Genomic DNA, 53,500 nt, shown 5'->3' with positions numbered 1-53,500 from the left:
GGCAAGGCACTGCTCGGGTCGTCCGCCGTGGCCGGGGTCTGGGACGACGCCTGGTGGGACCTTGCCGACGATGACGGCACGACCCTGCGGCAGGCCTTCACCGACTTCGGCCTCGACCCGGAGCGTGTCGGTGACGCTGCGGTCGACCCGGCCTCCGTGGTCGGCTACCTCGAAGCGCACATCGAGCAGGGGCCGCACCTGGAGCAGGCCGGCCAGGCCCTCGGGGTCGTCACGAGCATCGCGAGTGCCCGGCGGTTCTCGGTCGAGGCCGTGGGGGAAGCCCGGCACGCCGGCGGCACCCCCTACGAACGACGGCACGACGCCCTGCTCGCCGCTGCCGAAGCGGCGTTGGCGGTGGAACGGATCTGCCGGGCGTCGCACCAGGTCGGCACGGTCGGCACGATGACCGTCGAACCCGGAGCCGTCAACGTGGTCCCCGGACTCGCACGGTTCTCCGTCGACCTGCGGGGCGAGTTCGACGACGAGCGCGACGAGGTCTGGGACGAACTCACCAAGGCCTTCACGCTCATCGGTGAACGGCGCGGGGTGAGCGTCACCCCGACCGAGGTGCACCGTGCGCCCGCGGTGTTCTGCTCGCCCCGGCTGATGGACGCCGTCCGCGCCGGGATCGTGTCGACGGGCGAAGCCGCACCGATGGAGCTGTTCTCACGAGCCGGCCACGACGCGATGTCGCTCGGGCTCATCACCGACGTCGCGATGCTGTTCCTCCGCAACCCCGACGGCATCAGCCACCACCCGGACGAGTTCGTGTCGACGCCGGACATCGCCCTCGGCCTCGACGCCCTGGCCGTCGCCGTCGATCGGGTGGCACGCGCATGAGCACCGCCGGCCCCGACGTCCGCGCCCGGATCGACTCCGTCTGGGAACAGCTCTCGCCCGCGGAACGACGAGTCGCCGCCATGGTGCGGCACGATCCGGAACTCCTGCTCGTCGGCACCTCCGCTGAACTCGCGGCCGAGTCCGGCACCTCGAAGGCCACGGTCTCGCGACTCGTGCGGTCCCTGGGATTCCAGGACGCCGCCGAGGTCCGGCAGAACCTGATGTCGGCGCGGGGCTCGGGCCTGCCGTGGGTCGCCGAGGACGCCGCCCACGTCGACCAGCGTGCGGTGGAGGCACGGAACCTCGACGCAGCCTTCGCGTCCCTCGGCCGAGCGGACCGGCCGCGGCTGGCCCGTCGGATCGTCCGTGCCCGCCGGGTGCTCGTCCTCGGCGAACGCGGGGCCTACCCGATCGCGCTGCAACTGCGGTCCCAACTGGCGCAGGTGCGGTCCGACGTCCGGGTCGGTCCGTCGCCCGGGCAGCGGCTCGGCGAAGAGGTCGCCGACCTCGACCGGCACGACCTCGTCGTCCTGGTGACCGTGCGCCGGCACACCGCCGGGGTCGAACGGATCGTCCGGCACTGCGTCGACTCCGGCGCGGACGTCGTCGTGCTCGGCGACCCGACGGCCGCGGTCATCGCCGCTCCCGCCACCACCGCGATCCTCTGCCCGGTCGACTCACCGTCGGCGTTCGACTCGATGGCCGCGCTGTTCGCCGTCGTCGCGGCGATCACGAACGACGTCTACGACGCCTCGGGTCCCGGTGGCCGGGTGCGGGTCGACGCCGTCGCCACCGCCTACGACGCCCTGGGGGAACTCGCAGCGCCCTGATCGCCGTCCCCGCCGCGCAGCTCGGCGGCGAGCGAGGCGTTGCGGTCGGCGATGAGCTTCGGCATGTACCGGGCCAACGCGAGCACCTCGGCCAGGCGGCCCAGCGGACCGAGCGGAGCGCGGAACGTGATGGTGTCGACCATGCGCGTCCCGCCGGCCGACGGCTCGAACCGGTGCTCGTGGTGGAAGCGGGCGAACGGCCCACGCACCTGTTCGTCGACGAACCGGTGGGGAGCCTCCAGGGCGGTGATGCCGCTCGTCATCTTCCAGACGATCCCGAAGTGCCGCGCCCGCCAGGTGACGGTCTCGCCCAGGCCGATCGTGCCGGTCGTCGTGCCGGCGACGGCGCGTTCGTCGGTCGCTGCCATCGAGCGCTCGTGCGCGCCGATGTCGAGCGACAGTGCGAAGGCGCGCTCCGGCGGCACCGGCAGTTCCGTCACGACACGGAACGAGACGGTCACGACGTCGGCCAGATCGTCGGGGCGGACCGGTCGTCGTCGGCATCGCTGATCTCGGGGACCGAGAGCACCAGGCGCTCGGTGCGGAGGGTGACGGGCTGCACAGAACGAGCCTAGCCACGACGGCGCGGGCGGTAGCGTCGGGGGATGACGTTCGACGCGCTCCCGTTCCCGGTCATCGACGGCCACAACGACCTGCCCTGGGAACGCCGTGACAGCCACGACTCCGGCGTCGACGGCATCGACACCGAGACCGACTCGCTGCACACCGACATCCCGAAGCTCCGTGCCGGCGGCGTGGTCGGGCAGTTCTGGTCGGTGTTCGTGCCCGCGGACGACCCGGACCCCGTGACGACCACCCTGCAGCAGGTCGATCTCGCACACCGGATCATCGAGCGTTACCCCGACGACCTCGAGCTTGCCCGCACCGCCGCCGAGGTCCGTGCGGCGGTCGACTCCGGCCGGATCGCGTCCCTGCTCGGCGCCGAGGGCGGGCACTCGATCGGCGACGACCTGGCCGTCCTCCGCACCCTCGCGCGGCTCGGCGTCCGGTACATGACGCTCACACACAACGACGACACCCCCTGGGCCGACTCCGCGACCGGGGAACGGGCGCACGGCGGCCTGACCGACCGCGGGCGACAGGTCGTCGCCGAGATGGAGCGGATCGGCATGCTCGTCGACCTGTCCCACACCGCCCCGGCCACCATGCGGGACACCCTCGACATCGCGACCCAGCCCGTCGTGTTCAGCCACTCGTCGACCGTCGCGATCGACGACCACCCGCGGAACGTGCCCGACGACGTGCTCGCCCGGCTCGCCGACAACGGTGGCGTCGTGATGATCACCTTCGTGCCGAAGTTCGTGTCGCGGGTGTGGGCCGACTGGGAGGAGTCGGGCATGGCCGGCGAACCGCCCCTGGTCACGGTGTCGGACGTCGCCGACCACGTCGAGCACGCCCGCGACGTCGCCGGTGTGGCGCACCTGGGCCTCGGCGGCGACTACGACGGCACCCCGGTGCTGCCGCCGGACCTGCGCGACGTGTCGCGGTACCCGGTGCTCGCGGCGGAGCTGGTCCGCCGCGGCTGGGGCGAGTCGGACCTGCGTGCGCTGGCCGGCGGCAACGTGCTGCGGGTGCTCGAGGCGACCGACGAGCGGTTCGCCCTGACGGCGTTCGTGCGCTGACGCGGTCGATCGCGCCACGAAAGCGACTCTCCTCGGCGCTGGTCGTGCTCACTCCCGCGAAAGCGACAGAACCCTGCGAACCTTCCGCGGACACCTGTCGCTTTCGCAGGCCGGGACCCGGGCGTGGATGCGCGAATCGGGTCCGGCGCGCACGCGCCGTCACGAACAGGACCACCTGGGGTCCGGTGGCTAGGATCGGGCGCACACCGCGCCTCCAGGAAGAGCGATGCGCGACCTGAGCTGCGAAGGACGGACCGGATGAGCGGCACCATCTACGAGAACATCTCCCAGGCGTTCGGCAACACCCCCCTCGTCAAGCTGAACCGCCTGCCGAAGGCGGGCGGCGCCGAGGTGCTCGCGAAGCTCGAGTTCTACAACCCGGGCGCCAGCGTCAAGGACCGCCTGGGCGTCGCGATCATCGACGCCGCCGAGGCCTCCGGAGCGCTGCAGGCCGGCGGCACCATCGTCGAGGGCTCGTCCGGCAACACCGGGATCGCCCTGGCCCTGGTCGGCGCCGCCCGTGGGTACCGGGTCGTCATCACGATGCCCGAGACGATGAGCGTCGAACGCCGTGCGGTGATCCGTGCGTACGGGGCCGAGATCGTCCTGACCCCCGGGCCCGAGGGCATGAAGGGCGCGGTCGCCAAGGCCGAGTCGATCGTCGCGGAGACCCCCGGCGCGATCCTCGCCCACCAGTTCGAGACGGCCGCGAACGCCGAGATCCACCGGAAGACCACGGCGGAGGAGATCCTCCGCGACACCGAGGAGCACGTCGACGTGTTCGTCGCGGGTGTGGGCACCGGCGGCACGATCACCGGGGTCGGGCAGGTGCTCAAGGAGCGCGTGCCCGGCGTGCAGATCGTCGCCGTCGAGCCGAAGGACTCGCCCCTGCTCACCGAGGGCAAGGCCGGTCCGCACAAGATCCAGGGCATCGGCGCGAACTTCATCCCCGAGGTCCTCGACCAGAGCGTCATCGACGAGGTGTTCGACGTCGAGCTCGACGACGCACTCCGTGTCGCCCGCGCCCTGGCGACCGAGGAGGGCATCCTGTCGGGCATCTCGTCCGGCGCGATCATCCACGCGGCCCTCGAGATCGCCGCCCGCCCCGAGAACGCCGGCAAGCGGATCGTCGCCATCGTGTGCGACACCGGAGAGCGCTACCTGTCGACGGTGCTCTTCGAGGGACTCACTGCGTGAGTCGTCCCGTCCGACGAGGCGTGCTGCGGACCATCCGCGAGGACCTGGCCGCAGCACGCCGCGGTGACCCTGCTGCGCGCGGCGACCTGGAGAACGCGATCGTCTACTCCGGGTTGCACGCCATCTGGACGTACCGGGTGACCCACCGGCTCTGGAACGCACAGGGGTTGCCCGGGTCGCGGTTCGCGGCGCGGCTGCTCGGGCAGGTCGCGCGGTCGGTCACCGGGATCGAGATCCACCCGGGGGCGCGCATCGGCCGCCGGTTCTTCATCGACCACGGCATGGGTGTCGTCATCGGGGAGACCGCGGTCATCGGGGACGACGTGCTCGTGTTCCACGGTGTGACCCTGGGTGGACGCGGTGGCGACCACGGCCCGAGCGCCCGACGGCATCCGGTGGTGGGGGACCGCGTGGTGCTCGGCGCGGGGTCGTCGCTCATCGGGGCGATCACGATCGGTCCGGACTCCGTCGTCGGCGCCAACACCGTGGTCACGAAGGACGTACCGGCGGGGTCGGTGGTCACCGGGGTCGCCGGGACGCCTCGTCCCCGGTCCGGGCACGAGGGCGTCCCGTCGCTCTGAGCGCGTCGCACCGCGCCTGGCACGCAAAACACCGGTGTTCACGCATTGCACCCCGGCGTGCGGGTGTTCAGGACGCGAACACCGGTGTCTTGCCGGTGTCACCGAGCGAGCGGGAGCGTCAGCTCTTCTCGCAGGCGATGCCGTCCTTGTCGCGGTCGAGCTTGGTGTTCGCCCGGTACAGCGCGTCGTCCTTCTTCACCGTGCCCTTGAGCGCGCGGTAGGTGGCCTTGCCACCGGAGACGACCTTGTTCTTCTTGACGGACTTCTTCGCGATGCCGCCGGAGTAGACCTTGTGCACCGCGGTGCAGTTGGCGTAGGACTTCGGTGCCGCCTGGGCGGTCGAGGTCCCGCCGACGACGACGGTGGTCGCGAGGACGGCGGTGGCGGCGGCGATGCCGAGGGTACGGATGATGCGCACGGGTTCCCCCTGGAACTGGTGGTGATCGCGCGAGCGATCGCCGCGTCGGGTACGCGGCGTGGTGATCCTACGACGTGATCGACGCTCACGACCTGCCCCCGAACGGGGTGCGCTGTCGGCGGCCTCGGGCATCCTGGTCAGATGGACGGCGAGCAGTTGCACGAGATCGCGAGCCGCACGGCCCTGGCGCTGCCGGCGGCCGTCGAGACGCAGCCGTTCGGCGAGGGCTCCGTCGTCTACAAGGTCGTCGGCAAGATGTTCGTGATGGTCACCGAGGTACGCGGGACACCGATCGTCAACCTGAAGTGCGCGCCGCCGCACGGGGCGGCGCTGGTGCGCGACCACGACGAGATCACGCCGGGGTGGCACATGAACAAGCGGCACTGGATCACGCTGGCGCCGGGTGGCGGCATCGACGAGACCCTGGTCGAGGACCTCGTGGCGAACGCCTACGACCTGGTGGTCGCGGGACTGCCCGTGGCGATGCGCCCGATCGACCCGTCGCGGGGCGCGCTGCCGGGCCGACCGGACGCAAGGAGCTGACCGGACGCAAGGAGCTGACAGGACGCACGGAGCGGCGCGGACGCACGCGGCTCGACGGGCTCAGGCCCGCGCGGCGACCTTCGACAGGTCCTGCACGACCTTCGGCGCCAGCCGTTCCCCCGACTCGAGCACGGCCCGTGCACGTCCAGGCGACAGGTCGCTGAAGATCTCGCCGATGGTCACCCCGTGCTCGGGCCGGTACGTCACCGCGATGGGGTCGCCCGCTGTCACCGATCCGGACTTGACCACGCGGAAGTACGCGCCGGGTCGGCCCTCGTCGGCGAACCGCTTCACCCACTTGTCGATCCCCATGCGCCTGGCGAAGGTGCCGCACGGGATCCGGGGGATCGTGACCTCGAGTTCCAGGGTGTCGCCGATCCGCCAGCGTTCCCCGGTCACGGCACCGGTGACGTCGATGCCGCTGGTGCGCAGGTTCTCGCCGAACAGGCCGGGCGTGACCTCGCGGTCGAGCAGCTCGGCGAAGTACGCGGCGTCCTCGTCGGCGTAGGCGTACACGGCCTGGTCCAGACCGCCGTGGTACTTGCGGTTCGCCTGCACGTCGGCACGCAGGCCGAGGGGCCGGACGCGGACGCTGCCGGCGACCGGGCGCTTGTCGATCGCGGTGACGCCGATGATGCCGGAGTCCGGCAGCAGGCGGTCGACGCGGCAGACGGCGGTGACGAGCGGCATGGAGCCACTCTGGCGCACGCAGGGCCCGTGCGCCAAGCCGCGCTCGTGCCGGCCCGACACGTTGGTGCTAGCGGGTGAGCCTCCCTCGGAACTACGGTGAACGAGTTCCGGCCTCCCGCCGACGTGGAGGCAGCGGCCAGCCCGCGTCACGAGTGGAACAGACAACCAGGGAGGCACGAGATGGCGTTCGTCACCACGAGCGATGGGGCAGAGATCTTCTATAAGGACTGGGGGCCGCGCGACGCGCAGCCGATCGTCTTCCACCACGGCTGGCCCCTGTCTTCGGACGACTGGGACGCCCAGATGCTGTTCTTCCTCGGCAAGGGCTACCGCGTGATCGCGCACGACCGTCGCGGGCACGGGCGGTCGTCGCAGATCGGCACCGGACACGACATGGACCACTACGCGAGCGACACGGACGCGCTCGTGCAGCACCTGGACCTGCGGAACGCGGTCCACATCGGCCACTCGACCGGCGGTGGCCAGGTCGCGCGGTACGTCGCACAGTACGGCGAGCCCCAGGGCCGGGTCGCCAAGGCGGTCCTGGTGTCCTCGGTGCCGCCGATCATGGTGCAGAGCGACTCGAACCCGGAAGGCACGCCCATCTCGGTGTTCGACGGGTTTCGGAGCGCGCTCGCCGCGAACCGCGCGGAGTTCTTCCAGGCCGTCGCCGAGGGGCCGTTCTACGGCTTCAACCGGCCGGGGGCAGAGGTGTCCGCCCCGGTGGTCGCCAACTGGTGGCGCCAGGGGATGACGGGCAGCGCCCTGGCCCACTACGAGGGCATCAAGGCGTTCTCCGAGACCGACCAGACCGAGGACCTCAAGGCGATCTCGGTCCCGGTCCTCGTGACCCAGGGCGACGACGACCAGGTCGTGCCCTACAAGGCCGCAGCGATCAAGCAGGCGGAGCTGCTGCCCAACGCGACGCTCAAGATCTACGAGGGCTACCCGCACGGGATGCTGACGACCCACGCGGACGTCATCAACCCCGACCTGCTCGCCTTCATCCAGCAGTAGGACCGCTCAGCACACGAAGCGGCCCGGTCAGGGGCGCACACCGGCACCGTCCGGGTGCGTCCCTGACGTCGTGTGTGACGAAACGGGTCCGGCGTCCGTCTCATCGGTGACCACACCACGAGGAGCCGACGTGACCCGCACCGCTGCAGTCCCCAGGAACGCCCCCGCGCACGTGCTCGCCCTGGCGCGTGTCCGCTCGCTGGCCGCCCGACCGGTCGGACCGTTCACGGTCGTGCCGGCGCATCCGCGCACCCAGCCGTTCACCATCCACCACCAGTAGAAGGAACGCGTGCACCACCAGTCCCTCGCCGAGCTCGACGACGCGGTCCTCGCCGGCCGGTCGTCCGACGGCGACGTCCGGGCCTTCGAGGTCCTGATCCGTCGCCACACCCCGCTGCTCCGTGCCTACGCCCGTCGGACCCTCGGTTCCACCGACGAACTCGACGACGTCGTGCAGGAGACCTTCATCACCGCGTGGGACCGCCTCGACTCCCTCGACGACCTCGCCCGCGTGAAGTCGTGGTTGATGCGCATCCTCAGCCGGAAGTGCCTCGACCGCATCCGTGCGCGTCGCATCCACGACGACGTCACCGAGCTCGAGGTCGCCGCACCCGCGGACGACGCACCTGACCGGGTCGCTGAAGCGCGTTCCCGCGAGGACGCGGTGGAACGTGCACTGGCCGAACTGCCCGAAGCCCAACGACGGTGCTGGATCATGAAGGAGGTGCTCGAGTACCGGTACGAGGAGATCGCCGCCGAACTCGACCTGCCACCATCGACGGTCCGGGGACTGCTGTCCCGAGCGAGGAAGAACATGATCCGACTCATGGAGGGATGGCGATGACCGACCACGACGGCATCCGTCCGGACCTGCCCGACAGCTCCGAGGCGCTCGACGCCCTGGAGCCCGGCGACCTCGACGGTCACTCGATCGACGAGCTCACCGACTACCTCGACGCGGGGATGCAGCCGGCCGACCCGAGCATCGACGACTCACCCGCGTGCCAGAACGCCCTCGCGGCGATCATCCGGGTCCGTCACGCGTCGCTCCGATCACTCGAGGTGGCAGCGCGTGAGGAGGCCCCGGCCGACGAGTCGTGGATCAGTGGCGTCCTGGCGAACATCTCGATCGAGGCCCGATCCGGCCGCGACGTGCCGCTCCGCCCTCTGTCCGAGACGGAGCGCCCGGTGATGACCGAGGGCGCCATCCGTTCCCTCATCCGGCGGACCGGCGACGCCGTCACCGGCGTGCTCGTCGCCCGCTGTCAGCTGGAGGGCGACGTCACCGAGCTCGCGTCACCGGTGCGCGTGGTGGTCGAGATCGCGATCGCCCCGGGCCTGTCCATCCCGACGGCCGCCGACCTGGTCCGGACCGCGGTGGGCGAGGCGCTGGCGGAGCAGACCGACCTGCTCGTCGAGGCGATCGACGTGGTCGTCCGCGATCTGCTGCCGGAGCACGACGACGCGACCGGCACCGACCCGGAGGAGGCACGATGACGACCACCGACGAGGCCCTCGCGGCGATCGAGACCGCGGTGACCGAGGTCTCCGGGGTCACCGACCTCTACCGCTCCCGCCCGCTGGTCGCGAGCGCCGTGCAGGCGGTCCGGAGCATCGCCACGAACGCCGGCCCGCTCAGGATCGTCGTCGATGACGAAGGGGTCCTGCGCGTCGTCATCGGCACCGACGGCTTCCGCCCGGCCCCGGAGGTCGCCCGCGCCGTCCACGACGTCGCCCTGGCGACCGCCGCGGCCCACGACCTGGCGCTCAGCCGCGTCGACGTGCGCGTCGCGCGGGTGGGCTGACCGCGACCACACGACGAACGGGAGGCCCGTGGCGGAGCCGCCACGGGCCTCCCGTTCGTCTGCTGGTCGCCGTCGCGACCCGCGCCGATCAGTAGAAGTTGCTCGCCTGCGAGTGCGCCCACGCCGCGCACGGGGTGCCGTACGCCGAGCTGATGTACCGCAGACCCCACGTGATCTGGGTGGTGGCGTTGGTGCGCCAGTCCGATCCGACCGTGGCCATCTTCGATCCGGGGAGCGCCTGCGGGATGCCGGTGGCACCGCCGTTGGCGTTGACGGCCTGGTAGTTCCAGCCGGACTCCTTGGTCCACAGGTTGTCCAGGCACTGGAACTGGTCGGCGCCCCAGCCGTACTCGGACGACGCGAGCGAGGTCGCCGTGGCCTTGGCCCCCGCGACGGTGTTGCCGGCGGCGAGCTTCCGGGCGGCCTCGGCTGCCTCGGCGGCGGCCTGCCGGTCGGCGGCGGCCTTCGCGGCGGCGGCTGCCTTCGCGTCGACGTCCCGCTTGTCCTGCGTCGCACTCGCCTCGGCGACGTGCGTGGCGGACGCGACGGTCGTCGAGATCCGGTTCGTCAGCGCCGCACCGGACAGTTCCGGGTAGTCGCTCAGGGCGTCGACCCGCTGCTCGAGCGACGAGGTGTCGACCTTGGCGTTCGCGGTCTGCATGACGGTCTTCGCCGTGGTGATCGTGGCGGCGGCCTGGGCGCGGTCGAGTGCGGTGCCGTGCAGCGCGGGCTGGGCGGTCGCCGAGGCACTCGGGGTGCCGGTCGGCATGCCGAGGGCTTCGCCGATCGCGGGCTGCGTGCCGACGGTCAACGCGCCACCGGCGACGGCGAGGACCGCGGCGCCGCCGGCGATCATCGTCGCCCGGTGTCGCAGGGCACGGCGCATCCGGCGGCTGGGGGTGTTCAGCGCCTCACGTCGGGTCGAGGCGGTGGGGGTGGGGAGCTCAGGGGTGTGTCGCATCGGTTCCGCAGGTCGGCGGCTCGGTGGGGACGGACTCCTGCTCGCACAACGGGTCGTGCGGGCGTGCCGGATGCTGGCGGTGTCGGTGACACCGTCGGCGACGACGGAGGAGTCCTCGAGCCGGTGAGGACCGGACGGTGGTGTGGGGCCCGTCCGTCCGCCGGGTACGCGGCCGTGGGGTGGCCGCGGTCAGGCGGAGCGGTCACTGTGACCGGTCCGACTGGGCAGCGCGTCCAGGAACGCTGGCAGAACGGTCCGTCCACCGCTTGGTAACGGTTCGGTAACGGTCCTGCGCGAGGCTAGAAGGTGTGAGGTTCCTGGGCGTGCTCGCCCTGGGCCACACGCTCGAGTGCGGCCAGGGCTCCGGCGATCGCCTCGACGTCCGGTTCGTCGAGCTCGGCGATGAGCTCGGCCACGATCCCGGTGCGGTTCGCGCGGGCCTGCTCGACCGCCTCGATGCCCTCCGGCGTCGCCGTGACCATGAACGCCCGACCGTCGCGCGGGTCGGCTTCGCGCTGGATGAACCCGCGCTGCTCGAGTTCGGTCAGGATGCGGGTCATCGTGGGCTTCGTGACCACCTCGATCCGCGACAGGTCGCCGGGGCGCAGGGGTCCGTGTCGCTGGATCGACGCGAGCGCGGAGACGATGCCGTACCCGAGCGAGGCCGAGTCGGTGCGGGCCCGTCGGTTGATCCGACCGACCGCTGCGGCCAGGCGTGCGGCGACCTCGGTACGGTCCGTCGGGCGGGGGTTCATGTGCTGCTCCGGGTGCCTGGTTCAGGTGGTCGCCAGCGATGCTATCGGTCCGTGCGGCCCCGGGACTGGGAGCGCCGGGCGCGTGGCCGGCGCTCCGGCCGGGAGGCCCGTGGAGCGCCGAGCGCCCGCCTCGCGTCGGCGAGACGGGCGGTTCCTGAACGCGGGTACAGGTGGACTCAGCGCTTCTCGCCCGGCAGCTGGTGGATCGCCTCGGTCGCGAGCTCGGCCGCGACGTTGTCGCCCGACTCGGTGGCCGCGCGCAGGCGTCGGAAGTCCTCGGTCATCCGGTCCCAGTCGACCAGTTCGTCGAGGTTCGGCAGCCGCAACCGGAACGCCAGGCCGTCCATCGTGTCGCGGCAGACGCGCTGCAGGTTCTCGTTGCCGCACTCGGCGACGTACAGGGCGAAGACGTCGAGGGCGTCGTGGTTGACGGCGGCGACCTCGTGCGCCTCGAGCTCGGTGATCGTCTTGTCGAGCTGGGCCAGGATCTTCTTCCGGCTCGCCGTGCCGAGGCGCGGGACCGCGAGCCGGACCACACCGCCGAACAGCACGCCGAGGGTCTGCATCGCCTCGATGACCTCGGCGGGGTCCGGCGTCGTGACGCGGGTGTACCGGTTCGGGGCCATCTCGATCAGGCCGGCGCGGGACAGCTGGCTCAGGGCCTCGCGGATGGGCGTGCGGGAGACGCCGAGCCACGAGATGAGCTCGTCGTCGTTCAGTCGTTCCCCGGGGAGCAGGGTGCCGTCCATGATCGCGTCGTGGATCTTGTGGCGGACGGTGTCACGGAGCAGCTGGTGCTCGGTCGGGGCGCTGCGGGGGACCGGCATGCGTTCTCCTTCGGGGGTGGCGGCGTCGGGGCGCCGGGCGAACGGGCACGGTCGACATCGCACGTGCTCGCATCACCGTACCTGATATGACAACGGCGTTGCGATCGGTTCAGCGCGTGTCAGTACCGGGGTGTCAGGTGCCGGTTCGGGCGGGTCCTCGATCGACGAGCAGGCGGATCGTGGCCGGGTCCTCGGCAGCGTCGTACAAGCGCTCCAGCACGTCGACGAACGGGCCCGGGTCGGCGGCGATCCGGGCGAAGAGCGTCATCGACGACCGGAGCTTCACCTCGACGACTTGCGGCCGCGGCGGAGTTCGTCGAGTGCGACGTCGTGCACCCCCTGCTGGGCGCGGACGAAGCGGTCGAGGTCGAACGGGTCGTCGGTCACCGGACGACCCCGCCCCAGCCGTACCGGACCGTCGTGCCGTCGACCACGAGCAGGGAGTCCGGCGCCCGGTCGAACAGCCCGGGCATCCCGACCGCGTCGGGCAGGTCGCCCTCGAGCCGGTCGAGCGTGGCCGCACGGGTGGTGAGCACCGGGTGCTGCCGCTGCCAGAACAACGTCTGCGCCAGGTACCGCGCGTGGATCCCGGCCCGGGTCGTGAGCTCCGCGGCCAGCGGCGTGTCGACGACCTCGCCCACGGTCACCCGCACCGACGCCGCGTGCTTCGGCTTGGCCGCCCCCGTCGGGCGTTCCTGCCGGAGCGACCGCGCCCACCGCACCGGGTGCAGTGCGCGGGTCGGGTGCCGGACGGAGCGGTGCGCGATCGCGTCACCCCGGCGCCGGGAGCGTGCGTGCGCGAACGTGTACGGCACGCCGAGCAGCGCGTGCGCCGCCACGATGGCGGGCACGTTCGCGGTGTCGACCGTGCGGTAGGTCACCCCGCGCCGCCCCTGGTCGTCGACCGTCAGGACCTCGATTGTGACCTCGGTCATGGTGCCGAGCCGCCCGGCGGACGGGAACGGCGGGACCCGGGTCTCACGGAACACGTACGCCGACAGTCCCACCCAGGCGCTGCCGTCGACGACGTCCGGGCGGGTGCCACGCGGCACGAGCCGCCGCAGCGACGCCGGGTCGTGCCGCCAGTGCGCGAAGACGATGTCCTCCCACGCGTGCTGGGTGACCGGGCGGTGCAGCAACGGCACCGCCGCGCGGGTCCACGACGGCTGGGTCACGGCTTCGGCGCGTGCCGACCGACCCGGATGCTCCAGAGGACCAGTGGCAGCTGCAGGGGGAGCCGCAGGACCCCGACCAGCCGCATCGCCCGGCTCGAGGTGGGGTGCTCGAGCAGGTCGTTCGCCATCTTCAAATTCGCCGGGAACACCGCCGCGAACAGTGCCGCCGCAGCCCAGCCCGAAGCGCGGCGGGTCGCGGGGAACGCGAGCCCCGCGGCGATCCCGAGCTCGGCCACGCCGGAGGCCAGCGTGGTCAGCCGCGGCGGCAGGGCCTCCGGCACGATCCGGTCGAAGTGGGTGGGGCGCAGGAAGTGCATGGCACCCGCCCCGCCGAGGGCCACTGCCAGGATGGTGGCAGTGCGGTTGGCACGTCGGATCCGCTCACGTCGTCGCATGTGCCCATCGTGCCCGCTCGTCCTCGGAAGCAGCCGGAGGCGCGGCTCAGTTCAGTGCGCACGCACGGCAGTGCGCGTTCACGTCAGTGCGGTCGCGACGAGGTCGAGGACCGCCGTCGCCACCTCGGCCTTCGTGCCGGAGGTCTCGCGGACGACCTGGCCACCGGGGACCAGGACCTCGATCGCGTTCTCCTCGCGTTCGAAGCCGGCCGACCAGCCGACGTGGTTCACGACGAGCAGGTCCGCGGGCTTCCGGCCGATCTTGGCGCGCCCGAGTTCGACCCGGGCGTCGCGGTCGGGTTCGGTCTCGGCGGCGAACCCGACGATGACCTGCCCGGTCCGCCGTGCTGCGACGAGGTCGGCGAGCACGTCCGGGTTCCGCACCAGCTCGAGCGTCATGCGCTCGCCCTGCGCGTCCTTCTTGAGCTTCTCGGAGTGCACCTCGGCCGGTCGGTAGTCGGCGACCGCTGCGGTCATCACGACGACGTCGGCCTCGGCGGCGGCCGCGTGCACGGCGTCGGCGAGTTCGAGCGCGGACCCCACGGGCACCACGGTCGCGTCCAGTCCGGCGGTCAGCGAGCCGTCCACGTTCGCGGCGACGAGGGTCACGGACGCGCCACGACGGACGGCGTCGGCGGCGATCGCGATGCCCTGGCGGCCGCTGGAGCGGTTGCCGACGAACCGCACCGGGTCGAAGGGCTCGCGGGTGCCGCCGGCGCTGACGACGACGCGGACACCGGCCAGGTCCCCCTGTTCACCGCGGGCCCCGGTTCCCGCGCCCATGCTGGTCCCCCCACCGCGGCGGCCGGCCGGGGCGGGGTGCTCGTCGAGCACCGCGAGTGCCGCGACGACGATGTCCTCGGGCTCCGCCATCCGTCCGATGCCCGCGTCGTCGCCGGTGAGCGCGCCGACGACCGGTCCGACCAGGTGGACGCCGCGGTCACGCAGCGTGGCGACGTTCGCCCGGGTCGCGGGGTGCTCCCACATCTGCGGGTGCATCGCGGGGGCGACGACGACGGGTGCCTCGGTCGCGAGCAGCGTCGTACCGAGCAGGTCGCTCGCCAGGCCGTGCGCCATCCGGGCCAGCGAGTCCGCGGTGGCGGGGGCGATGACGACCAGGTCCGCCCGGCGACCGAGCGCGACGTGGCGCACCTCGGCGACGTCGTCCCACACGCTCGTGGTGACGGGGTTGCGGCTGAGGGCCTCGAGCGTGGGCAGACCGACGAAGCGCAGTGCGCCCTCGGTCGGGACGACGTGCACGTCGTGGCCACGCTTGACCAGGTCGCGGACGACCCCCACGGCCTTGTAGGCGGCGATGCCCCCGGTGATCCCCACGATGACGGTCAGGGCGCGCTCTGCTGCTGCGTTCACCTGGCTCACGCTACCGGGGCCACGTGCGAGGATCGACGGCATGTGCACCGTCGTCGTCCGCGTCGACCCCGGGTCCGCGTGGCCCGTCACCGTCCTGGCCCTGCGGGACGAGTCGCCCGAACGCCCGTGGGACCCGCCCGCCGCGTGGTGGCCGGACCGCGACCCCGAGGTCCGCGGTGTCCGTGACCGTTCCGCCGGTGGAGCCTGGCTCGCTGCGTCCGACCGTGCCGGACTGGCCGTGGTGCTCAACCGCGCCGAACCCGTCGCGAGCGCCGACGGGACGTGGACGACCCGCGGGGTGGTGCCGGTGGACGCCGTCGCCGACGACCTGCTGCCCGGACACGACGGCACGCTGCCGACCACCCGGGCCTTCAACCTGGTGCGCGCCACGGCCGAGGGCGCCTCGGTGCTGACCTGGGACGGCGATCGGGTCCGCACCACCGAGCTCGGTCCCGGCGTCCACATGGTCACCCACGGTGCGGCGGACGACCCCGCGGCACCGCGCATCGGTCGGTGGCTCGAGGCCTTCCGCTCGGTCGACGCGCCGACCGGCCCGCCGGTGCTCGGCCCCTTCGACGAACTCCGCACCGTGGACGCCGGTGCCGACGCCGGGGACGGGTGGGGTGGTTGGTTCGGCGTGCTGGCGGAGTCCGCAGCGCTGCCGAGCGACCACCCCGACGCGATCCTCCGCGACGTGCACGAGGCCGAGGGGCACATGACGACCCTGTCGATCGTCGCGGCGGCGATCGCGCCGGGCCGCACCGTCCTGCAGCACGCCCGGCTGACCGAACCCGGTCGGCTGGACGGGTCGGTGGAGCTGCACCGCGCCTGACGCGCTCGGCGCGCCGGACCCGACCCGGGCCTCCCGGCTGCGCCCCGCGCCCGTCGCGAGACGCCGGTGTGCCCGTCCGACGCCGCCAGGTGCGCGAGACGCCGCCGAAAACGGCGGCGTCTCGTGCGTTCCGGGGCGTCTCGGGATGACGCCGGCGTGCAGCGTGCGCTCCCCACCACCGGACGGGAGGCCCGTGGTGGCGCGACCACGGGCCTCCCGTCCGCCTGTCCCTGCGTTCTCGAGCGCGCGAGACGCCGGTGTGCCTGTCAGGCGCCGCCAGGTCCACGAGACGCCTCCGGATTCGGCGGCGTCTCGTGGAGCTGGAGGCGTCCTGGCGAGACGCCGGCGTCTCGGCTAGAGCGGCGGGCGCGTCCCCGTGAGGTCCTCGGCGACCGCCCAGAGCGAGCGGGCGAGGTCGGCGCTCCGCGCAGAGCCCGGGATCGACACGGTGGTGGTCGGACCGGTCATGCCGAACGGACCGGAGGGCCCGTAGTACGCGCCACCCACGGCGTTCGGGCCGACCGCAGCGTAGAGCAGCGGTTCGGTGCCCTGCTCGACGGCCTGGGTGAAGGGCAGCGCGCGGTTGCTCGACCGCACCGGCTTCGACCGACCGAGCGAGCGCCCGGCGGCCTGCAGGTTCGTCCGGGTGTAGCCGGGGTGGGCGGCGGTGCTGACCAGGGGCACGTCGGCCTCGACCGTCAGGCGGTGCAGGTGCAGCGCGAGGAGCAGGTCGGCGAGCTTCGACTGCGCGTAGGCACGCCAGCCGTTGTAGCCGCGCTCCCACTGCAGGTCGGCGAAGCGGATCCGGCCGGGGATCGCGGCGAGGCTCGACATCGTCACGACACGGGGTGCCTCGGCCAGGGGTGCACCGGTCCGGGCTGTCCCGGCGCGGAGCAGCGACGGCAGCAGCAGGTTCGTCAGGGCGAACGGGCCGAGGAAGTTCGTGCCGAACTGCAGCTCGAAACCGTCGACGGTCTCGAAGCGCTCCGGCGGGGCCATCACGCCGGCGTTGTTGACCAGGACGTCGATCGGACGTTCCTCGTCCACGATGCCGCTCGCGAAGCGGCGGACGCTGGCCAGGTCGGCGAGGTCGAGTTCGCGGACCTCCACGTCGGCGCCGGGGTGGGCGGCGCGGATGCCGGAGGCGGCGGACTCGCCCTTCTCGGTGCTGCGGACGGCGAGCACGACGCTGGCGCCGGCTCCGGCGAGGCGCAGGGCGGCCTCTCGTCCGGTGCCGCTGTTGGATCCGGTGACGACGATGCGGCGTCCGGTCTGGTCGGGGAGGTTCGGCATGCGGGTGACCGTACTCGTCCGGGCTGGCCGACCCCGGCCGGGCCTGTGCCGGACCGGTCGCCCACCCCGTGCGCGCTGGGGCGCATCGTGCTACATTGATGCAAACGCATGGAAATGCGATCAGGAGGACACCATGAGCAACGCATTCGGCACCGACCGTCCGTCGGACGTCCCGCCGCCCGCACCCGATCGGGTCGGGCCCCTGCAGCTCGGCCTCGACACCTTCGGCGACGTCACCGAACGTGCCGACGGCAGCCTGCAGTCCGACGCGCAGAGCATCCGCGACGTCGTCGACCAGGCCGTCCTCGCCGACCAGGTCGGCGTCGACTTCATCGGCGTCGGGGAGCACCACCGCGCCGACTTCGTCGTGAGTGCCCCCGAGGTCGTCCTCGCCGCCATCGCCGCCCGCACCGAGCGCATCCGCATCGGCTCGGCGGTCACGGTGCTGTCCTCCGACGACCCCGTCCGTGTCTACGAGCGCTTCGCCACCGTGGACGCGCTGTCGAACGGCCGCGCCGAGGTCATCCTGGGCCGCGGCTCCTTCACCGAGTCGTTCCCCCTGTTCGGCTACGAGCTGAGCGACTACGAGGTCCTGTTCGAGGAGAAGCTCCAGCTCTGGGCGGCCCTGCGCGGCGGCGACGCCGTCACCTGGTCCGGCACCAAGCGCGCGGGCCTGGTCGACCAGGACGTCTTCCCGAAGCTCGAGCACGGCGCCATCCCGACCTGGATCGGTGTCGGCGGGTCCCCGCAGTCGGTCATCCGTGCCGCGTCCTACGGGATGCCGCTCTTCCTCGCCATCATCGGCGGGCAGCCGGCACAGTTCGCCCCCTTCTCGCGCCTGTACCGCCAGGCCCTCGCGCAGCTCGACCTGCCGCAGCAGCCCATCGCGATGCACTCGCCGGGCTTCGTGGCGGCCACCGACGAAGAGGCCGCCGAGCGGTACTGGCCGTACCACAAGGCCGTCACCGACCAGCTCGGCCGGGAGCGCGGCTGGCCGCCCCTCGACGTCGCCGGGTACCGTGCGAGCCTGTCGGCCGGCGGGTCGCTCTACGTCGGCTCGCCGGAGACCGTCGCCCGCAAGGTCGCACGCAACATGCGGATCCTCGGCGCCTCGCGCTTCGACATGCGGTACGCGACGGGTCGCCTGCCGCACGCCGACATGATGCGGTCGATCGAGCTCTACGGCTCCGAGGTCGCGCCCCGCGTCCGCGAGCTGCTGGCGCAGCCCGTCCCCGTCGCCTAGCGACCGGTCCCGGTCCGGGTCCGCAAAACACCGGTGTTCGCACTCCGCACCACCCTTCGCGGGTGTTCGGAGCGTGAGCACCGGTGTCGTGCGTTCGGTTCCGGCGGGCAGCGCGGCGCGCGGGCAACGGCCGGGAGGTCCGGGGCGGCCACCGAGATCGGCTCACGGGGGCCGCGGGTACGGTCCAGGGCATGTCGTCACACCCCGACCACGCCTCCGGTCCCGTTCCTGGTCACGCCTCCGACTCCGTCGTCGAGCGCCGGTTCCGCGGGCGGATCATGGGCGTCGGCACGACCTCGGGCGTCCGCATCGTCGTCGGCATGTGGGACCGCTCACCGTTCGGGCCGTTCACGGACGTGTTCCTCGAGCTCCCCGACGGCACCAGCGTGCTGCTCGCCCCGGACGAGATCGTCGCCGCGTACGTCTCCGGCACCTACCGCTTCGACACGGTCTCGGTCGTGGACGTCCACGCCCGCCGCACCGCCCGCGGCCTGGAGCTGAGCGCCGGTGCGCTGGAGGCCTCGATCGACGTCGGCGGGATCTCGCCGCTCGGCCGGATCCTGCGCATCGTGCCGAAGCCGATCGCCCGAGACCCGCGCTGGCTCGCTGCGATCGACCCCGTGGCGCGCCTGCTCGCGCCGGGCTCCGGCACCGCGGGCTCGGCGGGCAACGGCCGCCGCGAGTACTACGGCGTGACCGGGGCGCACGACGTCACCGGTGTGCGCGGCACCTGGGCGGGGGAGTCCCTGGGGGACCTTGCGCCGCTCGACCCGCCCGTGGCGTTCGGCTTCGCCTCGATGCCGAAGATCCCGCAGGTCGTCGACGTCGAGACCACCATCCGCGAACCCGTCTGAGCCCGGCCGGCCGGGAGTCGGTTCCGTGCGTGTGCATGTTCCGACGATGCACGTGTCGAACGACTCGTGTCCGATCGCTTGATGCACACGCATCCGGTGCGTGTGCATGCAACGACGTTCCACCTGTCGATCGACGCGTGTGGTGTCGCATCCTGCACACGCATGTGCGGCCCGACGGCCGGGATCTGCCGGGGCGGGGGCGGCGAGGCGGAGGTGCGCCGGGCCTCCAGGCCGACCTCAACCGGACCACCTCGACGCGCGGGGCTGACGCGTCCAGCGCCGGAGGGGCACACTGGTCGGAACGGTACGGCCCCGTGAACCGACGGTCGCACGTCGGGCGGATCGGGGCGCATGACGCAAAGGAGCACCATGACCGACACACAGACGGAGCAGCGCGCCGCCATCTCGGACATCGTCCACGGCGCCCACACGGCACTGCTCACCACGGTGAGCGAGGACGGGAACCTGCACGCCAGGCCCCTCGCGGTGCAGGACAAGACGTTCCACGGGACCCTGCGGTTCCTGGTGCAGGACGGCAGCGAGAAGGTCGAGGACATCGCGCGGAACCCGCACGTCAACGTCTCGATCGAGTCGCAGGGCGGGTACCTGTCCATCGCCGGGACCGCGACCGTGACCCAGGACGACTCGGTCGTCGACGAGCTGTGGTCTCCGTTCGCCGAAGCGTGGTTCCCGGAGGGGCGTCAGGACCCGACGATCCGGCTCCTGACGGTCGAGGGGGTCTCGGTCGAGTACTGGACCCAGGACACCGGGCCTGTCGGAAGCCTGGTGCAGATGTTCAAGGCGGCACTCGGCAAGCAGAGCCAGCCGGACACGGGCGACCACGGGACGCTCGAGCTCTGAGGCTCTGACGGCGTGGTGGGGCCGGCCCGGTGCGGGGCGGTGCTGTGGCGCCGGCTTGGTGCGCTGACGCCGTCGTGTTGCTGTGGCGCCGCCTCGCGCGCATGACGCCGCCGGATTCGGGGGCGTCCTGCGCACCTGACGGCGTCGTGACGAGACGACGGCGTCTTGCCGCGACGAGACGCCGGCGTCGTGACGAGACGCCGGCGTCGTGACGAGACGAGGCGCCGGCGTCGTGACGAGACGACGGCGTCCTGCCGCGACGAGACGACGGCGTCGCGCGGAGACCAGCCCGGTCTGCGCGTCAGCTGCTCACGGCGGGCCGAGCAACCAGAGCACCGCGACCAGCACCGGCTGCCCCGCCAACGCTGCAGACACGAGCGTCCACCGCATCCAGGGCTTCGCGACCAGCTCGGGCGACCCGAACAGCGGCGCGAGCGGCATGAGCAGCCGCGGGGTCGAGGCCATCGGCAACGACACCGCGAACACGTACAGCGCGTACCCGGCCGAGTACAGCACCGTCGTGGGCCCGAGCCGGCGCGTCGACTTCCGGAGCAGCCAGATCGGGTACGAGACGAGCAGGAACACGACGATCAGGATCCCGCCCACGCCGAGCCAGCGGCCCGCGATGAGGAACCACGGCGTCAGCGGCACGAAGTCCACCCGGCCGATGAAGTTCACCCACCAGGACATCTCCGTCTCCAGGTACGCGTTCGGCGTCCCGGTGACGTGCGAGGCGATCACCGGCCAGGCGAGTCCAGCGGCGACCATGGTCAGGCCGGCGGCGACGACCCCGACCTGCTCGCGGAGCGGGAAGCCCTCGAACACGCGGCCGGTCTCCCGCCGCGCCCGGACCCACCGGACGAGCGCGACGACGCCGAGCACGAGCGGGATCGCCAGGGCACCCGGGCGGGTGAACGCCGCGGCGACCCCGAGGGCGGTCAGGAGGGCGTACCGCCGACGTTCCAGCGCGAGCAGCGCCCCGAACGACAGCACGAGGAACATGCTCTCCGCGTACCCGACCTGCAGCAGGAACGACAACGGACCGCAGCTGAAGAAGAAGACCGCCCACATCGCCGCTGCGTGCCCCGCCCGGTCCAGCACCAGCCGGTGCAGCAAGAAGGTGGCGAGCAGGCCTGCGACGATCGCGACCAGCGGCGCGCCGAGGTCGAAGGGCACCCCGGTCGAGGCCGTCAGCGCTCGGATGGTGAAGGGGAACGCCGGCAGGAAGGCCCAGGCGTTCTGGGCGACGTTGCCGGCAGCGTCGAGGGGCAGGGCATCCGGGTAGCCGTGCAGCGAGATCTGCTCGTAGTACTGCCCGTCCCAGGCGACCAGGAACGCGCCGAACCCGTGTTCGTTGCCCCAGATCGCGTTGTCCGGCAGGGCACGACCGATGAGCGGGTACGCGAGCGCGAGCCACAGTGTGGACAGCACCCGGCCGCCGGTCCAGACGAGCAGGACCGCCGCCCACGCGGGCAGCGACGTCACGGTGTCGAAGGCACGCCGTCGGCCGGCGGACCACCGTCCGGCGAGCACGCCGGCACTGTCGGTGCGGCTCACGCGCGAGTTCCTCGGCGTTCGGGTGGTCGGGTCGGCACCCGGCCAGGGTAGTCGGCCCGAGCGTGAGGATCGCCCCGAACCACCCCTGGAGGCCCGACCTGCGTCGTGCAACCCACCTCGCGCCCGGTGGACGGCCGGTGCCGAGTGCGGTGGGTGGCCCGTTCCGCGCGCCGTCCCGACGCTCGGTTCCGCGTGGGGACGGGCGACGTCGTGACGGCAGGGACGTCCGCGGGCATAGTCTCGATGGGCGATGACGACGACGGCGACGACACCCAGACGACGGACGGGCAGCACTGCGGTCGCCGTGCTGGTGGCCGGGGCCTACTTCATGGAGCTGCTGGACGGCACGATCCTGGCGACCGCCGCGCCGGCGATGGGGCGTGACCTCGGGGTCGACTCCGCCGCGGTCGGTGTCGCGATCACCGCCTACCTTGTCACCCTCGCGGTGTTCATCCCGGTGTCCGGCTGGCTCACCGACCGGATCGGCTCGCGGACCGTCTTCGCCGGGGCCATCGCGCTGTTCACGATCGCGTCCGCACTGTGCGCGCTGTCGACCGGGCTGGTGGAGCTGACGCTGTGGCGCATCCTGCAGGGCCTCGGCGGAGCGCTCATGGTGCCCGTCGGCCGGCTCGTCGTGCTCCGGAGCGCCGGGCGCGAACAACTCGTCACCGCCATCGCCATCCTGACCTGGCCGGCCCTCGCCGCCCCGATCATCGCGCCGTTCATCGGCGGCGTGCTCGTCGAGACGCTGTCGTGGCACTGGATCTTCCTCATCAACATCCCGCTCGGCGTCATCGCGTTCGTCGCCGCCCTGGTGCTCGTCCCGCAGGAGCGTGCGGCGCAGCGGGTGCCGTTCGACTGGTTCGGGTCGCTGCTCGCCTGCGTCGGGCTCGGCTCGCTCGTCGTGATGGCGTCCCTGCTCGCACTCGACGTCATCCCGGTCCTGGCCGTCGTCGTGTCCGGTGTCGTCGGAGCCGTCTGCTGCTGGTTCGCGATCCGGCACTTCCGTCGGGCGCCGCACCCGATCATGGGGCTCGACGCGTTCCGGCTCGAGACGTTCCGGGTGTCGCACGCCGGCGGCAGCCTGTTCCGTCTGGCGGTGTCCGCGGTGCCGTTCGTGCTCCCGCTGCTGTTCCAGGACGCCTGGGGCTGGAGCGCCGTGCTCGCCGGGTCAGCAGTGCTCTGGGTGTTCGTCGGCAACCTCGGCATCAAGCCGATGACGACCCCGTTCCTGCGCTGGTGGGGCTACCGCCCGGTCATCATCGTGTCGTCGGCCATCGCCGCGCTGACCGTGGTCGCGATGGCGTTCATGACCGAGGACACCCCGTTCTGGCTGCTCGCCGTGCTGCTCGTCGTCAGCGGTGCTGCCCGCTCCGTCGGCTTCACGGCCTACAACACCATCGCCTTCGCCGACGTCGAGCAAGCAGACATGACCCCGGCGAACACGCTGTCGTCGACCCTGCAGCAGACCGCCGCGGGCTTCGGGGTCGCCGTCGCCGCGGTGGTCATCCGCGCGGCCTCGGGGCTCGGGGGCGACGGACCGTACACGGTGGCCTTCTGGGTCATCGCCGCCCTGCTCGTGGTCGCCTGCGTCGAGGGCATCCTGATGAGTCGCTCAGCGGGCGACACCGTCCGTCCGGTCCGCCGTGTCCGCGCCTGATCCCGCCGCTGTCCGTTTCCGTCACGGTCACACGGACGAAACCCGGCAGGCGTTACAGTCTCAGCAACCGTCCGCGGTACCCGAGTACGGTGACCGCGGCAGGGTGACCGGAACACCCGGACAGGAAGGCAGCATGGCCGCGCCAGAGCAGCAGAGCACGATCGCATCGGACCAGACCGTGCAGCCCACGCAGCTCCGTGTCGTCAGCTACAACCTCCGCGAGCACACCGCCAACGGCGAGCTCGCCGCACTGGCCGAGGCATCCAACGCCGACGTCCTGTGCGTGCAGGAGTGCGACAGCAACGACCTCGCTCCGTCGATCGGCGGCCTGTCGCTCGCCGCGTCGACCCGCACCAACCGACTCGGGCTCGCGATCTACAAGCGCGACGACCGCTTCGAGGTGCAGGACTTCAGCATCCACTCGCTGCAGAAGTCGCTGCACGACCGGGTCCTCGCACCCGCGCACGAACGACTCATCGCGATGCACCTGCGCGACACCGAGGCCGACGCCGAGGTCGTCGTCGCGTCGTTCCACGCCTCACCGTTGACCGCGACGAACTCCCTGCGCCGCAAGCAGATCGAGGCGGCGCACCAGTTCCTGCGCGAGCTCGCGAAGGACGTCCCCGCGGTCATGGTCGGCGACTTCAACTACCCGTGGTTCCAGACGAACCTGCGTCGCAAGATCGAGCAGGGCGGGTTTGCACTGTCGCTGTCCGACCAGCCGACGTACCTGCGCTACCGAAAGTTCACGGGCCACTTCGACTTCGCGACGAGCGTCGGACTGCACATCGCCGGCGTCGAGACCCTGCCGGCGGGCATCTCCGACCACCGTCCGATCCTGGTGCGAGCGCACTACGAGCACCCGGGCGAGACCGGCGCCGTCACCACCGTCGAGGCTCCCGCCGCCTGACCGAGTGCCCTCGGGCGCTGGCGGCTGGCGGCTGGCTGCCGTGGTCGTGCGACATGCCGCGCGCGCATGGCCGGCTGGTCACGAACTGTCGGTTGGCGGCCCGGCGGGCGACGGTTCGTGCGACCGCGCGGACGTGAGCGGGGAGTCGCGACCGCTCGGTGGTGGGCGGTCGGGCGTGTTGGCGTCGCGTTCCGGGGGCGCGACCTGCAGCGCGCGCATCGCCGGCTGGTCACGAAGTGTCGGCTGGCGGCCGGGTGCGCGACGTGCCGCGGGTGTGCCGCCGGCTGGTCACGAAGTGTCGGTCGGCGGCCCGGCGGGCGACGGTTCGTGCGACCTCGGCGGACGCGAGCGGGGAGTCATGACCGCTCGGTGGTGGGCGGTCGGGCGTGTTGGCGTCGCGTTCCGGGGGCGCGACCTGCAGCGCGCGCATCGCCGGCTGGTCACGAAGTGTCGGTTGCGGGCGCGCGCAGGGACGGTCCGTGCGCCCTCGGCGGACGCGAGCGGGGAGTCGTGACCGCTGGGTGGTCTGCGGTCAGGCGTGTCGGTGTCGCGTTCCGGGGGCGCGCGACCTGCCGCGGGTGTGCCGCCGGCTGGTCACGAAGTGTCGGCTGGCGGCCCGGCGGGCGACGGTTCGCGACCAGCCGGCGGACGTGAGCGGGGAGTCGTGACCGCTCGGCGGACGACGCTGGGCGCGCCCGTTCAGCCCGCAACGCACTGGAGGCCCGGTGCCGGTCTCGTGGACCGGCACCGGGCCTCCAGGCGGTCGCCCGCAGAGCCCGCGACCGCGGGTCAGCGGCGCAGGGTCGCCCGCGCCAAGCGGTTGCCGATGAACTGGCCGAGCTGCACGATGACGACGATCGCCGCCACCGAGACGTAGACCACCCACCAGTCGTAGCGCTGCGAGCCGTAGGTGATCGCGTACTCGCCGAGGCCGCCGCCACCGATCAACGCACCCTGCGCCGTCATGTCGACGATGCCGATGTAGATGAACGTGTAGCCGAGGATCAGGGGGCCGAGACCCTCGGGGATGAGCACGGTCAGCAGGATCGAGACGGGGTGCGCGCCCGAGGCCCGAGCCGCCTCGACGACGCCCGGGTCGACCGACAGCAGGTTCTGCTCGACGATCCGGGACACCGCGAAGGCCGCGGCCAGCGAGATCGCGAAGGTCACCGCGGGGACGCCGATCGTGGTCTGCACGACGACCCGCGACAACGGGGCGATCGCGGCGAGGAAGATCACGAACGGGATCGGGCGGATCAGGTTCACGAACACGTTGAGCACCGTGTACGCGGTGCGGTTGCCGAGCACGTTGCCCGGCCGGGTCGCGTAGAGCAGCAGGCCGAGCGCGAGGCCGATGACCCCGGCGATGACCAGCGAGATCAGCGACATCACGATGGTGTCGCGGATCGCTGCCAGGAAGACGTCGAACGTGTCGATCACGCTCTGGAACGAGTTGTTGTTCACGCGGCGGCCTCCTCGTCGGTGGTGACGCCGTCGGCGCGGAGCGCGGCGATCGCCCGGTCGATGGCGTCGGAACCGCCGGCCACCCCGGGCCCGCTGGGCACTCCGGGCCCGCCGGACGCGCCGCCCGCTGCGCTCAGCTCGTAGGTGAGCGAGCCGATCCGACGCTCCCGGATCTCGCCGACCCCGCCGTAGACCAGCTCTGCGGTGACCCCGGCGGCGCGGAACGCGGCGTCGATGCGGTTCTGCAGCCCGGCCTCGTCGGTGATCTGCACCGTGACGAGCCGACCCGGGTGTCGGTCCCGGAGACGCCGGAGCGTCTCGGGCGAGGGCCGGTCGTGCAGCGCGGTGCGGACGAAGCGCTGCGCGGCACCGGTCTTCGGGGCGGAGAACACGTCGTAGACGTCCCCGACCTCGACGACCCGGCCCTGCTCCATCACGGCGACCCGGTCGGCGATCTGCCGGACGGCGTCCATCTCGTGCGTGATGACGATGATCGTGACGCCGAGCTCCCGGTTCACCCGGCGCAGCAGCGCGAGCACCTCGGACGTGGTGTCCGGGTCGAGGGCGCTGGTGGCCTCGTCGGCGAGCAGCAGGTCGGGCGACGCCGCCAGGGCGCGGGCGATGCCGACGCGCTGCTTCTGGCCGCCGGACAGCTGTTCCGGGTAGGCGTGGGCACGCTCGAGCAGGCCGACGAAGTCGAGCAGCTCGGCGACACGGCGGTCCCGCTCGGCCTTCGGCACACTGGCGACCTTGAGCGGGTACGCGACGTTGCCGGCGATCGTGCGGGACCGGAACAGGTTGAACTGCTGGAAGATCATCCCGATGTTCCGACGTGCCAGACGGCGGTCCCGCTCGGGGATCGCCGTCAGCTCGCGGCCCGCGACGGTGACCGTGCCGGAACTCGGCAGTTCCAGCGCGTTGACCAGGCGGACCAGGGTGGACTTGCCGGCACCGGAGTACCCGATGACGCCGAGGACCTCTCCCTGGTGCACGTCCAGGGAGACGTCCTCGACGGCGACCACGGTCTCGCCGGTGTCGGCGCGGCGGTAGTGCTTCGAGACGCCGCGGAGTTCGACGAGGACCGGCACTACTGCTTGGCCGCCTTCGCGTCCTGCTCGACCTGGGCGAGCTCGTCCTGCAGCTTCGAGGCGCTCTCGTCGCGGGCGACGGCCTCGGGCAGGTCCTTCGCGAAGGCCTTCTGCACGGCGTCGTCCTGGAACAGCTCCGCCAGCTCGAGGTAGGTCTTGTTGCCCTTGTCCTCGTCGCGGACGGCGAACACGTTCACGTACGGGGCAGCGGTCGCGCTCGAGGGGTCGTCCTGGTAGATCGCGTCCGAGATCGGCAGGCCGGCCGCGGTGGCGAAGTTGTTGTTCACGACGGCGGCGGCGACGGAGCCCTGCTGCAGCGCGTTCGCGGTCTGCGAGGCGTCGAGGGGCTGGACGTCGACCTTCTTCGTCTCGATGTCGTCCGCGGTGGAGAACGCCGAGCCACCGTCCTTGAGCGTGATCAGGTCCGCCGCCTGCAGGATCAGGAGCGCACGGGCCTGGTTGATCGAGTCGTTCGGGATCGCGACCTTCGCGTTCGCGGGCAGCTCGGACGGCTTGTCGTACTTCGTCGCGTAGAGCGGCAGCGGGTACACGGCGGTGGAGCCGATGGGCTGCAGGTCGTCGTCGGACGTGACGTTGTAGTCCGCCAGGTACTGGATGTGCTGGAACTGGTTGATGTCCAGCTGGCCGTCCTTGAGCGCGGGGTTCGGCAGCGAGTAGTCCGAGAAGTTCGTCAGCTTGACCGTGACGTTGAGCTTCTCCTTCGCCAGCTTCGTGTAGGTGCTCCAGTAGCCGAGCGACTTGTCCGAGACACCGATCGTGACGGTCTTCGGCGCGGCGTCGCCGGCGGCACCGGCACCGTCGCTGCCGGAGCGCAGGGCTCCGACGACCACGGCGACGACGATGGCCACGACGACGATCGCGGCGGCGACGATCCAGCCGATCGGACGCTTGCCCTTCGGCTTCTCGGGCAGTGCTGGGGCTGCGGACATGCTGGTGCTCCTCGTGGGCCGTGCGTGCGGGGGAGCCGCGGTGGTCCGCGGCGTGGAGACGAGTGTGACCTGCGCCCCACCGCCGGAGCGAGTTCCGTTCCGTCGTGTTACGCAGCACTCGACCCGTGCCGCGTGCGTCGCAGGACGCGTCCCGACACGACTTGGTTGACTCGGACCGTGCGCAGCATCGAACTCGTCCTCGGCCCGGAGTCGGACGCCGCCGTGCGGTCGGCCTGGCAGGCCCTGATCGACGCCGACCTGCCGAGCCTGGGGCGACACCCGTCCCCGTCGAACGCGCCGCACGTCACCCTGGCCGCCGGGGAGACGCTGCCCGTGCCCGCCGGGTTCCGCACCTCGGTCCCGACGTCGATCCGGCTGGGCGGGCTGCTGCTCTTCCCCGCGGGCGCCGGCCGTTCGGTGCTCGTGCGCGCGGTGGTCCTCGACACGGCGCTCACCACCTTCCACGACGAGGTGCACGCGGTCGCCCCCGGCGGCGTCGAGACGTCGGTGCCCGGGCACTGGTCGCCGCACGTCACGCTGGCGCGCCGGGTGCGCGACGAGGACCTGCCACGGGCGGTCGCGGCACTGCGTGCCGTGCCGCTGCCGGAGACGCTGGACGTGGGCGGTGTTCGGCACTGGGACGGTGAGACGCGGACGATCACGCCGCTCGCGTTCACGTCGATCTGACCTCCGGCGGGGCAACGGCAGCGCTGCGCTGCGCTGCGCGGCGCTGCCTGCACTGCGCGGCGCTGCGCGGCCTGGAGGCCCGGGTCAGGTCCCGAGCACCCGCTCGCCGAACGCGGATGCGAACGTCCGACCCGGGTCGGCCCGGGCGACGAGGTCGCGGAAGTCCGCCAGCCGCGGGTACAGCGCGGCGATCGCCGCGTGGTCGAGCGAGCTCATCTTGCCCCAGTGCGGTCGGCCGTCGAAGGGCGCGAGCCGGGCCTCCAGGTCGGGCAGGACCGCGGCGACCTCGGCCGGGTGCTTCTGCCAGGTGAACGCGATGCAGAGGACGTCCTCGCCCTGGGTCGGGCTGAGCCAGAGGTCGTCCGCGGCCATCGTCCGGAGTTCGCAGACGTGCAGGTGCGGCTGGATCCGGTCCGCCAGTCCTCGGAGCGCGTCGAGGGCTCCAGCCGCGTGCCGGAGCGGGACGAAGTGCTCGCTCTGCACTTCGGACCCGTGGCTCGGGACCGACCCGATCGGGAAGTGCGGCAGCCGGTCCCACCACGGGCCGACGGAGCCGTCGCGCGCGGTCCGGTGGTCGTCACCGGGGGTGCCGGGCAGGCGGGGTGCCCCGGCCAGCACGTCCGGAACCGGCACGTCCTCGGCGCCGTCGGGCACGCGCGACTTCACCAGGACCTCGGTGATCGCGTCGCCGAACACCGTGTACGCGCACACCGAGTACGCGGCGGCGTGCACCTCGGCGACGTTCGCGGTGAAGGTGTCCCAGGGGATCGAGCCGTAGACGTCCTGACGCATCCGGTAGGTGGGCTCGACGTCGAGGGTCACCCGGGTCACGATGCCGAGCAGGCCGAGGTGCAGCACCGCACCGTCGAACCCGGGGTCCGTCCGGTCGATCGTCCGGGCGGAGCCGTCCGGACCGAGCACTTCGAACGCGCGCACGGCGGTGGCGAGTGACCCCAGCGCCGTGCCGGAGCCGTGGGTACCGGTCGCGACCGCGCCCCCGACGGAGATGTGGGGCAGTGATCCGGTGTTGTGCAGGGCGAACCCGGCGCGGTCGATGTCGGACGCGACGTCGCCGTACCGGGTGCCGGCACCGAGCGTCACCGTGCGGTGCTCGGCGTCGACGACCAGGTCGGTGGGGATCCCGGTCAGGTCGAGCAGGACGCCCGGGGAGTCTGCGACGTCGTTGAAGGAGTGCCGGGTGCCGAGTCCGTGCGCCCGTTCGGCGTCCGCCACGACCTGGGCGGCCTCGTCGATCGACGACGGACGGACGACCCGTTCGGCCGTGTACGTGACCGTGCCGGACCAGTTGAGCTCGCTCGTCGTCGACCGCATGGCGCCCACCCTGCCACGCAGTCCAGCGCCCGGTGCGAGCCGGGTGTGAGCCGGGCGCCGGTCCCCGTCACGGGGTCGGCGCCCGGCGGGGTCCGTCGGTCAGTGCACGGGCGGGGGCGTCGGTGCGCCCTCGGGCACCTCGGGTCGGCGGACGAACACCGACGCCAGGATGCCGAACAGCGAGATGATCGCACCGACCATGAAGGCGGTGCCGACGCCCGACGCGGTGGCCACCTGGACCCCACGGGCACCGGAGCCCTCGACGGCGGTGGCCGCACCGATCGTCAGCAGCGTGACGAAGAGGGCGGTGCCCGCTGCACCGGCGAGCTGCTGCGCCGTGCCGAGCACCGCGCTGCCGTGCGAGTACAGCTTCGGGGGCAGCCCGCCGAGCGCCGCGGTGAACAGCGGCGTGAAGGTCAGGGCCAGCCCGATGCTCAGCACCACGTGCGCACCGAGGACGAACCACACGCTCGTGTCGACGCCGACGGTGGAGAGCGCCCAGAGCACGGCGCTGACGATGATCGATCCGGGGATGAGCAGCACGCGCGGGCCGCGGCGGTCGTAGATGCGACCGACGATGGGGGAGAGCAGGCCCATCAGCAGACCACCGGGGAGCAGCAGCAGGCCGACCTGCAGGACCTCGAGCCCGAGGACGCGCTCCAGGTAGATGGGCAGCAGGATGAGCGTGCCGAACATCGCCATGAAGCTCAGACCCATCGCGACGATCGGCACCGTGAAGCCGCGGGTGCGGAACGTGCGCAGGTCGAGCAGGGCGCTGTCGGTGCGCTGCAGGCGCGTCTGCCGGACGATGAACACCGCGAGGGCGACGGCGCCGACGACCAGGGCGGTCACCGGGACGAGCGGACCGGTCGCGCCGGCTTCACCGATGCTGGACAGGCCGTAGACGATGCCGCCGAACGCGAAGGCGGAGAGCACCACCGAGACGACGTCGATCGGCGCCTTGCGCGGCGTCGAGACGTTCTGCACCTTGACCATGCCGAGGATGAGCGCCGCGATCGCGATGGGCAGCACGAAGCCGAACAGCCAGCGCCACGAGAAGGCGTTGAGGATCAGGCCGGAGATCGTCGGGCCGATCGCCGGTGCGACCGAGATGACGATGGAGATGTTGCCCATGATGCGGCCACGGTGCGCGGGGTCGACGAGGGTCAGGACCGTCGTCATGAGCAGCGGCATCATGATCGCGGTGCCGCTGGCCTGCACGATGCGGCCGATGAGCAGCACCGTGAACCCGGGGGCGAGCAGGGCGATCAGCGTGCCGACCGAGAACAGGCCCATGGCCCAGACGAACACCGGGCGGGTGTTGAACCGCTGCAGCAGGAACCCGGTGATCGGGATGACGACCGCCATGGTGAGCAGGAAGCCGGTGGTCAGCCACTGACCGGTCGCGGCGCTGATGTCGAGGTCGTCCATGAGCCGGGGCAGCGCCACGCCCATGATCGTCTCGTTGAGGATGACGACGAACGCGGAGACGAGCAGCAGCCCGATCACGAGTCGGGTCTCGGCAGCGGACGGCTGCGAGACGCTTCCCGTGCGGGGGGCGGAATCGACGGCCTGGGTCATGCGGGTGCTCCTGGTGGGTCACGACGGGTGGAACGGGTGTGGCGCAGGGCGCGCAGACAGGCCAACTCCCTGAGTGGATGGGATTATTCCGCTTCGCTGGCGACGTCCGCAGGTGGACGATCGGCGCCGCCCCCGACGTGCCCGTGCGACGTCGGGCGTGTCCGCTCAGTGCAGGATCGCGAACCCGTCGGCGTCCCCGTGCGGCACGACCGACCGCAGGGAGACGTCGGTCACGGTCGCCGACGGCGGCCCGGTGCGCAGGTACGCCATCAGCGAGTCGACCGCGACCGAGGGGCCCTCGGCCTCGACCTCGACCGTGCCGTCCCAGAGGTTCCTCGCGTAGCCGACCAGGTCGAGCCCGTCGGCCTTCCGAGCGGTCCAGTACCGGAAGCCGACCCCCTGGACGGTCCCCGACACCACGGCATGCACCCTCGTCACCGTCGTCATGCCCTCCACGCTAACCGCGGCGTGCTCCCGGGAGTTTTCGGCCCCGTGACGATCTGTTTCCGGCTCGTGACGAGCGCGCCGCGTCGGCAGTGATAGTGTCATCCCAACCCGAACACTGCGAGTCAGATTGACACTATCTTCCTCATGGACGAACCAGGCATCCGCGTCGCGGTCTCCACCGTGATCGTGGCGCTGCGTCCGCACCCCGACACCGGTGCGCCGGCGCTGTGGATGCCGCTCGTGCGTCGCGTCGCCGAACCGTTCGAGGGATCCTGGGCGCTCCCCGGCGGCTGGGTCGGCGACGACGAGGGGCTCGAGGACTCGGCGGCCGCCCGACTGCGCGAGACGACGAACGTCCAGCCGCGCTACCTCGAGCAGCTCTACGCGTTCGGCGACGTCGGACGCTCCCCGAGCCGGGTCGTGTCGATCGTGTACTGGGCGCTCGTGCACCCGGACGAGGCGAACGTCGTGCCCGACGACTGGAACGTCCGGTGGTTCCTGGCCGACGAGCACCCGCCGCTCGCCTTCGACCACGACCGCATCGTCGAGTACGCCCTGTGGCGGCTGCGCAACAAGATGTCGTACTCGCGGATCGCGCAGGCGTTCCTCGGTGACCGGTTCACCCTCGCCGAACTCCGCGGCGTGTACGAGGCGGTGCTCGGCCGAGCACTCGACCCCGCGAACTTCCGTCGGCAGGTCGAGAAGACCGACGCGGTCCTGCCGACCGACGAGACCACGAGCGGGGGCCGGCACCGTCCGGCTCGGCTGTACCGCTCGAACCCCGACCTGGCCTACGCGGACAACGGCCCGCTGCAGACCGGGGCCGATCAGCACCAGCAGCGGAACCGATAGGAAACCCCGTGTCCATCGCCACGACGATCGAGCTCATCTCCAACGGCAAGGCCGGCGGCAGCACCTGCACGCCCGACCTCGCGATGCCGACGTGGGACTTCGACTCCCGCCCCGGGTACGGCCCGGGATCGTCGATGTCCGACGTCATCCCGACGAGTGCCCCGCGCCAGGGCGTCCTGCCCGACGAGTACAAGACGGCCCCGACCGACGAGCTCCACGAGCGCATCGAGCGGGCGAAGGCCACCCTCGGCGACCGGGTCGTCGTCCTCGGGCACTTCTACCAGCGCGACGAGGTCGTCCGGCACGCGGACTTCCTCGGTGACTCGTTCCAGCTCGCGAACGCCGCCCTGACCAAGCCCGACGCCGAGGCGATCGTGTTCTGCGGCGTGCACTTCATGGCCGAGACCGCCGACATCCTGGCGCGCGACGACCAGCGCGTGATCCTGCCGAACCTGGCCGCCGGCTGCTCGATGGCGGACATGGCCGACATCGACAGCGTCGAGGCCGCGTGGGCCGAGCTCACCGCCGTGTACGGCACCGAGCCCGACGCCGACGGCCGCGTGCCCGTGATCCCGGTCACCTACATGAACTCCGCCGCCGACCTCAAGGCCTTCTGCGGGCGCAACGGCGGCATCGTCTGCACCTCGTCGAACGCAGCGACGGTGCTCGAGTGGGCCTTCGAGCGCGGGCAGCGCGTCCTGTTCTTCCCCGACCAGCACCTCGGCCGCAACACCGCGAAGGCGATGGGCATCAGCACCGACCTGATGCCGATGTGGAACCCCCGGAAGCCCCTCGGCGGCAACGAGACGAGTGACCTCGAAGCGGCGAAGGTCATCCTCTGGCACGGCTTCTGCTCGGTGCACCGTCGCTTCACGGTCGACCAGATCGACCAGGCCCGCCGCGAGCACCCGGGCGTGCGGGTCATCGTGCACCCGGAGTGCCCGATGGCCGTCGTCGACGCCGCCGACCACGCCGGCAGCACCGACCTGATCCGGAAGACCGTCGCTGCCGCCACCGAACCGACCACCTTCGCGATCGGCACCGAGATCAACATGGTCAACCGGCTCGCCGCCGAGTACCCGCAGCACACGATCTTCTGCCTCGACCCGGTCGTCTGCCCCTGCTCGACGATGTACCGGATCCACCCGGGCTACCTCGCCTGGGTGCTCGAGGCACTCGTCCGCGGCGAGGTCCTCAACGAGATCGTCGTCCCCGCCGACGTGCAGGCCGACGCCAAGGTCGCGCTCGAGCGCATGCTCGCGGCCAAGCCCCGCGGCTGACACACGAGTCCGACCGAACGAGGGAGACCACCGTGCACGTCGTCATCGTCGGCTCCGGCATCGCCGGGCTGACCGCAGCGATCCGCGCCAGTGCCCTGCACGACGTCACCCTCGTGACGAAGGGGGCGCTCGCCGACAGTGCCACCGCGTACGCCCAGGGCGGCATCGCGGTGGCGCTCGGTGCCGACGACTCCGCGGCACTGCACCAGGCCGACACCCACGTCGCCGCGGCCGGCAGTGCCGACGCGCGTGCCGTCGAGGTCCTGTGCACCGACGGCCCGGCCCGCGTCCGCGACCTGCTCGCCCTCGGCGTGCCCTTCGACCGGTCGTCGGACCCGGCAACCCTCGACCGGTACGGCGACGACCTGGCCCGCGGTCGTGAAGCCGCGCACGGCCGGTGGCGCGTCGTGCACGCCGACGGTGACGCGACCGGGGCCGCCGTCGAGCGCACCCTCATCGCGGCACTGCACCGACGGCACGTCACGATCCTGGAGCGCACCAGCCTGACCGACCTCGTCGTCCGTGACGGGGTGGTCGTCGGCGCCGACGTCCTGGACCTGCTCGGAGAACCCCGCCGGCTCGACGCGGACGCCGTCGTCATCGCGTCCGGGGGAGCGGGGCACCTGTACCGCGAGACGACGAACCCCCTGGTGGCGACGGGCGACGGGGTCGCCGCCGCCTGGCGAGCCGGCGCCGTCCTCGCCGACCTGGAGTTCGTCCAGTTCCACCCGACGCGGCTGGCGGTCCCCGGCGGCGGCCTGGTGTCCGAAGCCGTCCGCGGTGAAGGTGCCGTCCTCCGCGACGCCGCCGGACACCGCTTCATGACGGACGTGCACCCGGACGCCGAGCTCGCCCCGCGTGACGTCGTCGCCCGCGGGATCGCCGCCGCGGTGCGCGACCAGGGCGGCGCACCCGTGCTCCTCGACGCCACCGGCCTCGACGCCGGGTTCCTGGTCGCCCGGTTCCCCGGACTCACCCGGGCCACCCGCGCCGCCGGGTTCGACTGGACCCGCGAGGGCGTCCCGGTCGCACCGGCCGCGCACTACTCGATGGGCGGCATCGCCACCGACGCCGAGGGCCGCTCCAGCCTGCCCGGACTCCTCGCCGTCGGTGAAGTCGCCTGCACCGGGGTCCACGGTGCCAACCGGCTCGCCTCGAACTCCCTGCTCGAGGGGCTCGTCTTCGCGGTCCGCGCAGCGGACGCGGTCACCGCACCGCGACCCGGCCTGCTCCGCCTGCGCGGGGACGCCGGTCTGCACGTCACCAGCGTGCCCCGAGCGGCCGACGCGACCCCTTCCTCCCCCCACCTGCTCGGCCGTCACGCCGCTCCGCAGGCTCCGCAGCGCGCCGGAACCGGCAGGCGTGGGCCCAGTCCGACCCGGCCTGGAGGCGCGACCCACCTCGACGACGCCGGTGCCGTCCGGCAGGCGGTCCAGTCCGTCATGACGGACCGCGTCGGCCTGCTCCGTGACGCCGTCGGGCTGGCGAGCGCGCGCCGCGACCTCGACGCGCTGACCGCGCCGACCGGCGGCGGCGTGCGTGAGCACGAGGACCGTGCGCTCCTCGACCTGGCCCGACTCGTCGCGCTCGCCGCCGAGGCCCGCACCGAGTCCCGCGGGGCGCACGCCCGCACCGACCACCCCGACACCGACCCCACCGCCCCGGCCTCGTACGCCTGGGTCGCCGACCGCACCGACGCCGGTCCCGACCAGCACGCCCACGAACGCGCCGACGGTTCCGCAGCCGTCCCGCAGGAGGTACCCGCATGACCACCGACCCCGGCACCATCCCGCCGCACGCGCTCCGTCGCGTGATCGAGACCGCGCTCGAGGAGGACGCGCCCTGGGGCGACGTCACCAGCGAGACCCTGATCCCCGTGGAGGCGACCGCGACGGCGACCCTCGGCGCGCGCGAGCCGGGCGTGCTGAGCGGCGGCGCGGTGTTCGTCGCCGTGATGCACGCCGTCGACCCGTCGATCCAGGCCGTGGTGCACGTCGCCGACGGCACGCACTTCGCGGCGGGCGACGTCCTCGCGACCGTGACCGGGTCGGCGCGGGCCGTGCTGCGGGCCGAACGGGTCGCCCTCAACCTGGTGCAGCGGATGTCGGGCATCGCCACGGTCACCGCGGCCCACGTCGCCGCCGCCGCGGGCACCGCTGCGCGGATCGTCGACACCCGGAAGACGACGCCGGGCCTCCGAGCACTCGAGCGGTACGCCGTCCGGTGTGGTGGCGGACACAACCACCGCACCTCGCTCTCCGACGCCGTGCTCGCCAAGGACAACCACCTGGCGGTGCTCCTGGCCGGCGGGATCGGCATCGGCGACGCGATCGCCCAGGCCCGCCAGCGGCTCGGGCACACCGTGCACGTGGAGGTCGAGGTCGACCGCATCGACCAGATCGAAGCAGTCGTCGCGGCCGGGGTCGACACGGTCATGCTCGACAACTTCACCCCCGACGACCTGGTGACCGGGGTCGGGATCGTCGCCGGGCGCGCGCTCGTCGAGGCCTCGGGAGGCGTGTCGCTCGACACCGTCGCGGCGATCGCGGCCACCGGCGTCGACGTCATCTCGGTCGGGGCGCTGACCCACTCGGCGCGGGCGCTCGACCTGGGGCTCGACATCGACGTCGCGGTGCCCGAGCACGTCGCGGTGCCCGTGCAGGACTAGTCGTGTTCTACCTGGACCGCGCGGCCACCACCCCGGTCCGCCGCGAGGTGCTCGAGGCGATGTGGCCCTACCTGACGGGGGTGTTCGGCAACCCCTCGTCGACGCACGGGGTCGGGGACGAGGCCGCGCGAGGACTCACCGCCGCACGGGCCGCCGTCGCCGCGGTGCTCGGGTGCCGGCCCGCCGAGGTCGTCTTCACCACCGGCGGCACCGAGGGGGCGAACACCGCGATCAAGGGGATCGCCCTCGCCGCGCCCCGCGGTCGGCACGTGGTCACGAGCGCCATCGAGCACGAGGCCGTGCTCGAGAGCTGCGCCTACCTCGCCCGCTTCCACGACTTCGACGTCACCGTGCTGCCCGTCGGGCCGGACGGCCGCGTCGACCCGGCGGTGCTGCGCGCGGCGCTCCGCCCGGACACCACACTCGTCTCGATCGCGCACGCCGACAACGAGATCGGCACCGTGCAGGACGTCCCCGTGCTCGCCGCGGTGGCGCACGAGGTCGGGGCGCGGTTCCACACCGACGCCGTGCAGTCCGCGCCCTGGCTGCCGATCGGCCTCGGGACCCTGGGCGTCGACGCGCTGTCGTTGTCCGGGCACAAGCTCGGTGCTCCGAAGGGCACCGGCGTGCTCGCCGTGGGTTCCGGCGTCCCGCTCGAGCCGCTGCTGCACGGCGGTGGTCAGGAACGGGGACGGCGGTCCGGCACCGAGGACGTGGCCGGAGCGGTGGCGGTGGCCACGGCGCTCGGGCTGGCGGCGGAGTCGGTGCGGTCGGGGGCGGGCACGGCGACCACGGTGCGCGACTCGGTGCTCGACGGCGTGCTCGCCGCCGTCCCCGGTGCGTTCGTCTCCGGGTCGCGGGAGCACCGGCTGCCCGGGCACGCGTCGTTCTGCTTCCCGGGCGTCAACGGCGAGACCGTCCTGCTCGAGCTCGAGCAGCGCGACGTCGTGTCGTCGTCGGGCAGCGCCTGCGCAGCGGGCAGCACGGAAGCCTCGCACGTGCTCACGGCGCTCGGGATCCCCGAGGACGTGGCCCGGACCGGGCTCCGTCTGACGTTCGACGCGACGCTCACGGCCGGCGATGTCCCGTTCGTCGTGGGGGCCGTGGCCGACGCCGTGGCGACCGTCCGCGCCCTCGGCTGAGGTGTACTAGACGTTCTACTCCATCTCTGGGTACGTGTCCCCTCTTCTGCGGACAACCGATCTGCGTCAGAGTGTCGTCATGGCGAACGTGATGGTGGCCCGGACACGACGGGACGACCGCTTCCGAGCGGTGCAGCTCCTGCCGGCGCCGGCCACCCTCGTCGCGCTCGCCCTGGCAGCGCAGCACGACCTCGGCACGGCCCCGCTCGGGCTCATCGCCGTGGTCGGAGCGCTCGCGACCGCCGGGAGTGCCCTGCTCCCGATGGTCCGGCCAGCCGCCGCCCACCGGTCGATGCCTGCACCGACCGAGACGGACCGGTACCGAGAGGACACCGAACACCCTTGAGGTCCACCACCGTGCGGTTCCCCTGAACCGAGCCGCGCGGTGGACCCAGACCGGATGTCGACCCCCTGATCGGCGTCCGGCGCGGGGCGCGACGTTCCCCTGTCGTCGTGTCCCGCCGTACACCGCGATCCCGCCGTGGGTCGACGTCCGCACCCCTCCAGCGGCGTCGGTTCCCCTGCAGCCCACGGCGGGTTCCGGTTCCCCGGTAGCGTCGGTGCATGCCCTCGTACCGCGTGACCCTGGCGATCGGTGCCCTGGCGTCCGGCACGGCCCCGGACGCCGTCCTGCCCGCCGCAGCATCCCTGGTGCGCGAACACGCCGTGGTCGAGGCCGAGGACGTCCGACTGCTCCGCGGTGTGCCGTGCGCCGTCGTGCGCTTCGAGGCCGAGGACGACCGGGCCGCCGCAGCCGTGCGGGACGCCACCATCGACGGGCTGCGCGACGTCGTCGAGATCCGCTCCGACGTGGTCACCCGGCGCGAGGGCGGCCGCTGGATACCGGTCGCCTGACGGTCTGGCGGTCGCCTGACCCTCAGACGGGGTGCGTCGCCGGCTCGGGGGTCCCCGGCCAGACGTAGTCCAGGTCGTCCGGCACGTCGGGGAACAGCTCCCGGTAGTGCTCCGGCGCCTTCTGCACGAGCTTCGACTGGTGCGAGACGTGCAGGGCCTCGTCGTCGTTCCACGGCGGGATCGGCACGTCGCCGCGCTCGTACGCCACCAGGTCCTCCGGCACGCGGCCCAGGTCGAGCAGGGTCTTCTCGAGACAGGTGTCTGCGTACCCGCGCTCGGCCCAGACGCGGCACGTGGCCTCCTGGTACGCCATCAGCGCCGGACGGTAGCCGCGCCACATCGCCGTCACCGGGTGGTGCTGCCAGCCGTAGTCGGGGAGCGTCAGTGCGCGCATCACCTGCAGGGTCTCGACCCGCTGCTTGCCGAGCCGCCGGTCGTCGAGGACCTCGGCGGATGCCCGGAAGTCGGCGTACGGCAGGAAGGTCTGCATGGCGCGGACGCTACCCCGACCGACTGGCACCCGACACATGTCGTCACGAACGTGCCGCCCGCCCCGGCAGCGTGTGAGCATCGACCGCATGAGCGGAGAACTGGTCGTCGGCGTCAGTGGCAGCCCATCGGACCCCTCGCGGACCTCGACCCTGGTCGCGGCGACGGTGGCCCGGTTGGCCGAGGAGATCGACGGCGCCCGGACCGAGACGATCGAGATCGGCCCGCTGCTGGCCGACCTCGGCGCGGCCTCGGGTCGCGAGACGATGTCCGACCGCACCCGCCGGGCCCTCGAGACGGTGGAGGCCGCGGACGTGCTCGTCGTCGGCAGCCCGGCCTTCCGGGCGGCCTACTCCGGCGCATTCAAGCTGTTCTTCGACTGGGTCGGCCAGTACGACCTCGTCGACACCCCGGTGCTCCTCACCGCCACCGGTGGCAGCGACCGGCACGCCCTGCTCGTCGAGCACCAGATGCGCCCGTTGTTCGGCTTCTTCCAGTCCACGACGCTGCCGCTCGGGGTGTTCGGCAACGAGCGGGACTTCACCAAGCGCGAGGGTGGCTACGACATCGCGAGCGTCGACCTGGAGCTCCGCATCGACCAGGCCGTGCGCCGCGCCGTACCGCTGATCCGTGGCGGCTTCGCCACCGCAGGCCTCACCGACGTGCGGCGTCCCGCCGACTTCTGATCCGCGCGCGTGCGCCCCGTCCTTCCGGGCGTACCCGGTGCTTCCGGGTGCCCCTGGTCGGAAGTTCCCATCAGGGATGCCCGGAACCACCTGGCATCGCGCGTGCGATTGGAAGGAACGGGCGCGACCCAGCGTGAGCAGCAGGCGGACGGGAGGCCCGTGGCGGCGCCGCCACGGGCCTCCCGGTCTTCTGTGGGTCAGGCGAGCAGGGACGCGACGTGCGCGACCGCCAGTCGGTAGCCGTCGGCACCCGCGCCGGCGATGACCGCCGTCGCGGCGGTGGCGACGTGGTCGACGTGGCGGAACGGCTCGCGCTTCCACGTGTTCGACAGGTGTACCTCGACGACGGGGACCCACAGGGCCTCCACCGCGTCGTGCAGCGCGACCGAGGTGTGCGCGTACGCGGCGGGGTTGATCACGACCGCGGCGAAGTCGTCGAGCGCCTCGTGCAGCCACTCCACCAGCTCGCCCTCGCGGTTGGTCTGGCGGAAGTCGGCCTCGAGCCCGTGCATCGCTGCCTCGGTGTGCACGATCGCCTCGATCTCGGCGAGTGTCACGGTGCCGTACTGCTCCGGGTCGCGGCGCCCGAGGATGTCGAGGTTCGGGCCGTTGAGGACGAGGATGCGCGACGCGTCGGTCATGGGCCGAGCGTAGCGAACCGGGGGAGCGATGCGCGGCGCGGACGATGCATGCGCGGGCTATGTGAACGGTCACAAACCGGTGTAACGTCTTCGTCCGGGTCGGCAGAGTTGTCGACTGCAACACACTGACGTGGAGATGTGAATGGTTCTCGCTGCAGCGAACGAAGGGATCCGGCTCGACTTGGGCTGGGTCGACTACCTGATGATCATCGTGTACTTCGCGGTCGTCATCGGGATCGGGTTCACCGCCCGCAAGCAGGTCCGGACGAGCATGGACTTCTTCCTGTCCGGCCGCTCGATGCCGGCGTGGATCACGGGCCTGGCGTTCGTGTCCGCGAACCTCGGTGCCACCGAGATCCTCGGCATGGCGGCGAACGGTGCCCAGATCGGCATGGCCACCCTGCACTACTACCTCGTCGGCGCCGTGCCCGCGATGGTGTTCCTCGGCCTCGTGATGATGCCGTTCTACTACGGCTCGAAGGTCCGCTCGGTGCCGGAGTTCATGCTGCGCCGCTTCGGCAAGGCGCCGCACCTGGTGAACGCGATCGCGTTCGCGGTGTCGAACGTGCTCATCGCGGGCATCAACCTGTACGCGATGGCCATCGTCATCGAGGCCATGCTCGGCTGGCCGGAGTGGCTGGCGATCATCGTCTCCGCGGGCTTCGTGCTCGTCTACATCACCCTCGGCGGACTCTCGAGCGCGATCTACAACGAGGTCATGCAGTTCTTCGTGATCATCGCCGGGCTCATCCCGCTGACGATCGTCGGTCTGCACCGCGTCGGCGGGTGGGACGGCCTGTCGAAGGCCATCACCGAGACCCAGGGCGTGCAGCACCTGCAGGCCTGGGCCGGCACCGGCTTCGGTGACGTCACCAACCCCATCGGCGCCAACTGGCTCGCCATCGTGCTCGGCCTGGGCTTCGTGCTCGGGTTCGGCTACTGGACCACGAACTTCACCGAGGTGCAGCGCGCCTTCTCGGCGAAGAACATGTCCGCGGCCCGCCGCACCCCGCTCATCGCCGCGATCCCGAAGCTCTTCATCCCGGCCATCGTCGTCATCCCCGGCCTCATCGCCGCGGCCGTCGTGGGCAACCAGTTCGCCGACGGCACGCTGACCTACAACGACGCGATCCCGAAGCTCATCCAGATGTACCTGCCGACCGGTGTGCTCGGCATCGCCGTGACCGGTCTGCTGGCATCGTTCATGGCCGGCATGGCGGCGAACGTCTCGTCGTTCAACACCGTCTTCACCTACGACATCTGGCAGCGCTACATCCGCCCGAACATGCCCGACCTGCACTACCTGAAGACGGGCCGCTGGGTCACCGTCGTCGGCGTCGTGGTCGGCATCGCGACCGCGTTCATCGCGGCCCAGGCGTCGAACATCATGACCTACATGCAGACGCTGTTCTCGTTCTTCAACGCACCGCTGTTCGCAGTGTTCATCCTCGGCCTGCTGTGGAAGCGCATGACGACGCAGGGTGCGCTGTGGGGCTACGTCCTCGGCATCGTGACCCCGACGATCACCTGGATCGCGTACCTGGTGAACCCCGACCTGTTCGCCACGGCCACCGCGGAGACCCTGTACGGCGCGATCATCTCGTTCGTCACCGTGCTGGTCGTCGGCTTCGTCGTCTCGATGCTGACCAAGCCGAAGGACGAGAAGGAACTCGGCGGGCTCGTCTACGGCATCGGCAAGATCGACCTGCACGGCGACTCGGTCGCGACGGACACCGCCTGGTACCGCTCGCCCGCGCTGCTCGGCACCGTCGCGCTCGTGCTGTGCGTCGTCCTGTACCTCCCGTTCCTCTGATCCGCGAAGGAGACCACTGCTCATGAGTGACACCACCACCCCCGGCGCGATGACCGAGGAGCAGAAGGCTGCCCTGGTCCGCTCCACCCGCCGGCTCGACCTGCGCCGCATCCTCGGCGGCCTGTTCGTCCTGTACGGCGTGATCACCACCATCGTCGGGATCGTGCACTGGAACACCGACCCCGAGAAGACCGGCGGGATCCACATCAACCTGTGGGTCGGGATCTCGCTGCTCGTCGGCGGCGGGTTGTTCTTCCTCTGGGACCGCCTGAACCCCGTGCCCGCCGAGGACATCATCGGCCAGGCCGAGGCCGAGGCACACCAGCGTGCCGCGGGCGAGGGGCGCGAGCTGGCCTGAGCCCGTCTGGCTCGGGCGTCCCCGGCCTGACGCAGAACGACGAAGTCGCTGTCGCACGACAGCGACTTCGTCGTTTCCGCCCTCATCGTCGGACGCCCGTACCGGTTGGTTCCCCCACGAAACGGTTGCGCGCTGATCCAGGTGGGTCCAGGTTGAGCGGAACGAAAGGAACCGCCATGGAAACGATGGTCTTCATCAACCTGCCCGTCACCGACCTCGAGCGCTCGAAGGCGTTCTACGAGGCGCTCGGGTACTCGATCAACCCGGCGTTCAGCGACGACACCGCTGCGTGCGTGGTGGTGAGCGACACGATCTCCGTCATGATCCTGACGACGGCGAAGTTCGCAGACTTCACCGACAAGACGATCGCCGGTCGGGACACGATCGAGGTCATCAACTCGCTCAGCGCACCGTCGAAGGAGGACGTCCACCGTGTCGTCGACGCCGCGGTGGCAGCCGGCGGCACCGAGGACCGCCCGGAGATGGACCTCGGCTTCATGTACCAGCGGAGCTTCACCGACCCGGACGGACACCGCTGGGAGTACGTGTGGATGGACGAGCAGGCGACGCAGGACGATCCGCCCGCCGAGTGAGTCCCGGGGTGTCGGGGGCGCCCGCCAGGATGGTCGCATGAGCACCGAGCCCGTCGACGCCCCGCCCGTGCCCGACCTCGTCACCGGTGACGATGGCCTGGCCCGGCCGGTCTGGGCGTCGTCGGACGACCTGCTGCGCGCCTACTACGACACCGAGTGGGGCATGCCCGTGCGCGATGAACGCGGGGTGTTCGAGCGGCTGTCGCTCGAGGCGTTCCAGTCCGGCCTGTCGTGGCGCACGATCCTGGCGAAGCGACCGGCGTTCCGTGCAGCCTTCGCCGACTTCGACGCCGACACCGTCGCGGCCTTCGGCGAGGACGACGTCGAGCGGCTGATGGCCGATGCCGGGATCGTCCGGAACCGCGCGAAGATCCTCGCGACGATCACCAACGCGAACGCCACGATCGCCCTGCGGCAGGACGGCGGGCTCGCCGGCTTCGTGTGGTCGTTCCGGCCGACGACCACGCCCGAGCCTCGGTCCTCCGCCGAGGTCCCGACGAAGTCGGACGAGTCCCTCGCGCTGTCGAAGGCGCTGCGGAAGCGCGGCTTCACCTTCGTCGGGCCGACGACGATGTACGCCCTGATGGAAGCGCTCGGCATCGTCGACACCCACCTGGTCGGCAGCCACCGGCGCGGGACCTCGGGCGTCTGGAACTGACGGCCGAGCCCACGAGCACGAGAACGAGAGCGCCGGGACTATGGTCACGACATGGCCGACGAGATCCGGATCGCGTTCCTGCTGTTCCCGCACCTGACCCAGCTGGACCTGACCGGTCCGGCCCAGGTGCTCAGCCGCGTGCCCGGCGCGCGCGTCGAGTACGTCGCGGCGACGCTCGACCCCGTGCCGAGCGACTGCGGCCTCGCGCTCGTCCCCACCGTGACGATCCAGGATGCAGGCGCCGCGGACGTGCTGGTCGTCCCCGGCGGTGACGGTGCCTTCGACGCGATGCTCGACCCGGACGTCGTGGCCTTCGTCCGGCGCCAGGCCGAGGACGCCACGTGGATGACGTCGGTGTGCACCGGGGCCTTCGTGCTCGGCGCCGCCGGGCTGCTCGCCGGCCGACGCGCGACGACCCACTGGGCCTCGAAGCCGATGCTCGAGGCCTTCGGTGCGCAGCCGGTCGACGCCCGGATCGCTCGGGACGGCGCCGTCGTCACCGCCGCCGGGGTGAGCGCGGGCATCGACATGGCGCTGTGGCTCGCGGCCGAGCTCGCCGGACGCCCCGCGGCCGAGGCGATCCAGCTGCAGATCGAGTACGACCCGCAGCCACCGTTCGACCACGGATCAGCCGAGCGCGCCGACGCCGTCGTCATTGCCCGGGCCCGTGCAGCAGCCGAGGAATCGCGCGGCGACCGGGTGACCCGCGCCGCCGCAGCCGTCCTGCGCTGACGCGGACCTCCACACGGTCACGAATCCCCGCTGGTCTCCGCCGAGTGGTCACGACACGTCGTTCCGGGCGCGGCCAGCCGACACTTCGTGACCGCTCGGGGCCATGCAGGCGGGGTGTTGTGACCGGCGCCGCGCCCGCGGCCGTCCTGCGCTAGCGCAGCGGCTTCCGCATCTGCGCCGACGTCACCTGGTACCCGAGGGCCGCGTACAGCTCCTGCGCTCCCGTGTTGTAGCCGAACACGTTCAGCCCGATGCTCGTCGCACCGCGTTCGGCAGCGGCGCGGTGCCCGAGCTCGAGCGCGCGACGGGCGTGCCCGCGACGCCGGTGCGCCTCGTCGATCTCGACGTCGAACACCCACCAGTCGGTGCTGCCTGTCGTGAACGGCCCGATCCAGAGCGACCCGACGACGGTGTCGTCCTGGTCGAGGACCTCCCACACCAGGTGGCCGTCAGCGGGGGAGCCGTCCGGGAACCAGCGGTCCCGCGACTGCTGCTCGTTCGCCTCGGCCTGCTCGCGGCTCTCGCCCGCCTGCATCCGCGACTCGACGTACTCGGCCATCGTGCGGTGGAGCCAGGCCGGGAGGCGCGTGGCCGGCATCGCGACGAGCCGCGTGTCGGTCATCGGTTGCCCTTGGAGCCCCGGCTCGGCTTGCCGCGCATCTTGCCGCGTCCGGGCGTGGGCCCCTTGCCGGTGTTGGACTTCTTGCCGGCGCCGGACTTGCCGCTGCCGGGTGACTTCGCCTTGGCCTTGCCGCCGGCGCCGCCGGCGCCGCCGGCGCCCTTGGAGCCCGACGCACCCGACCCGCCGGACCCGCCCGACGCGCCCTTGGCGCCCGAGCCGGCCTTGGCGCCGCCACGAGCCGGACGTGAGTCGTCGTCGCCGTCGCGATCCGGGCCTCCTGGCTGGCGCGAACTGTTGGCGGTCCGCCCGCGCACCACGCCGATGAACTCCTCGGTGGTCTCGGTGGCGTCCTCGTCCCGCCAGACCAGCGCGATGCGCGTGCCCTCGGCGTCCATGAGCGGACGACCGACCAGGTCCTTGCGGCTGGCGGCGCGGAACAGCGACTGGGGGAGCACCACGACGCCGACGTTCGCCTCGACCAGGTCGAGCGATCCGTCGATGTCGGCGGGCACCGGGCCCGCGTCGATCACGTGGACCTCGGCGTCGGCGAGGTCGACCTCGGCGAGTTCGGCGAGGGGGGAGTCCTTGGGCATCGCGACGACGGCCGTCTCGGTCCAGAGCGGGATGGCGTTGTGCCGCTCGGACACGGGCATGCGCGCGAAGACCATGTCAGCCTCGCCCGCCAGCGTGTCGTCGACGTCGTCGGCACCGATCGGCCGCAGCCGGAGCTCGATGGAGGGGAAGCGATCCCGCCAGACACGGGCCCACTTTGCGGGGGAGACCCCCGGCACGAAGGCGATGGTGAGAGCCGCGGTCATGCAGACGAGCATAGGGGCCGTACCCTTGTCCTCATGGCGCAGGAACAGACCATGAAGCCCGAGACGGCTGCGAAGAAGCTCGGCATCTTGCTGACGGCCGCTCCGGAGTCCTTCCAGAGCGCTCCCCTCACGCGGACCGCCTTCGACGAGCTCCGGACCGAACCCCCGACCTGGCTCGAGGACCTCCGACGCGACGGCCCGCACCCGCGACCCGTCGTGGCGCAGAAGCTCGGCATCTCCATCTCCGGCCTGAGCCGCGCGGGGATCGACGACGCGCTGACGACGGCGGACATCAAGACGCTGCTCGAGCAGAAGCCCGAGTGGCTCGTCCGCGAGCGTGCGACGCAGGCCGCCGTGCACGCCGAGAACGCCCGCGTGAAGCAGGAGCGCGCCGCCAAGGCCGCTGCCCGCGCCGAGGACTGACCCCACTCCGCCGCACCGAGGACGCCCCACGTGCACGAGACCGTCGCCGACGCCATGCTGGTCGTGCCGCAGTTCGCGTCCGTGTGCTGCATCGTCGGTGACCGCTACCGGCCGCGTCCGGGCGTGATCGTGCCGGCGGGCGTGATGCTCGTCGCGATGCTCATGCCCGTCGTCGACGCCGGCGCCGTGTGGACCCTGTTCGCCGCCACCCTGCTGCTGTTGCTCGCACCGCTGCCCGTCATGCGTCGACGCCGCGCCGACGGCCGCCGTGCGGAGCCGATGGACGTGCACCGCGCGCTCTCCGCCGTCGTGATGGCGGGGATGCTGCTGATGGGCCACGCCTCGGGCGTCGCCGGTGACCACGCCGGGCACGGCATCGCGCTGTCCGCGGTGCTCGGTGCCGGCGTGATCGGCTACTGCGCCTTCAGTGGCTGGCTGCTCCGGTACGAGTGGGGGCGCGAGGACCGGCGAGCCGTCCGCAGCGGCGAGGTCTTCGCGATGACCGTCGCCGTGGTCGGCATGACCCTGGCGATGTAGCCCAGCCCAGCCCGCGCCGGCAGCAGCGGCTGCGCCGGCAGCGGCAGCGGCTGCGCCGACAGCGACGGCGGGAGCGGGTGCGTCAGTCGCGCGCGGCGCTGTCCGCCGGGGCGTCCGCCGCGTGCGTCACCCGCTGCTTGGCCGCCCGGATCGTGTCCTTCGGCACCGGCGGTACCCCGCGCCGGATCCCGCGCAGGCCGACGACGAACAGGATCGCGGTGACGATCGCGAACGCCGCGAACGTGATCCCGGTCGCCGCCCACAGCGGCAGGGCCAGGGCCAACAGCGCCACCGCGAAGCCCGCCAGTGCGACCAGGGTCGTCAGGGCGAACCCGACGGCCACCCCGGTGAGCACCAGCCCGGTCTTCGCACCGCTGGCGCGCTCGCCGATCTCCCGCCGCGCCGAGGCGACCTCCTCACGTACCGCGCGCAGCACCGGCTCGAGGGCCTTCTGCACGAGTCCGGCGGTCACGGTGTCGCGGAACGACGGCCGGCCGGGTGCGGTGGTGTCGTCGTGGTCGGTGCTGCTCATGAGGGTCTCCTGTCCGGGCGCGGCGGTCCGCGTCCCCTGACAGGAGGCGACCGACCCGATGATCGTCACGCCGCCGCGCGTGCGTGCGGTGCGTTCCCAGGTTGTGCAACGGACGCGGAGGCCCGCCCCGCGTCGACGACGCAGGACGGGCCTGGCGGGGTGGCCGGGTCCACCGCGCTACTCGGTGACCTCCTCGAGGTCGTCGATCCCGCGGGCGGCGGCCGCTGCGCGGCGGGCACGCATCGACGGGGCGACGAGTGCTGCGAGCACGGCCACGACCGCGACCCCGGTGCACGCCCAGAACCCGATCGTGAAGGCGTCGTCGGTCGGCAGACCCTGCGGCGTGCTGTGCGAGGTGATGAGCGCGGCGATGACGGCGGTGCCGACGCTCGAGCCGATGGTGCGGACGACCGTGTTGGCGCTGATGGCCTCGCCGGTCTGGTTCGCGGGGACGCTCTCGATGATCGCGTTCGAGCAGGCGGCCAGGGCCATGCCGATGCCGATGCCGGTCAGGACGCCGGAGGCCACCACCTGCCACAGCTCGGCGTGTGCGACGGCTGGCAGCACGAACGCGGCGACGATGGCGAACCCGCCGATGAGCATCGGCGGCTTCGGGCCGACCTTGCGCACCAGGACGCCGGCGATCGGCCCGGCGACCACCATCATCACGACGGTCGGCAGCAGGAAGAGCCCGGCCTGGGTGACGTCCTTGCCGAAGCCGTAGCCGAGCGCCGTCGGGAGCTGCAGGAGCGTCGGGACGAGGACGAAGGTGCCGAACATCGCGAACCCGAAGACCAGTGCGACGACGTGGGCGGTCCAGACGCCGCGGACGGCGAAGAGCCGCACGTCGATGAGCGGCTCGGCGACCCGCAGCTCGACGAGGACGAACACGACCAGTGCGACGGCGCCGAGGACCAGCAGGCCGATGGTCTTGGCGTCGCCCCAGCCCCAGGTCTCGCCCTCGCTGACGGCGAGCAGGATCGCGACGAGCGACACCGCCAGGACGAACGTGCCGGCCATGTCGAGGCGTCCGGGCTTCCGCACCGGGGACTCCGGCATGCCGAAGACCGCCCCGAGCAGCGCGATGACGACGAGCACGGCGGGGAGCCAGAACAGCCAGTGCCAGGACAGGTGCTCGACGATGGGTCCGGCCGCGACGATGCCGACACCGGCACCGATCCCGAAGATCGCCGACAGCAGACCGATCGTGACGCTGACCTTCTCCTTCGGCAGCTCGTCCCGCACGATGCCGATCGACAGCGGCATCACGGCACCGGCGGCGCCCTGCAGTGCCCGTCCGACGATCAGCACGCCGAGGTTCGGCGCGAGCGCGGCGAGCACGGCCCCGACGAGCAGGATCGACAGCACGACGATCAGGACCTTGCGCTTGCCGATCATGTCGCCGAGGCGACCGAGGATCGGCGTGAGCACCGAGGCGGAGAGCAGGTAGGCCGTGAGCACCCAGCTCGTCGCACTGGTGGAGGCGCCGAGGTCCTGTCCGATGGTCGACAGCGCCGGGGCGACCAGCGACTGCAGGACCGCGAAGGACAGGCCGCCGAGGGACAGGGAGACGATGATCGCCGTGCTGTTCGGCCGGCGCCCGTTCGTGGTGGGGTGCGAGCCGGTCCGTGGGCTCTGCATGGTGTCGGTCATCGTGCTCCGTGTGCTCGTGGTCGATGTAAACAACTGCTGACATCACGAGCGTACGCCGGAACGACCGCATGTCAACGCTTGCTTACATCCCTGTGAGGACCGCTAGGCTGCGCTCCATGAGCAAGGACGCCGCGGCCACCCGACTCCTGCTCGTGCAGGCCGCCCGCCGACGGTTCGCCTTCGACGGGTACCGCGCGACGACCGTGCGCGAGATCGCCGGGGACGCCGGGGTCAACGTCGCCCTGATCAACCGGTACTTCGGGTCGAAGGAAGGGCTGTTCCGCGCCTGCCTCGACCGCGTCGTCCGTGACCTGGGCACCGAGGAGACGAGCGAACAGGGGCTCGAGCGGGCGCTCACGGGGATCATCACCCACATCGTGCGGACGCCCACCGACGACGACTCGCTGCAGCTGATGCTCCTGCTCCGGTCCTCCGGTGACGACGGTGCCGACGCCATCCGCCGCGAGACGCTGCGTCGCTACGCCGAACGGCTCGCGGGCACCGTCGGCGGTGCCGGGTCCGACGCGCTGCTCGTCCGGGCCGAGATCGCGCTCGCGGTGGTGCTCGGGATGTCGATGCTCCGGCAGTCCACCGCGGTGGAACCCCTGGCATCCGCCGCCGACGCCGTCGTGTCGGCGGCGCTCGAGGACGCCCTCCGCGCCCTGCTCGCGCCGCCGCGGTAGCGTCGAGGGGTGTCCGACCGACCCGCACGTCGCCCCGACCCCGCTCCGCGCCTGGACGAGGTCGACGAGCGCATCCTCTGGACCCTCGCCGCGGACGCCCGGATCCCGAACAACCGGCTCGCGGCCGCGGTCGGCATCGCACCCTCGACGTGCCTCGCCCGGGTCCGTGCCCTCGAGGACGCCGGGGTGATCCGCGGCTACCGGGCCGAGGTGGACGTCGCGCGCCTGGGGTTCTCGATCGAGGCGATGGTGTCCGTCCGCGTGCACGCCGCCGCTCGCCACGAACTGCGGGACTTCGCGAAGCGCCTGCTGCGGGTGCCGGTCGTGCAGGACGTGTCGTTCCTGGCCGGGGACAAGGACTTCCTCGTGCACATCGCGTGCGAGTCGACGGAGCAGCTCCGGGACTTCGTCGCCGACGAGCTCAGCGGTGACCCCTCGGTGGCGACGACGCAGACGAACATCGTGTTCGAACGCCTCGTCGCCGACCGTGCCACCCAGGGCCGCTCGTTCGACGAACTGCGGCGCTGGCGGGCCTGAGGCACGAACCCCGCGTCAGGGGCCCCGGGGCAGTAGCTCCGGGTCAGCGCTTCCGCGTCATCGGGATGTGCGGGATGCGGTCCTCGAGGTACTCGTCCCCGGAACGCACGAATCCGAAGCGGCCGTACCACTGCTGCAGGTGGGACTGGGCGCCGAGGGCGATGCTCGGCGAGCGCGACTCGGCGATCGCCGCCTCCATGAGCTGCCCGGCGAGTCCCTGCCCGCGGGCATGCTGCGCGGTGGCGACCCGGCCGATGCGCTCGGTGCCGTCGGGCTCGCGGAGCAGACGCAGGGTCGCGTCCACCGAGCCGTTGCCGGCCCAGAACTGCACCGTCCCCGGCTCGAGGTCGCGGCCGTCGATGTCGCCGTACGCGGCCTCCTGCTCGACGACGAAGACATCCTGCCGGAGCCGCAGGATCTCGTGCAGCGTGACGATGTCCAGGTTGCGGGTCGGAGCGTTGAAGATCGAGACCACGGACGGCCCTTCCTGAGTATTTCTTCCGAAACAGGGTGTGTTCCGGACCGGATCGGCGTACATTGCCGGTCAACCACTCTACGTGCGCAGCCGAGATCAGGAGGTGAGCGCATGGACAACCCGTTGCGCGCACCCTGGCGCGCCGCACTCCGCATCGTCCTGCTGGGCGTCGGGACCCTCGCTGCCCTCGTGCTGCTGTCCCTGCTGCTCGGCGCGCGCCCGGCATCCGCCGCCACGACCGCCCCGGCTGCTGCCGAGCAGCGCGGACTCGTCGGCAACGTGGTCGAGGGCGTCGGTGGCACCGTGCAGGGGGTGACCGGCGAGGTCGGCAAGGTCGTTGGCGGCGTGACGGACCCCGTCCGCAAGGCTGTCGTGCCGGCACCCGCGGCACCGGCACCTGCTCCCGCAGTCCCGGCACCGGCACCGGCACCGGCAACATCGGCGCCTGCTCCCGCAGCCCCGGCGCCTGCCGCGGTCCCCGCCGCACCTGCTCCCGCCGCTCCCGCGCCTGCCGCCCCGGCCCCGTCGAGCCCCGCTCCGGTCGCCTCCACACCGGCTGCCCAGCCGACCACGACCGCCCCCGCGGCCGACCCGGCCACGCGCCCGGTGCGACAGGTCGTCGACCAGGTGACCAGTGCCTCCCGGCCGGTCACCGACACCGTCGCGAACGTCCTGCGTCCCGTCACCGGCACCGTGGAACACGTCACCGGCGCACGCCCCGTGACCGCCGTCGTCGACACCGTCGACGACGTGGTCGGCAGCGTCCCGGTGGTCGGGACGGTCCTCGGCGACGACACCCTCGGCACCGTCACCGGTCCGGTCACGGGCCTGGTCGACGACACGCTCGGCTCGGTCGGCACCACCGTCGGCACCGTCCCCGCCGTGGTCGAGGGCGTCGTCCCGTCCGTCGGCGGCGCCCTGCCAGGAGGCACGGATCCCGTCGTCGACGTCCCAGCACTCCCGGTGGGCGGCGGCTCGAACCCGCCCGCCGGGCCCGTCCCGTCGGCGCCGGTCGCCGACGTCCCCGTCCGGCACGGAACCGCGCCCGCGCAGGGCACCGCGGTGTCCACCGCTCCGGCTCGTGTCGGCACCGGCGACGAATCGGGTGCTCGCTCCGGCGTGTTCGGCTCGCCCGACCACGCCGTTGCGGCGACCCCTGCGGCGCCGGCCGGCCCGGTGCTCGCAGCCGTCGACGTGCAGGACGCGACCCTCGGCGGCCACGCGCTGCTCCTCCCCGCGGACGGCGACGGCCACGGGGTCCCGTTCGACGGCACCGACGCCGGCGTGCTCGGTGGCAGCGCCTCCACGAACTCCGGCGGCGCAGCTGCCGTCGGCATCGTCGGTACGACCGACGACATCGTCTCCCTCGCCGCGGGGTCTCGCGGCACGCTCTCCGACGACGCGGTCCCCGCATCGGTCGTCGGCGAGCACGACGTCGCCCCTGACTGAGATCGGTGCGCCTGCCCGGCACGGCAGGCACGCACACATCCCGGCTGCGTCCGCGGTCGGTGACGATCTCGATCAGGGAGTACGACCATGAACAAGTACGTCTCCAGAGGGCTCTGGTTCGCCCTCTTCGTCGGCGGGCTCACGCTCGGCGGCACGGCTGCGGCGAACGCGGCCACGACCTCGGGTGCCGACGGCACCGTTTCGGGCACCCAGGTGGCGCCCTCCGTGGACGCTCCGGTGTCCCTCGGCGGCAACGCCATCGGCGTGCTCGGTGACGCGGTGTCCACCGTGACCGGCTCGGCCGGGGCTGCCCCGGCCCCGGCGGCTGTTCCGGCGCCCGCCGCCGTGTCCCCGAGCACCTCGGGCGAGGACGGCACACTCTCCGGCACGCAGGTGGTGCCGGACGTCGCAGCACCGGTGACGGTCGGGGGCAACGCCGTGGCCGTCGGCGGCGACGCGGTCTCGACGAGCGCTCCCGCGGCTGCCCCCGCGGCTGCTCCGGCTCCGGCCCCGGCGCCGGTGGCTCCCGCTCCGGCGCCGGCGGCTCCCGCTCCGAGCACCTCGGGGCAGGACGGCACCGCCTCCGGCACCCAGGTCGCCCCGACCGTGACGGCCCCGGTGACGGTGTCCGGCAACGGCATCGGCGTCCTGGGTGACGGCACGTCGACATCGACCGCCCCCGAGGCAACGGCACCGACGACCCCGACGGCCCCGGCCGCCGAGGCCCCGGCAGCGCCGACCACCTCGGGCACCGACGGACTGCTCTCCGGCACCCAGGCGACCGGTCTGGTCGACGTCCCGGTGACGATCGGTGGCAACGGCATCGGCGTCCTCGGTGACGGCAGCTCGACGAGCACGGCTCCGGCCGCAGGCACGACCACGGGCACCGGGACCGCTCCGGCCGCCGGTGGTTCGACCTCGGGTTCGGACGGCACAGCGTCGGGCACGCAGGTCAGCCCGGTCGTCGCTGTCCCGGTCACCATCGGTGGCAACGGGATCGGCATCGTCGGTGACGGCACGAGCACCGGCACGACGGCTCCGGCCACCGGTACCGGCTCCACGACACCGACGACCGGCGGCACGACCTCCGGTGACGGCGGTCTGCTCTCCGGCACGCAGGTGGCCCCCGTGATCAGCCTGCCGGTCACCATCGGTGGCAACGGGATCGGCATCGTCGGTGACGGCACCAGCACCACC

General features: G+C 72.3%; 63 protein-coding genes (2 of these 63 cut by a window edge). 37 read left to right on the top strand and 26 right to left on the bottom strand.

Annotated features, from left to right (window positions below; translation table 11 throughout):
• Together ITJ50_RS01995 and ITJ50_RS01990 are read left to right on the top strand one after the other, a co-directional pair.
• On the top strand, positions 1-840 hold the 3' portion of the coding sequence (locus tag ITJ50_RS01995; RefSeq protein ID WP_194589807.1) for an allantoate amidohydrolase. 420 nt of this gene lie to the left of the window's left edge; 840 of the gene's 1,260 nt are visible here — the last part of the coding sequence; its start codon lies beyond the left edge, outside the window; its stop codon occupies positions 838-840.
• Entirely contained in the window at positions 837-1,670 is an 834-nt protein-coding gene (locus tag ITJ50_RS01990) for a MurR/RpiR family transcriptional regulator (protein WP_017888494.1), read from the top strand. The genes ITJ50_RS01995 and ITJ50_RS01990 overlap by 4 nt, the downstream gene beginning before the upstream one ends.
• Here ITJ50_RS01990 and ITJ50_RS01985 read toward each other — a convergent pair.
• Complete coding sequence (locus ITJ50_RS01985; protein ID WP_056070522.1) at positions 1,637-2,131, bottom strand: SRPBCC family protein; 495 nt, start codon at positions 2,129-2,131, stop codon at positions 1,637-1,639. The genes ITJ50_RS01990 and ITJ50_RS01985 overlap by 34 nt on opposite strands.
• Positions 2,132-2,275: 144 nt before the next feature.
• On the opposite strand from ITJ50_RS01985, the gene ITJ50_RS01980 reads away from it, so the two are divergent.
• The 3 genes from ITJ50_RS01980 (at position 2,276) to epsC (ending at position 5,091) form a co-directional block, all read left to right on the top strand.
• Positions 2,276-3,313 (top strand): dipeptidase, encoded by a 1,038-nt coding sequence (locus ITJ50_RS01980; RefSeq protein ID WP_194589806.1) that lies wholly within the window; start codon positions 2,276-2,278, stop codon positions 3,311-3,313.
• A 258-nt stretch (positions 3,314-3,571) separates the two neighbouring features.
• Positions 3,572-4,510, top strand: coding sequence for a cysteine synthase A (gene cysK, locus ITJ50_RS01975; RefSeq protein WP_017888498.1), 939 nt, complete (start codon positions 3,572-3,574; stop codon positions 4,508-4,510).
• The gene (epsC, locus tag ITJ50_RS01970) at positions 4,507-5,091 is read left to right on the top strand and encodes a serine O-acetyltransferase EpsC (RefSeq protein WP_235045701.1); all 585 of its coding nucleotides are present in this window, start codon (positions 4,507-4,509) and stop codon (positions 5,089-5,091) included. The genes cysK and epsC overlap by 4 nt, the downstream gene beginning before the upstream one ends.
• 118 nt (positions 5,092-5,209) lie before the next feature.
• Here epsC and ITJ50_RS01965 read toward each other — a convergent pair whose 3' ends face one another.
• Entirely contained in the window at positions 5,210-5,509 is a 300-nt protein-coding gene (locus ITJ50_RS01965) for an excalibur calcium-binding domain-containing protein (protein WP_017888500.1), read from the bottom strand.
• Between the two features lie 141 nt (positions 5,510-5,650).
• Here ITJ50_RS01965 and ITJ50_RS01960 point away from each other — a divergent pair, with 141 nt between their 5' ends.
• Positions 5,651-6,052, top strand: a complete 402-nt coding sequence (locus tag ITJ50_RS01960) for an MmcQ/YjbR family DNA-binding protein (RefSeq protein WP_194589805.1) — start codon at positions 5,651-5,653, stop codon at positions 6,050-6,052.
• 60 nt (positions 6,053-6,112) lie between these two features.
• Here ITJ50_RS01960 and ITJ50_RS01955 read toward each other — a convergent pair whose 3' ends face one another.
• Complete coding sequence (locus ITJ50_RS01955) at positions 6,113-6,742, bottom strand: MOSC domain-containing protein (protein WP_228499935.1); 630 nt, start codon at positions 6,740-6,742, stop codon at positions 6,113-6,115.
• A 180-nt stretch (positions 6,743-6,922) separates the two neighbouring features.
• Between ITJ50_RS01955 and ITJ50_RS01950 the strand changes: the two genes are divergently transcribed.
• From ITJ50_RS01950 to ITJ50_RS01930, 5 genes are all read left to right on the top strand, one after another.
• Positions 6,923-7,759: an alpha/beta fold hydrolase gene (locus ITJ50_RS01950; protein WP_017888503.1), complete on the top strand. Its 837-nt coding sequence runs from the start codon at positions 6,923-6,925 to the stop codon at positions 7,757-7,759.
• Between the two features lie 130 nt (positions 7,760-7,889).
• Positions 7,890-8,039, top strand: a complete 150-nt coding sequence (locus tag ITJ50_RS01945; protein WP_156155306.1) for a hypothetical protein — start codon at positions 7,890-7,892, stop codon at positions 8,037-8,039.
• A 9-nt stretch (positions 8,040-8,048) separates the two neighbouring features.
• A complete protein-coding gene (locus tag ITJ50_RS01940) occupies positions 8,049-8,603 on the top strand; it encodes an RNA polymerase sigma factor (protein ID WP_017888505.1) in 555 nt (184 codons plus the stop codon).
• On the top strand, positions 8,600-9,256 hold the full coding sequence (locus ITJ50_RS01935; RefSeq protein WP_139179820.1) for a hypothetical protein: 657 nt from the start codon (positions 8,600-8,602) through the stop codon (positions 9,254-9,256). Before ITJ50_RS01940 ends, ITJ50_RS01935 begins: the two co-directional genes overlap by 4 nt.
• A complete protein-coding gene (locus tag ITJ50_RS01930; RefSeq protein ID WP_017888507.1) occupies positions 9,253-9,564 on the top strand; it encodes a hypothetical protein in 312 nt (103 codons plus the stop codon). The genes ITJ50_RS01935 and ITJ50_RS01930 overlap by 4 nt, the downstream gene beginning before the upstream one ends.
• Before the next feature lie 88 nt (positions 9,565-9,652).
• On the opposite strand, the gene ITJ50_RS01925 is transcribed toward ITJ50_RS01930, so the two are convergent.
• From ITJ50_RS01925 to ITJ50_RS01895, 8 genes are all read right to left on the bottom strand, one after another.
• The gene (locus ITJ50_RS01925; protein WP_139179821.1) at positions 9,653-10,525 is read right to left on the bottom strand and encodes a hypothetical protein; all 873 of its coding nucleotides are present in this window, start codon (positions 10,523-10,525) and stop codon (positions 9,653-9,655) included.
• Between the two features lie 299 nt (positions 10,526-10,824).
• Positions 10,825-11,280 (bottom strand): MarR family winged helix-turn-helix transcriptional regulator, encoded by a 456-nt coding sequence (locus ITJ50_RS01920; RefSeq protein ID WP_017888509.1) that lies wholly within the window; start codon positions 11,278-11,280, stop codon positions 10,825-10,827.
• A 176-nt stretch (positions 11,281-11,456) separates the two neighbouring features.
• Positions 11,457-12,107 (bottom strand): GntR family transcriptional regulator, encoded by a 651-nt coding sequence (locus tag ITJ50_RS01915; protein WP_017888510.1) that lies wholly within the window; start codon positions 12,105-12,107, stop codon positions 11,457-11,459.
• 133 nt (positions 12,108-12,240) lie between these two features.
• Positions 12,241-12,375: a hypothetical protein gene (locus ITJ50_RS17240; protein WP_214518795.1), complete on the bottom strand. Its 135-nt coding sequence runs from the start codon at positions 12,373-12,375 to the stop codon at positions 12,241-12,243.
• A gap of 14 nt (positions 12,376-12,389) precedes the next feature.
• Positions 12,390-12,494 (bottom strand): DUF1810 family protein, encoded by a 105-nt coding sequence (locus tag ITJ50_RS17235; protein WP_017888512.1) that lies wholly within the window; start codon positions 12,492-12,494, stop codon positions 12,390-12,392.
• Positions 12,491-13,282, bottom strand: coding sequence for a YqjF family protein (locus ITJ50_RS01905; protein WP_052481703.1), 792 nt, complete (start codon positions 13,280-13,282; stop codon positions 12,491-12,493). The genes ITJ50_RS17235 and ITJ50_RS01905 overlap by 4 nt, the downstream gene beginning before the upstream one ends.
• Positions 13,279-13,677, bottom strand: coding sequence for a hypothetical protein (locus ITJ50_RS01900; protein ID WP_017888514.1), 399 nt, complete (start codon positions 13,675-13,677; stop codon positions 13,279-13,281). The genes ITJ50_RS01905 and ITJ50_RS01900 overlap by 4 nt, the downstream gene beginning before the upstream one ends.
• A 78-nt stretch (positions 13,678-13,755) precedes the next feature.
• On the bottom strand, positions 13,756-15,024 hold the full coding sequence (locus ITJ50_RS01895) for a bifunctional phosphopantothenoylcysteine decarboxylase/phosphopantothenate synthase (protein WP_194590083.1): 1,269 nt from the start codon (positions 15,022-15,024) through the stop codon (positions 13,756-13,758).
• A gap of 64 nt (positions 15,025-15,088) precedes the next feature.
• Between ITJ50_RS01895 and ITJ50_RS01890 the strand changes: the two genes are divergently transcribed.
• The gene (locus tag ITJ50_RS01890; RefSeq protein ID WP_194589803.1) at positions 15,089-15,880 is read left to right on the top strand and encodes an NRDE family protein; all 792 of its coding nucleotides are present in this window, start codon (positions 15,089-15,091) and stop codon (positions 15,878-15,880) included.
• A gap of 354 nt (positions 15,881-16,234) precedes the next feature.
• Here ITJ50_RS01890 and ITJ50_RS01885 read toward each other — a convergent pair whose 3' ends face one another.
• Positions 16,235-17,173, bottom strand: a complete 939-nt coding sequence (locus ITJ50_RS01885; protein WP_017888517.1) for an SDR family oxidoreductase — start codon at positions 17,171-17,173, stop codon at positions 16,235-16,237.
• 133 nt (positions 17,174-17,306) lie between these two features.
• On the opposite strand from ITJ50_RS01885, the gene ITJ50_RS01880 reads away from it, so the two are divergent.
• From ITJ50_RS01880 to ITJ50_RS01870, 3 genes are all read left to right on the top strand, one after another.
• Entirely contained in the window at positions 17,307-18,416 is a 1,110-nt protein-coding gene (locus ITJ50_RS01880) for an LLM class flavin-dependent oxidoreductase (RefSeq protein ID WP_017888518.1), read from the top strand.
• Positions 18,417-18,607: 191 nt separating this feature from the next.
• Positions 18,608-19,270: a hypothetical protein gene (locus tag ITJ50_RS01875; protein WP_017888519.1), complete on the top strand. Its 663-nt coding sequence runs from the start codon at positions 18,608-18,610 to the stop codon at positions 19,268-19,270.
• 369 nt (positions 19,271-19,639) lie between these two features.
• A complete protein-coding gene (locus ITJ50_RS01870; RefSeq protein ID WP_017888520.1) occupies positions 19,640-20,131 on the top strand; it encodes a pyridoxamine 5'-phosphate oxidase family protein in 492 nt (163 codons plus the stop codon).
• Positions 20,132-20,440: 309 nt separating this feature from the next.
• On the opposite strand, the gene ITJ50_RS01865 is transcribed toward ITJ50_RS01870, so the two are convergent.
• Positions 20,441-21,688, bottom strand: coding sequence for a mannosyltransferase family protein (locus tag ITJ50_RS01865; RefSeq protein WP_194589802.1), 1,248 nt, complete (start codon positions 21,686-21,688; stop codon positions 20,441-20,443).
• A 250-nt stretch (positions 21,689-21,938) separates the two neighbouring features.
• Here ITJ50_RS01865 and ITJ50_RS01860 point away from each other — a divergent pair, with 250 nt between their 5' ends.
• Together ITJ50_RS01860 and ITJ50_RS01855 are read left to right on the top strand one after the other, a co-directional pair.
• Positions 21,939-23,348 (top strand): MFS transporter, encoded by a 1,410-nt coding sequence (locus ITJ50_RS01860; RefSeq protein ID WP_017888522.1) that lies wholly within the window; start codon positions 21,939-21,941, stop codon positions 23,346-23,348.
• Positions 23,349-23,481: 133 nt separating this feature from the next.
• A complete protein-coding gene (locus ITJ50_RS01855) occupies positions 23,482-24,258 on the top strand; it encodes an endonuclease/exonuclease/phosphatase family protein (RefSeq protein ID WP_194589801.1) in 777 nt (258 codons plus the stop codon).
• 789 nt (positions 24,259-25,047) lie between these two features.
• On the opposite strand, the gene ITJ50_RS01850 is transcribed toward ITJ50_RS01855, so the two are convergent.
• From ITJ50_RS01850 to ITJ50_RS01840, 3 genes are read right to left on the bottom strand one after another with little or no spacing between them, the layout of a single operon-like run.
• Positions 25,048-25,722 (bottom strand): methionine ABC transporter permease, encoded by a 675-nt coding sequence (locus tag ITJ50_RS01850; protein WP_017888525.1) that lies wholly within the window; start codon positions 25,720-25,722, stop codon positions 25,048-25,050.
• On the bottom strand, positions 25,719-26,810 hold the full coding sequence (locus ITJ50_RS01845) for a methionine ABC transporter ATP-binding protein (protein WP_194589800.1): 1,092 nt from the start codon (positions 26,808-26,810) through the stop codon (positions 25,719-25,721). The genes ITJ50_RS01850 and ITJ50_RS01845 overlap by 4 nt, the downstream gene beginning before the upstream one ends.
• Positions 26,810-27,760 carry a MetQ/NlpA family ABC transporter substrate-binding protein gene (locus tag ITJ50_RS01840; protein WP_017888527.1) on the bottom strand — a complete coding sequence of 317 codons (951 nt, stop codon included), beginning with the start codon at positions 27,758-27,760 and terminating at the stop codon, positions 26,810-26,812. The genes ITJ50_RS01845 and ITJ50_RS01840 overlap by 1 nt, the downstream gene beginning before the upstream one ends.
• A 177-nt stretch (positions 27,761-27,937) precedes the next feature.
• Between ITJ50_RS01840 and ITJ50_RS01835 the strand changes: the two genes are divergently transcribed.
• On the top strand, positions 27,938-28,447 hold the full coding sequence (locus ITJ50_RS01835) for a 2'-5' RNA ligase family protein (protein ID WP_194589799.1): 510 nt from the start codon (positions 27,938-27,940) through the stop codon (positions 28,445-28,447).
• 84 nt (positions 28,448-28,531) lie between these two features.
• Here the strand turns inward: ITJ50_RS01835 and ITJ50_RS01830 are convergent, their stop codons facing one another.
• The 3 genes from ITJ50_RS01830 to ITJ50_RS01820 form a co-directional block, all read right to left on the bottom strand.
• On the bottom strand, positions 28,532-29,779 hold the full coding sequence (locus ITJ50_RS01830; protein ID WP_194589798.1) for a D-arabinono-1,4-lactone oxidase: 1,248 nt from the start codon (positions 29,777-29,779) through the stop codon (positions 28,532-28,534).
• Between the two features lie 99 nt (positions 29,780-29,878).
• Positions 29,879-31,360, bottom strand: a complete 1,482-nt coding sequence (locus ITJ50_RS01825; RefSeq protein ID WP_017888530.1) for an MDR family MFS transporter — start codon at positions 31,358-31,360, stop codon at positions 29,879-29,881.
• A gap of 165 nt (positions 31,361-31,525) precedes the next feature.
• A complete protein-coding gene (locus tag ITJ50_RS01820) occupies positions 31,526-31,807 on the bottom strand; it encodes an acylphosphatase (protein WP_031260459.1) in 282 nt (93 codons plus the stop codon).
• A 144-nt stretch (positions 31,808-31,951) separates the two neighbouring features.
• Between ITJ50_RS01820 and ITJ50_RS01815 the strand changes: the two genes are divergently transcribed.
• The 7 genes from ITJ50_RS01815 (at position 31,952) to ITJ50_RS01785 (ending at position 38,604) form a co-directional block, all read left to right on the top strand.
• Entirely contained in the window at positions 31,952-32,659 is a 708-nt protein-coding gene (locus tag ITJ50_RS01815) for an NUDIX hydrolase (RefSeq protein ID WP_017888532.1), read from the top strand.
• An 8-nt stretch (positions 32,660-32,667) separates the two neighbouring features.
• On the top strand, positions 32,668-33,939 hold the full coding sequence (gene nadA, locus ITJ50_RS01810) for a quinolinate synthase NadA (RefSeq protein ID WP_056070561.1): 1,272 nt from the start codon (positions 32,668-32,670) through the stop codon (positions 33,937-33,939).
• A 32-nt stretch (positions 33,940-33,971) separates the two neighbouring features.
• Positions 33,972-35,708 (top strand): L-aspartate oxidase, encoded by a 1,737-nt coding sequence (locus ITJ50_RS01805; RefSeq protein WP_194589797.1) that lies wholly within the window; start codon positions 33,972-33,974, stop codon positions 35,706-35,708.
• Entirely contained in the window at positions 35,705-36,607 is a 903-nt protein-coding gene (gene nadC, locus ITJ50_RS01800; protein WP_017888535.1) for a carboxylating nicotinate-nucleotide diphosphorylase, read from the top strand. The genes ITJ50_RS01805 and nadC overlap by 4 nt, the downstream gene beginning before the upstream one ends.
• A gap of 2 nt (positions 36,608-36,609) precedes the next feature.
• Positions 36,610-37,749 (top strand): cysteine desulfurase family protein, encoded by a 1,140-nt coding sequence (locus ITJ50_RS01795; protein ID WP_159556795.1) that lies wholly within the window; start codon positions 36,610-36,612, stop codon positions 37,747-37,749.
• A gap of 79 nt (positions 37,750-37,828) precedes the next feature.
• Positions 37,829-38,095: a hypothetical protein gene (locus ITJ50_RS01790; RefSeq protein ID WP_017888537.1), complete on the top strand. Its 267-nt coding sequence runs from the start codon at positions 37,829-37,831 to the stop codon at positions 38,093-38,095.
• Between the two features lie 218 nt (positions 38,096-38,313).
• The gene (locus tag ITJ50_RS01785) at positions 38,314-38,604 is read left to right on the top strand and encodes a hypothetical protein (protein ID WP_194589796.1); all 291 of its coding nucleotides are present in this window, start codon (positions 38,314-38,316) and stop codon (positions 38,602-38,604) included.
• 22 nt (positions 38,605-38,626) lie between these two features.
• Here ITJ50_RS01785 and ITJ50_RS01780 read toward each other — a convergent pair whose 3' ends face one another.
• Positions 38,627-39,094 (bottom strand): MSMEG_6728 family protein, encoded by a 468-nt coding sequence (locus tag ITJ50_RS01780; protein ID WP_194589795.1) that lies wholly within the window; start codon positions 39,092-39,094, stop codon positions 38,627-38,629.
• Between the two features lie 88 nt (positions 39,095-39,182).
• Here ITJ50_RS01780 and ITJ50_RS01775 point away from each other — a divergent pair, with 88 nt between their 5' ends.
• Positions 39,183-39,779 (top strand): NAD(P)H-dependent oxidoreductase, encoded by a 597-nt coding sequence (locus tag ITJ50_RS01775; RefSeq protein WP_056071056.1) that lies wholly within the window; start codon positions 39,183-39,185, stop codon positions 39,777-39,779.
• A gap of 197 nt (positions 39,780-39,976) precedes the next feature.
• Here ITJ50_RS01775 and aroQ read toward each other — a convergent pair whose 3' ends face one another.
• Positions 39,977-40,420, bottom strand: coding sequence for a type II 3-dehydroquinate dehydratase (gene aroQ, locus ITJ50_RS01770; RefSeq protein WP_194589794.1), 444 nt, complete (start codon positions 40,418-40,420; stop codon positions 39,977-39,979).
• 142 nt (positions 40,421-40,562) lie between these two features.
• On the opposite strand from aroQ, the gene ITJ50_RS01765 reads away from it, so the two are divergent.
• The 5 genes from ITJ50_RS01765 to ITJ50_RS01745 all read left to right on the top strand — a co-directional run bounded on the left by ITJ50_RS01765 (position 40,563) and on the right by ITJ50_RS01745 (position 44,574).
• A complete protein-coding gene (locus ITJ50_RS01765) occupies positions 40,563-42,233 on the top strand; it encodes a sodium:solute symporter family protein (RefSeq protein ID WP_194589793.1) in 1,671 nt (556 codons plus the stop codon).
• 22 nt (positions 42,234-42,255) lie between these two features.
• Positions 42,256-42,591: a hypothetical protein gene (locus ITJ50_RS01760; RefSeq protein WP_017888543.1), complete on the top strand. Its 336-nt coding sequence runs from the start codon at positions 42,256-42,258 to the stop codon at positions 42,589-42,591.
• A gap of 176 nt (positions 42,592-42,767) precedes the next feature.
• Positions 42,768-43,184 carry a VOC family protein gene (locus ITJ50_RS01755; protein ID WP_071252023.1) on the top strand — a complete coding sequence of 139 codons (417 nt, stop codon included), beginning with the start codon at positions 42,768-42,770 and terminating at the stop codon, positions 43,182-43,184.
• 37 nt (positions 43,185-43,221) lie between these two features.
• Entirely contained in the window at positions 43,222-43,842 is a 621-nt protein-coding gene (locus ITJ50_RS01750; protein ID WP_056070577.1) for a DNA-3-methyladenine glycosylase I, read from the top strand.
• Positions 43,843-43,893: 51 nt separating this feature from the next.
• Positions 43,894-44,574, top strand: coding sequence for a DJ-1/PfpI family protein (locus ITJ50_RS01745; protein ID WP_017888546.1), 681 nt, complete (start codon positions 43,894-43,896; stop codon positions 44,572-44,574).
• Positions 44,575-44,725: 151 nt separating this feature from the next.
• Here the strand turns inward: ITJ50_RS01745 and ITJ50_RS01740 are convergent, their stop codons facing one another.
• A complete protein-coding gene (locus tag ITJ50_RS01740; RefSeq protein WP_017888547.1) occupies positions 44,726-45,196 on the bottom strand; it encodes a GNAT family N-acetyltransferase in 471 nt (156 codons plus the stop codon).
• Positions 45,193-46,014 (bottom strand): LysR family transcriptional regulator substrate-binding protein, encoded by an 822-nt coding sequence (locus tag ITJ50_RS01735; RefSeq protein ID WP_194589792.1) that lies wholly within the window; start codon positions 46,012-46,014, stop codon positions 45,193-45,195. The genes ITJ50_RS01740 and ITJ50_RS01735 overlap by 4 nt, the downstream gene beginning before the upstream one ends.
• 33 nt (positions 46,015-46,047) lie before the next feature.
• Between ITJ50_RS01735 and ITJ50_RS01730 the strand changes: the two genes are divergently transcribed.
• Positions 46,048-46,437 carry a DUF5997 family protein gene (locus ITJ50_RS01730; RefSeq protein ID WP_017888549.1) on the top strand — a complete coding sequence of 130 codons (390 nt, stop codon included), beginning with the start codon at positions 46,048-46,050 and terminating at the stop codon, positions 46,435-46,437.
• Positions 46,438-46,467: 30 nt separating this feature from the next.
• Positions 46,468-46,974: a hypothetical protein gene (locus ITJ50_RS01725; protein ID WP_017888550.1), complete on the top strand. Its 507-nt coding sequence runs from the start codon at positions 46,468-46,470 to the stop codon at positions 46,972-46,974.
• 82 nt (positions 46,975-47,056) lie between these two features.
• On the opposite strand, the gene ITJ50_RS01720 is transcribed toward ITJ50_RS01725, so the two are convergent.
• Both ITJ50_RS01720 and ITJ50_RS01715 read right to left on the bottom strand, forming a co-directional pair.
• Entirely contained in the window at positions 47,057-47,506 is a 450-nt protein-coding gene (locus ITJ50_RS01720) for a phage holin family protein (RefSeq protein WP_194589791.1), read from the bottom strand.
• Between the two features lie 177 nt (positions 47,507-47,683).
• Positions 47,684-49,159 (bottom strand): MFS transporter, encoded by a 1,476-nt coding sequence (locus tag ITJ50_RS01715; RefSeq protein ID WP_194589790.1) that lies wholly within the window; start codon positions 49,157-49,159, stop codon positions 47,684-47,686.
• A gap of 116 nt (positions 49,160-49,275) precedes the next feature.
• On the opposite strand from ITJ50_RS01715, the gene ITJ50_RS01710 reads away from it, so the two are divergent.
• Entirely contained in the window at positions 49,276-49,842 is a 567-nt protein-coding gene (locus tag ITJ50_RS01710; RefSeq protein ID WP_194589789.1) for a TetR/AcrR family transcriptional regulator, read from the top strand.
• Positions 49,843-49,851: 9 nt separating this feature from the next.
• Entirely contained in the window at positions 49,852-50,379 is a 528-nt protein-coding gene (locus ITJ50_RS01705) for an Lrp/AsnC family transcriptional regulator (RefSeq protein WP_056070596.1), read from the top strand.
• A 43-nt stretch (positions 50,380-50,422) separates the two neighbouring features.
• Here ITJ50_RS01705 and ITJ50_RS01700 read toward each other — a convergent pair whose 3' ends face one another.
• The gene (locus tag ITJ50_RS01700) at positions 50,423-50,854 is read right to left on the bottom strand and encodes a GNAT family N-acetyltransferase (protein WP_194589788.1); all 432 of its coding nucleotides are present in this window, start codon (positions 50,852-50,854) and stop codon (positions 50,423-50,425) included.
• A gap of 111 nt (positions 50,855-50,965) precedes the next feature.
• On the opposite strand from ITJ50_RS01700, the gene ITJ50_RS17225 reads away from it, so the two are divergent.
• Both ITJ50_RS17225 and ITJ50_RS01690 read left to right on the top strand, forming a co-directional pair.
• Positions 50,966-52,303, top strand: a complete 1,338-nt coding sequence (locus ITJ50_RS17225) for a hypothetical protein (protein ID WP_194632753.1) — start codon at positions 50,966-50,968, stop codon at positions 52,301-52,303.
• Positions 52,304-52,390: 87 nt separating this feature from the next.
• On the top strand, positions 52,391-53,500 hold the 5' portion of the coding sequence (locus ITJ50_RS01690) for a hypothetical protein (protein WP_194589787.1). Its footprint extends 429 nt past the window's final position; only the first 1,110 of its 1,539 coding nucleotides appear in the window; its start codon is at positions 52,391-52,393; its stop codon lies off the right edge, out of view.

The sequence above is a fragment of the Curtobacterium sp. VKM Ac-2889 genome (genome assembly GCF_015350855.1).
Classification (GTDB): domain Bacteria; phylum Actinomycetota; class Actinomycetes; order Actinomycetales; family Microbacteriaceae; genus Curtobacterium; species Curtobacterium poinsettiae.
The sequence above is the reverse complement of the archived record's forward strand: the minus strand, read 5'-3'. Positions and strand labels throughout refer to the sequence as shown.

Bases quoted from the DNA above. Each gene is read 5' to 3' on its own strand.
- ITJ50_RS01990 (WP_017888494.1), top strand. From the start codon at position 837: ATGAGCACCGCCGGCCCCGACGTCCGCGCCCGGATCGACTCCGTCTGG.
- ITJ50_RS01980 (WP_194589806.1), top strand. From the start codon at position 2,276: ATGACGTTCGACGCGCTCCCGTTCCCGGTCATCGACGGCCACAACGAC.
- cysK (WP_017888498.1), top strand. From the start codon at position 3,572: ATGAGCGGCACCATCTACGAGAACATCTCCCAGGCGTTCGGCAACACC.
- ITJ50_RS01960 (WP_194589805.1), top strand. From the start codon at position 5,651: ATGGACGGCGAGCAGTTGCACGAGATCGCGAGCCGCACGGCCCTGGCG.
- ITJ50_RS01955 (WP_228499935.1), bottom strand. From the start codon at position 6,742: ATGCCGCTCGTCACCGCCGTCTGCCGCGTCGACCGCCTGCTGCCGGAC.
- ITJ50_RS01950 (WP_017888503.1), top strand. From the start codon at position 6,923: ATGGCGTTCGTCACCACGAGCGATGGGGCAGAGATCTTCTATAAGGAC.
- ITJ50_RS01935 (WP_139179820.1), top strand. From the start codon at position 8,600: ATGACCGACCACGACGGCATCCGTCCGGACCTGCCCGACAGCTCCGAG.
- ITJ50_RS01930 (WP_017888507.1), top strand. From the start codon at position 9,253: ATGACGACCACCGACGAGGCCCTCGCGGCGATCGAGACCGCGGTGACC.
- ITJ50_RS01925 (WP_139179821.1), bottom strand. From the start codon at position 10,525: ATGCGACACACCCCTGAGCTCCCCACCCCCACCGCCTCGACCCGACGT.
- ITJ50_RS01920 (WP_017888509.1), bottom strand. From the start codon at position 11,280: ATGAACCCCCGCCCGACGGACCGTACCGAGGTCGCCGCACGCCTGGCC.
- ITJ50_RS01915 (WP_017888510.1), bottom strand. From the start codon at position 12,107: ATGCCGGTCCCCCGCAGCGCCCCGACCGAGCACCAGCTGCTCCGTGAC.
- ITJ50_RS17240 (WP_214518795.1), bottom strand. From the start codon at position 12,375: ATGACGCTCTTCGCCCGGATCGCCGCCGACCCGGGCCCGTTCGTCGAC.
- ITJ50_RS01900 (WP_017888514.1), bottom strand. From the start codon at position 13,677: ATGCGACGACGTGAGCGGATCCGACGTGCCAACCGCACTGCCACCATC.
- ITJ50_RS01890 (WP_194589803.1), top strand. From the start codon at position 15,089: ATGTGCACCGTCGTCGTCCGCGTCGACCCCGGGTCCGCGTGGCCCGTC.
- ITJ50_RS01885 (WP_017888517.1), bottom strand. From the start codon at position 17,173: ATGCCGAACCTCCCCGACCAGACCGGACGCCGCATCGTCGTCACCGGA.
- ITJ50_RS01880 (WP_017888518.1), top strand. From the start codon at position 17,307: ATGAGCAACGCATTCGGCACCGACCGTCCGTCGGACGTCCCGCCGCCC.
- ITJ50_RS01875 (WP_017888519.1), top strand. From the start codon at position 18,608: ATGTCGTCACACCCCGACCACGCCTCCGGTCCCGTTCCTGGTCACGCC.
- ITJ50_RS01870 (WP_017888520.1), top strand. From the start codon at position 19,640: ATGACCGACACACAGACGGAGCAGCGCGCCGCCATCTCGGACATCGTC.
- ITJ50_RS01860 (WP_017888522.1), top strand. From the start codon at position 21,939: ATGACGACGACGGCGACGACACCCAGACGACGGACGGGCAGCACTGCG.
- ITJ50_RS01855 (WP_194589801.1), top strand. From the start codon at position 23,482: ATGGCCGCGCCAGAGCAGCAGAGCACGATCGCATCGGACCAGACCGTG.
- ITJ50_RS01840 (WP_017888527.1), bottom strand. From the start codon at position 27,760: ATGTCCGCAGCCCCAGCACTGCCCGAGAAGCCGAAGGGCAAGCGTCCG.
- ITJ50_RS01830 (WP_194589798.1), bottom strand. From the start codon at position 29,779: ATGCGGTCGACGACGAGCGAGCTCAACTGGTCCGGCACGGTCACGTAC.
- ITJ50_RS01825 (WP_017888530.1), bottom strand. From the start codon at position 31,360: ATGACCCAGGCCGTCGATTCCGCCCCCCGCACGGGAAGCGTCTCGCAG.
- ITJ50_RS01820 (WP_031260459.1), bottom strand. From the start codon at position 31,807: ATGACGACGGTGACGAGGGTGCATGCCGTGGTGTCGGGGACCGTCCAG.
- ITJ50_RS01815 (WP_017888532.1), top strand. From the start codon at position 31,952: ATGGACGAACCAGGCATCCGCGTCGCGGTCTCCACCGTGATCGTGGCG.
- nadC (WP_017888535.1), top strand. From the start codon at position 35,705: ATGACCACCGACCCCGGCACCATCCCGCCGCACGCGCTCCGTCGCGTG.
- ITJ50_RS01790 (WP_017888537.1), top strand. From the start codon at position 37,829: ATGGCGAACGTGATGGTGGCCCGGACACGACGGGACGACCGCTTCCGA.
- ITJ50_RS01785 (WP_194589796.1), top strand. From the start codon at position 38,314: ATGCCCTCGTACCGCGTGACCCTGGCGATCGGTGCCCTGGCGTCCGGC.
- ITJ50_RS01780 (WP_194589795.1), bottom strand. From the start codon at position 39,094: ATGCAGACCTTCCTGCCGTACGCCGACTTCCGGGCATCCGCCGAGGTC.
- ITJ50_RS01775 (WP_056071056.1), top strand. From the start codon at position 39,183: ATGAGCGGAGAACTGGTCGTCGGCGTCAGTGGCAGCCCATCGGACCCC.
- aroQ (WP_194589794.1), bottom strand. From the start codon at position 40,420: ATGACCGACGCGTCGCGCATCCTCGTCCTCAACGGCCCGAACCTCGAC.
- ITJ50_RS01765 (WP_194589793.1), top strand. From the start codon at position 40,563: ATGGTTCTCGCTGCAGCGAACGAAGGGATCCGGCTCGACTTGGGCTGG.
- ITJ50_RS01760 (WP_017888543.1), top strand. From the start codon at position 42,256: ATGAGTGACACCACCACCCCCGGCGCGATGACCGAGGAGCAGAAGGCT.
- ITJ50_RS01755 (WP_071252023.1), top strand. From the start codon at position 42,768: ATGGAAACGATGGTCTTCATCAACCTGCCCGTCACCGACCTCGAGCGC.
- ITJ50_RS01750 (WP_056070577.1), top strand. From the start codon at position 43,222: ATGAGCACCGAGCCCGTCGACGCCCCGCCCGTGCCCGACCTCGTCACC.
- ITJ50_RS01745 (WP_017888546.1), top strand. From the start codon at position 43,894: ATGGCCGACGAGATCCGGATCGCGTTCCTGCTGTTCCCGCACCTGACC.
- ITJ50_RS01740 (WP_017888547.1), bottom strand. From the start codon at position 45,196: ATGACCGACACGCGGCTCGTCGCGATGCCGGCCACGCGCCTCCCGGCC.
- ITJ50_RS01735 (WP_194589792.1), bottom strand. From the start codon at position 46,014: ATGACCGCGGCTCTCACCATCGCCTTCGTGCCGGGGGTCTCCCCCGCA.
- ITJ50_RS01730 (WP_017888549.1), top strand. From the start codon at position 46,048: ATGGCGCAGGAACAGACCATGAAGCCCGAGACGGCTGCGAAGAAGCTC.
- ITJ50_RS01720 (WP_194589791.1), bottom strand. From the start codon at position 47,506: ATGAGCAGCACCGACCACGACGACACCACCGCACCCGGCCGGCCGTCG.
- ITJ50_RS01715 (WP_194589790.1), bottom strand. From the start codon at position 49,159: ATGACCGACACCATGCAGAGCCCACGGACCGGCTCGCACCCCACCACG.
- ITJ50_RS01710 (WP_194589789.1), top strand. From the start codon at position 49,276: ATGAGCAAGGACGCCGCGGCCACCCGACTCCTGCTCGTGCAGGCCGCC.
- ITJ50_RS17225 (WP_194632753.1), top strand. From the start codon at position 50,966: ATGGACAACCCGTTGCGCGCACCCTGGCGCGCCGCACTCCGCATCGTC.